Below are 55,789 nucleotides of genomic sequence, written 5' to 3' on the forward strand. Positions count from 1 at the left end.
CCGACCCAGCGCGCCGACCTCGACCCACCCGCCTCGGGCGCCTCGGGTGCCTTGCGCGCTTCGGGAGCCTTGGGCTCCGAACTCGTCGTGGACTGCACGGGTACCGGCCCCGGCTTCGCGCTCGCCTGCGCGGCCACCCGCCCCGGCGGCACCCTCGGCCTGGCGGGACTGCCGGGCGCGCCGGTCCCGTTCGACCTGGCCGCCGCCGTCAAGCGGGAGTTGACGTTGGTCGGCTCGATGTCCCACCGCACCGCGGAGGATCTGCGGCCCGCCCTCGCCTTCCTCGCCGAACACTCGGAGGAAGCCAGGCGGTTGATCACCGGCACGGTGGAACTGGAACGGGCCGTCACCCACGGTCTCGACGTGCTGACCGGCCCGGAGCGCGGTCGCCACGTCAAGATCCTGGTGGCGGCGGGAAGCCACCCGTGACCTGCGGGCCGACCCGGCACTAGGTTCGGGACGCGCCGGCGGCGGCAGCCACGGGTGAATCAGGGACGGCGGAGCCAACGAGGTCGACGGCGTCAGCGGAGTCAACGGAGTCGGTACAGAGAACAGCGGAGGCAGGGCATGAGCCAACAGCGGGACGGCGCGCGGCGGAGCGCGGAGTGGTTCGGCGCCGAGGGGCGCAACGGCATGATCCACCGCTCCTGGATGCGTAACCAGGGTCTGGGTCCGGAGGTGTTCGACGGCCGGCCGGTCATCGGCGTGGCGAGCAGCTGGTCGGAACTGACCCCGTGCAACGCGCACCTCAGGGAAGTCGCCGACTACGTCAAGCGCGGAGTGTGGCAGGCGGGCGGGCTGCCGCTCGAATTCCCCGTGATGTCGCTGGGCGAGACCCTGATGCGGCCGACCACGATGCTCTTCCGCAACCTGATGGCGATGGAGGTGGAGGAGACCATCCGCGCCAACCCGTTGGACGGCGTGGTGCTTCTCTCGGGCTGCGACAAGACCACTCCCGCGATGCTGATGGGAGCGGCGAGCGTGGACCTGCCGTCGCTGATGGTCACCGGCGGGCCGATGCTCAACGGCAAGTTCCAGGGCCGGGACATAGGTTCGGGCACCGACGTGTGGCGGCTGAGCGAGGAGGTGCGGGCCGGCCGGCTGGACGAGGCCGACCTCACCGAGGCGGAGGGCTGCATGTCGCGCAGCCGGGGCCACTGCATGACGATGGGCACGGCGTCGACGATGGCGTGCGTCGCCGAGGCATTGGGGATGCAGCTGTCCGGCTCGGCGGCGATCCCGGCCGTCGACGCCCGCCGTTACGCCCTCGCGCAGGCCGCCGGGCGGCGCGCGGTGGCGCTGGTCGAGGAGGACCTGCGCCCCTCGACGGTGTTGAACAGGGACGCCTTCGAGAACGCGATCCGCGCCAACGCCGCGCTCGGCGGCTCGACCAACGCCGTGGTCCATCTGCTGGCGCTGGCCGGAAGGGTGGGCGTGCCGCTGACGCTGGACGAGTTCGACGCGCTGACCACCGAGGTACCGGTGCTGGTCGACCTGATGCCGTCCGGCAGGTTCCTGATGGAGGACTTCTACTACGCGGGCGGGCTCCCCGTCGTGTTGCGCGAGTTGGACGAGCTGGGGCTGCTGCACCGGGAGGCGGTGACCGTCAGCGGGCGGGACATGGCCACCGAGACGGACGGGGCGCGCTGTTGGAACCGCGAGGTGATCAGGAGCGGTGCGGAACCGTTCCGCCCCGCCGGCGAGGGCACCGTGGTGCTGCGCGGCAGCCTCGCGCCTGACGGCGCGGTCCTCAAGGTCTCGGCCGCCTCGCCCGAGCTGCTGACGCACCGGGGGCGGGCACTGGTCTACGACCGGGTGGAGGACTACATCGCCGCCGCCGACGACCCCGACCTGCCCGTCACCCCGGAGACCGTGATCGTCGTGCGCAACGCGGGACCGCGCGGCTATCCGGGCTTCCCCGAGGTGGGGAACCCCCCGGTGCCGAAGGTGCTGCTGGAGGCCGGGGTGACCGACGTGCTGCGGATCAGCGACGCCCGGATGAGCGGCACCGGCTACGGGAGTTGTGTGCTGCACGTCGCGCCGGAGGCGGCGGTCGGCGGGCCGCTGGCGCTGGTGCGCACCGGCGACTGGATCGAACTCGACGTGGCGGCCCGGCGCCTCGACCTCGACGTTCCCGAGGACGAGCTGGCCGCCCGCGCGAAGGAACCCCGGCCGGAGCCCGAGGAGGCGGCGCCGGCGCGGGGGTGGGCCAAGTTGTATGTCGAGCATGTGACGCAGGCCAACGAGGGCGCGGACCTGGACTTCCTGGTCGGTGGCAGCGGCGACGCGGTGCCACGCCACTCGCACTGAGTCACCCCGCGCGCGGCGGGCAGGGGCGGCGGACCGCGGTCGGCCGCCCCTACTGACTGACCGTCAGCGGTACGGGGCCGATCCGACGGGGCGTCAGCGTGGTCGACCGACCGGTCGCCGGTGTGGGCGGCGGAAGTCGTGCACTCGGTTCGGTGGCCGACGTTCACGCGGTTCGGTGGGGCGCGGCGGCTCAGCGCGGCGGGCGTTCAGTGGGGCGGGCGGTTCGGTGGGGCGGACGGTTCAGTGGGGCGGACGGTTCAGTGGGGCGGGCGGTAGTTCTCGGCCTTGTCGAGGATCGCGGTGAACCGTTCCCACTGCGCCGCCCCCTCGGCCGTGGGCCCCACGGTGAAGTCCTCCGGGTCCAGGAAGTCGAGCCTCTCCCTCGTGGCCGGGTCGAGATCCAGCCATGCCGCCCTATCCTGCGGTGACCGAGCCACAGTCTTCGCACACCCAGTTGCCGTTGTTGAGCCTGCGACCCTCAGCCGAGCCGCAAGAAGGACATTCCACCGGCGCCCCCTCACGCGTTCACACGCCTCTCCCCAGCAGACGCGGGCTCTGACTGTAGCGTGCGCCGCCCCTGGCCGGCAGCCCCGTGCGACCGCCCCCGCGCCCCTCCACGGCCGTCAACACCCTTGTTTCCACGGCGAGCAGGGGTGGCCGGCGCGCGTCGGCGAGCCACGCACAACGAAAGACGCGCGGGCGTTTCCGATCACAAAGGATCAGAAACACCCGCGCGCACTCGAAAGGGATCAGGTGATCCGGGTCAACCGTGCACCGAACGCGGGCTCGGACAGCGACTCACCCAACGCCACCGGCACCTCGATCGCCCCCTCCCCCTCGCCGGCCCGCAGCGTGCCGACCACGGTGCCGGCCTCGGCGGATCCCGGGACGCCGTCGGCGCCCTCGACCAGTTCCAGGTCGACTTCGAGGCCGGGCCAACCGGCCACCGAGAGATCCTCGGTGATCACCAGCGGCGCTCCTCCGCCCAGTCCGTCGTCGACCTCGCCGACCACGTCGCCCGAGGAGAGCATCGGTTCGGCGACCAACTCGTCCTGGGCGAAGTCGATCAGCGCCTTGCCCGACGTCAGGGCGCCGGTCAGGATCGAGTTGTCCGAGGGGTGCGGCGGCTGGGCCAGCACCGCGCCGACGATCAGCTGGGTGTTGTCGCCCACCTGCTGCTCGGCGGCGAAGAGCAGGTTGCCGCCGGCGGTCGTGGTGGTGCCGGTCTTGATGCCGACCACGCCGTCCAACGGAACCAGATGGTTCCAGTTGGGCTGCTGGTCACCCTGGCTGTCGACGTAGCTCGGCATCCGGACCACCTCGCGGAAGAGGGGGTCCTTCATGACCTCGCGGCCCAGCTTCGTCTGGTCCGCGGCCGTGCTCACCGTCTCCGGGCGCAGCCCGCTCGGGTCGGTGTAGGTGGTGTCGGTCATGCCCAGTTCCTCGGCGGCCTCGTTCATCTTCTCGACGAACGCCTCCTCGGAACCCGCGTCCCAACGCGCCAGCAGCCGGGCCACGTTGTTGGCCGAGGCGATCATGATCGCCTGGATGGCTTCCCGCTGGGTCAGCTCCTGGCCGGCGGTCACCTCGACGATGGACTCGTTCTCGGCGATCAGGTCGACCTCGTCCTCGGCCTGCTGGTCGACGGGAATCGACGCGCCGTCCGTCTCCGGGTCCATGGGGTGGTCGCGGAGGATCACATACGCCGTCATCACCTTGGCGACGGACGCGATCGGCACGGGCTCCTGCTCACCGGACGAACCGAACGAACCCAGCCCCTGCACGTCCAACTGCGCCTGCCCCTGCTCGGGCCAGGGAACGGAACCCAGGTCGCCCTCGAAGGTGTAGGTCTCCGCGGCCGTCAGCTCAAGCCCCGGCTCGGGCAACGGGCGCAGCACCTGTGCCACGACGAGCGCGACCAACGCCAACACCGCCAGCGGGGTCCAGATCTTGATCCGACGCACGAGGGTGCGCAGGGGCGTGGGCGGGGGCGCGGGTTTGTTGGTGAGCGCCGCCAGCAGCTCCAACGGGTCCCGGTCGGCGTCGGCGGGCGGCGGAGCCGCCTCGGGCCTCGGCGGGAGAACGGGGGCGGGCGGGGCCGCCTCCGGCTTCGGCGGCGCCGACGGCGCGGGCTCCGACTTCGCCAGCGCGGCGCGCGCCGCGGCGCGCGGGTCGTCGGCGCGGTCCTTGCCGCGCTCGCCCTCCTTCGCGCCCTTGGCCTCCTGCGCCTCGCCTGTCCCCTTGGGAGGCGCGCTCGGCTTCGGGGGAACGGCGGGGGCCTCGTCCTTCTCCCCTACCGCCGGCATCGCGGCCGTGACACCGACCGTGCCGCCGCTTCCCGCTGCGTCCTCGCCGTCCTTGTCGCCCCTGTCGCCCTTGGCGCCCTTGGCGCCCTTGGGCGCGTCGCCGGCCGCCTTGGCCGCGGCGGGCAGCCGCAGCATCGCCGTGGCGTTGCTCTCGCCCTCGGTGCCCTCCGCGCCCTCGGCGCTCTTGTCGTCGGCGTCGCCCTTCGCCTCGGGCGGCAACCGCAACTGGGTGGTGCCCTTGTCTCCCCGGCCTTCCTCTCCCTTGCCGTCCCCGTCGTCCTCGTCCCCGTCGTCCTCGCCGGCCTTCTCGGACGGCGCCCGCAGCTCCGTCGTCAGCCGGTCCCCGGTCTCCTTCTCCTTCTCCGGCTCCTTCTCCGACTCGGGCAGCCGCAGCATCCGGGTCGAGTGGTCGCCATCCTCGGCGTCGGCCGCCTCGGACTCGGCCTCGCCGTCGTCATCCCCGTCGGCCGCCTCGGACTCGGCGTCCGCGCGGTCCTTCTCCGAGGCCCGCAGCTCGGTCGTTCCCCTGTCCTCAGAGTCCGGGCGTGCCCCCGGCCCCGTCTTCGCGTCCCCGGACGCCTCGTTCCCCTCCGCGGGCTCGCCCTCCCCGGCGGGAGAACGCAGCTCCGTCGTTCCCTTGTCACCGGCCTTCGAGGACGCCTCCTCGTCCGCGACAGGAGAACGCAACTCCGTTGTCCCCTTGTCCCCCGAGTCGGCCGGCAGCCGCAACTCCGCCGTCAGACGATCGCCCGCGCCGGGGGCCGACGCCTCCCCCTCCGGCTCGGAGGTCTCGCCGTCAGCTGACGGGGCCTCACCCCTACCGCCGTTACCTGATCGTTCCTCAGCCGCGTCGCCCCCGGTCGCGCTTCCGGTCTTCTCTGGCCTCTTCGGCTTCCGCGACTCCTCCGACCGCCGCTCCGCGTCGGCGGCCTTCGGCTGATCCGAGGCGGGAAGCCTCAGCATCGTCGTCGCGTCGCCGGGCGCGTCCGCCTCCGCGCCCTCCGCGCCGGCGCCCGCGTCGTCGCCCCCGGCCTCGTCCCGCCCGTCCCTCCCACCGTCGTCGTCCGGCTCGGCGTCATGCCGGCCGGCTATACCCGTCCCCTCGTCGCCGCCCTGGGCGTCGTCCCGCGCCGCGCCTTCGGCGGCGGCCTTCTTGCCCTCGTCCCCGGCAACCTTCGCGCCCTGTGGAACCCTTCCGGGGTCCTCAGACGTCTTCTCCGATGACTCTCGCTCCCGATCCCGAACCCACCTGTCCGGGGACTCGCCCGACACCCGTGCCTCCTCGTAACGACCCTTGAATGAACTGGCTGCTGGCCCCTATCAGTTTGCCGGTTCCTGTGCACCTCGGTACGCCACACCAGCAGTGGCCCATTCGTGCTCCCCTCCCCCTTGGACGTTAACGACATATCTACGGGTTCCCCCACAAAGGCACCAGGCACTCTCGACAGAACAATGTGAGAGGCGTCACCCTGTCTTTCATCCACGCGGGGAGGCATGGATGGGCAGGAGTCGTAGAACCATTCCGGAGGAGCTGCTGCTTCTCGCTTTGGACCCGACCACGGGCACCACGGCGCAGCCGCAGTCGCTCGACCTCGGTCTGGCCGGAGCACAGCTCGTCGAGCTGGCCCTGGCAGGCCGGATAGCCCCTGATGGGGACCGAATAGCCGTGGTGCTGCCACGGCCGACCGGAGATCCAACCCTGGACTCGGCGCTGGAGCTGCTGCGCAGACGCGGCTCTCCGGTGCGCGCGGTCCACTGGATCGGCGGGCCCAGGCTCGGGCTCCGCCAGACCTATCTCTCACATCTGGAGCGCTGCGGCATGGTGCACGCGGTGGAGAACCAGATGTGCGGGGTACTGCCGACCACCCGGTATCAGGCGACGGATACGGCGGTCAGCAGGCAGATCCGGGCTCGGCTGGACACCGCGATCCGTACCGGGACCCCACCGGACGCCAGGACCGCCGCCCTCGCGGCACTGGCGCACTCGGTCGGGCTCGGCAAGCACCTGTATCCCGGCAACGAGGGGCGGTCGTCACGCTCCAGGCTGCGGGATCTGATCCGACACGACCCGATGGGTGGGCTGGTCGCCCACGCTGTCATGGACGTGCAGAACGGAGTGGCGGGACAGGCCGCCGCCGCACGGCGCTCACAACCCCCAAGCGCCGGCACACGCGCCGTAGCGCGCACACCGGCGACCGCGGCGATGAGCGTGGTCGGGCAGTCACCACAGGTTTCCGAGCAGGGCAGGCGGAGAGGAGTCACCCGAGCCGCGGTACGTCCTTCGCTGTCGCACTAGCTCTTCCACAGTGACCGCACCGGGAGCCGCATAGCGAGCGCGGGGTGTGGCGGTGGGCGTCCCGCCCGTCGCCACACCCCGTGCTTGTGGTCGTGCACCCTCTGTCGCGAAACGCCAGCGGACACACCGGACGTGGTGGCAGTCTTCTGGACGGGGCGATCATCCGGTCGCCCGAGGAACGACGGAGGGGCCGGGAGTGTCGGGGAACGTCAATCCGACCGTGCGGAGACGCCGGTTAGGACAGGAGCTGAGAAGGCTCCGCGAGGACCGGCAGATGACCGCGGAGGAGGTCGCCGACCGGCTGCTGGTCTCCCAGTCGAAGATCAGCCGGCTGGAGAACGGGCGGCGCAGCATCAGCCCTCGGGACGTGCGGGATCTGTGCAACGTCTACGAGGTCGAGGACGCCAAGCTCGTCGACTCGCTGATGCAGATGGCGAAGGAGTCCCGGCAGCAGGGCTGGTGGCACGCGTTCGCCGAGCTGTCGCCGAGCTACAGCGTCTACATCGGGCTGGAGACGGACGCCTCCTCGCTGCGGGTCTACGAGCCACAAGTGGTGCCAGGGCTGCTGCAGACCGAGGCGTACGCCGGCGCGGTCATATCGGGCGCGCTGCCCGAGGTCGGCGAGGACGAGGTGGGCAGCCGCGTGCAGGTCCGGCTGCGCAGGCAGCAGCGGATCCACGACGACCGCACGCCGCTGCGGCTGTGGGCGGTGGTGGACGAGTCGGCGCTGCGCCGCGCGGTCGGCGGTCCGGCGACGATGGCCGAGCAGCTGCGCAAGCTCGCCGAGTACTCACGGCTGCCGCACATCACCCTTCAGGCGATGCCGTTCTCCGCCGGCGCGCACCCGGGGGTGAACGGCCAGTACGCGATCATGGAATTCTCCGAGGCGGCGGACACCACGGTGATCTATCTGGAGGGCGGCACCAACGACCTCTACCTGGAGAAACCGCACGACGTGCAGCACTACAGCATCATGTACGAGCATCTACGGGCCCAGGCGTACAGCCCGGAACAGACCCGGCGCTTCGTGCTCCAACTGGCCGAGGAGTTCGACCGGCAGCGTTCATGAGCCGTTCTCCCGACGTCCGGAAGAACGGGCGACGGCGGGGCACTCTACCTTCAATTCCCTTACAGATAAGGGAAGTTGGTAAGTAATCACTCGCCCGGATGAAACCCGCCCGGTAATAGACCGGGGGACCAGTACGGTCACCGCGTTCCTGTCGGACGTCACGACCCGGAGTTGGCATGGCAATTGAACACGGCAAGACGCGCGCGTGGACCCGGTCCTCGCACTCGGCCGGTCAGGGCGCCTGTGTGGAGGTGCGTTCCCCGGCCGGCGGCCCACTGTCGGTACGGGACTCCAAGGCTCCCGCCGGGCCGCGCCTGAGATTCCCCTCGGGGGCGTGGTCGGCCTTCGTGGCCGGGATGCGCCCCTCCGGCCAGCAAGGGCGCTGAGAGGCGCGTCGAGAGGCAGAGGCCCGACGGCTTCTCCGAACGCGGCGCCGGGCGCGGCACGGCCCTCCCCGACCAGCCGGCGGGGTGGAACCACGCCTATCGGCGCCCGGCAGACGGCGGCGTCGCGGAACCGCGGGGGCGTTCCGGTACGCACGTCGGCCAGGGGGCCCGAGCCGTTGGCTCGGGCCCCCGCCTCCGAGCGGTGCCGGCCCGCCGGGCGCGGGGGCCCGCTCCGGCTCTCCGCCGCGATGGCGGGTCCGACGCGATGCCCCTACCCTGGCGAGCAGGGAGGTGTTATGCCCCAGTCACCCGAATCACCCGAGTCAGGTGCGTCAGACGAGCGGCGCCACACCGAACTCCCGACGCCCGACCGGCAGCTGCACACGGGAGCCGAGGGGCCCGTCGACCCCGAGGACCTGGTGCGGCTCAGCGGTCGGGACCCGACGCCCGAGCTGGTCGAGGAGGCCAGACAACTGCTGGCGGAGGAGGGGTCGGCCGCGATCGAGCGGTACCTCCCCTGACCCTCCCCCTGAGCGATCTCGCCCGGCCCCGGAAGGGCGGCGGAATGAACCGCCGCCCTTCCGGGTTGCCGCCTTGAGGGAGCCTGTCCGGGCTCCGCACGTCGGGCAGGCCGATCAGGGAGGCGAGCAGGGTGACCGAGGGCGCCGAGCGCACGGAACGGGACGAGATCCGAGGAGTGCGTCGCGGCAGCGCGCCTGTGCCGCTGTCCGTGCTCGATCTGGCCACGGTGGGCGCCGGGCACACCGGGACGGACGCGTTGAACACCACCGTGGAGCTGGCGCGGCTCGCGGAGCGGCGCGGGTTTCACCGTTTCTGGGTCGCGGAGCACCACTCGATGCCGGGCGTGGCCAGCTCGTCGCCGGCGGTGATCCTGGCCCGTGTGAGCGCCTTCACGGAGCGGATCCGTCTCGGCTCCGGCGGAGTGATGCTGCCCAACCACCCGCCGCTGGTGATCGCCGAGCAGTTCGGCACCCTGGAGGCCATGGCGCCGGGGCGGGTCGACCTGGGTCTGGGGCGCGCGCCGGGGAGCGACGGCGCCACGGCCGCCGCCCTGCGCCGGGGGCGCGAGGACGGGGCCGACGAGTTCCCGAGTCAACTCGCCGAGCTGGTGCGCTTCCTGGACGACGACTTCCCCGACGGGCACCCCTACAGCCGGGTGCACGCCGTTCCGGGGCCGGTGCAGGGCAGCGCGGAAGGCGGCGTGCAGTCCTCGGCGCGCCCGCCGGTGTGGCTGCTGGGTTCCTCCGGGTTCAGCGCCCGGCTGGCCGGCGGGCTGGGGCTGCCGTTCGCCTTCGCGCACCACTTCTCCGCCGCCAACACGGTCCCCGCGCTCGACCTCTACCGCTCCTCGTTCCGGCCCTCGAAGGTGCTGGACGAGCCCTACGCCATGATCGGTGTCTCCGCGCTCGCGGCCGACGACGCCTCGGCGGCCCAGGCGCAGGTCCTGAGCGGGGCACTGGCCATGCTCCGCCTGCGCACCGGACGGCCGGGACTGGTCCCCTCGGCGGAGGAGGCCGCCGCCCACCCGTACAGTCCGGTGGAACGCGACTTCCTCGACGGCTGGCTGGCCAACGTGGAGTACGGCACCCCGGAGACGGTGGTGAAGGGGCTGAACGCGCTGGTCGACCGCACGGGCGCCCAGGAGTTGATGGTCACGGCCAACGCCCACGACCCGGAGGCCAGGCTCCGTAGCTACGAACTGATCGCCGACGCCTACGCGTTGGACGGCTCCGCCGGGACGACGTCGAACGCCGACGCCTCGACGGCAGGAGCCCTGGCCGACTGACCCGTCGCCCCGCCGCGTGACGCCCGGGTCACTCCCCGGCTCCGGGAGTGCCCCGGGCGAGCGCCCGCGCCAGGGCCTGGGCGTCCTGTGTGTATCCGGTGATGCGCAACCGCCCACCCCCGCGCAGCCTCACCCGAAGATCCACATCGTTCCCAAGGGCATATGCCAATGGCGGCCTCGGCCCCTTCTGTTGAAGAGAGGCGACGTCGGCCCAGGCGAACGCCTGCCGCCGCCCGCCCTGCCGACGCACAAGGCCGCCCTGGTGAAGGGCGTACACCTCGTCCCGGCTCCGCACCAGCGCCACCAGCCGGGTCAGCCCGAATCCGAGCCCGAGCAAGCCGATGCCCAGAACGGCACCTGGCAGGACATTCGACCCCGTACCGGTGTCGTCCCGGTCAAAGGTGGCCAGCAGGATGGGCACGCCGGCGGCCACCCCCACCACGCCGACGAGAAGCGACCACACGACGGCGGTGCGCCGGCGCACGTTATCCGTGGGGTGCTCGCTCAGAAGCGCTCCCAGCGCGGGTTCGTCATGGGGGTTCACGGCGGCCCCTCGTGTCATGGCGCCGGGCCACTCCCGGCCCTCGGCGCTATCCCTCCCCGACGGCCCGTCACGAAAAACGCCGGGACGTCGACCGTCGTCCACACATGGGAAGGACGAGCCTCAGGCATACGTGTTTGGCATATGCCACCGTGTTGAAAGTGTGAGACGCAATTGCGTCCGGCATCAAGCTGCTTGGATGGTTGTCACATGAAGGGACTCGGTCCCAGGCTCAACTCCCACCCTCAGGAGCCCTCATGAGCAGCACCAGCGCCGAACCCGCGACAGGAGCGCAGGAGTCGCCCCCGACGTCCGCAGCCCAGGAGCACCGCCCCTCGCTCAGCGAACGGCTGGAGGAGGTCAACCGGTTGTCGGACCTCGACCGCCGGATGAAGGGCCTCGGCCAGCAGCACTGACCGCCGACGGCCGAACCCACCCGCCGGCCCCGGACGGCGACACCGCCGCGCAGAGCCGGCCACGTCCCAGGCCCGCGTCGGACACGGAACACCGCTCAGTCGAAGACCACCGTCACCGGAGCGTGGTCCGACCAGCGCTCCGCATGACTCGCCGCCCGCTCGACCTGCGCCTTGACGCAGCGTCCCGCCAACCCGGGTGTGGCCATCTGGTAGTCGATCCGCCAACCGGTGTCGTTGTCGAACGCCCGCCCCCGATAGGACCACCAGCTGTAGGGGCCGTCCTGGTCCGGATGCAGGGCACGGACCACGTCCACGTACCCACCCTCCTCACCGAGAACCCTGGTGAGCCAGGCCCTCTCCTCCGGGAGGAAGCCGGACTTGGTCCGATTGGCACGCCAGTTCTTCAGGTCGGCCTCCTGGTGCGCGATGTTCCAGTCACCGCAGACAAGCGCCTCCCGCCCGTCGACCGCGGCCTTGGCACGCAGCTCCACCAGGTAGGGAAGGAACGTCTCCATGAACCGCTCCTTCTCGTCCTGGCGTTCCGTGCCCACCTCGCCGGACGGCAGATAGAGGCTCGCCACCGTCGTGCCCGGCAGGTCCACCTCCAGATAGCGACCGGACGACTCGAACTCGGGCACCCCGAATCCGACCCGCACCGCCTCGGGCGCACGCCTGGTCAACACCGCGACCCCGGCGCGGCCCTTGGCCGAAGCCGGTGCGTAACTGGCGTGCCAGCCGGCCGGCCGCCGCACCTCCTCGGTCAGCTGAGCCTCCTCCGCCCTCACCTCCTGAAGGCAGACCACATCGGCGGCGCACCCGGAGAGCCACTCCAGGTACCCCTTCTTGGCAGCCGCCCGAAGGCCGTTGACATTGACGCTTGTCACGGTGAGCACGAAACTCTCGCTTTCTGCGGCCGAGCCGGTCGTGTGCCGGAGGAACCCGCCCGAGCACCGCCCGGGCCGGGGCACCGTAACAAACGTCCGACCAGGTCACACAGGACGATCTTCGTCCCGCGCGGCTCGCCGCGCGTCAACCTCAGGCCGCCCGGTCAGCCGCAGGTGTCGAGCAACTCCCCGAGCTTCTCTTCCTCGGCATCGGTGACCGTCAGGTCGTAGTGATGCTTCACCGCCGTCCACGCCCGGCCGTAGTCGCAGTGGAACTCCTCCGCCTCCGGCGTCCAAGCTTCCGGCCCCTGGTCGCCCTTGGCCCGGTTACTCCGCGCCGAGGCGGCCAACAACTGCGGGCGGGTGAGATCGTTGGCGAACTCCTCCCTCTCCTCGTCGTTCCACTCGTCCGCGCCCGAGCGCCAGGCGTTGGCCAGGGGGACCATGTGGTCGATGTCCACCTCGCCGGCCTCGGTGACCGTCACGTTGTCGTAGGGACTGACCCAGGTGCCGGACGTGGGCTGACAGTCGTCGTCGACCCTCACGTCCTCGCCGTCCCGCTGCAGCACCTGCTGGCGGACGGTACAACCGTCCTCGGTGTTCCAGTGGGGGAAGCGGTCGCGCGAGTACCCCTCCATGGAGGCGGCCTCGGCCACGGTGAGCGCGGCCAGCTGCTCACGGGCCGAGTCCACGTCCGGCAGACCTGGCAGCGCGCGGGGGTCCGCGGATGGTCGCGTCTCCGCGTCGTCCCTCGGCGCCGGGTCCTCTTCCGCGCCGCACCCCGCCGTCAGGGCCAGTGGAACCGTGGCCAGCGCCACCCACACCGTCGCCCAAGATCTCCGCGTCATGCGCCACGCCTCTCAACCGTTGCCCCTGCGGAGTCTTCCCCGCCTGCGGCAACGTACCGCGCCCCGCCCAATCCGGCTGTTGTGGGCCGGCGTTCAGGCCGGCTCGCGCTCGCTTAGGGCGGCGCCTTCTTCTGTCGCGCGCCCCCTGAACGCGCCCCTCCTGGCCGTCGCCAGGGGTCGGCGACGCTCCGCGAGACGGAGATACGCCAGCGCCGCGCCGGCGACGAACAGCGGCCAGAGAAGGTAGCGCCCCGTCATCAGCAGCAGGGCCAACACCGCCACCAGCGACACCAGCGCAGCCCACCAGCCCGCGCTGCGCCGGGGCAGCAGCCGCAGCGCCGCCGCCACCCCCACCGCGTAGACGGTCACGAACATGCCGGTGGTCATCAGCACGAGGGGCTTCGGTCCCACTCCCGCGCCCAGGACCGCGCCGAGCAGGAGAAGCGACAGCCCCGCGACGACGGCCAGGCTCCGACGCGGCACGTTTCCCGCGACCCCGCCGCGGCCCAGCACCAGGGCGGGCAGCGCCCCGTCCCTCGCCAGCGCCGCCCCCAGATTGGCCGCGCTGGCGAAGTAGGTGTTGAGCACCCCGAAGGTCATCAGCAGAGCTGCCAGCGCCGCCAACGTCTGCGCCGGACCGCCGAGGCCGCGAGCCATCAGATCGCCCAGCGGAGCGTCCGACTCGGCGGCACCCGCGCCGAGCACCGCCACCACGGCGAAGGCCACGGAGAGATAGAGCAGACCGACGACCACCACGGCGGCGGCCGTGGCCCGCGGAAGATCGCGGGCCGGGCGCCGAAACTCGCCCGCGAGATGAGTGATCGCCTCCCATCCCGCGAAGCTCCACACCAGCAGCGTCGCCGCCGGCCCCACGGCCGCCCAGCCGTGCGGAGCGAACGGCGTGAGGTTCTCCCAGCGCGCGTAGGGAAGGGAGAGCAGCACGGAGCTGAGCAACAGCACGGCCAACAGCGCCGCGAAGACCAACTGCAACCGACCGGTCAGCCGGAGTCCCACGGCGTTGGCCGCGATCACCAGCACCATCAGCACGGTGGCGGCCCACGCCGCCCGCGTGGCCCCACCTCCCCACGCCGCCGCGGCGTAGTCCCCGAAGAAGAGCGCGGCTGCCGTGGCGCCGAGCGGTATCGCGAAGAAGAAGCACCAGCCGACCACGGCGGCCGCGCGATCGCCGAACGCGATCCTGGCGTAGGTGGAGACGCCGCCCGCGTCGGGGTGCCGCGCCCCAAGCGCGGCGAAGGCGCCGGCCAGCGGTGCGGAGAGCAGCACCAGCGCGAGCCAGGCCAGCAACGAGGCGGGGCCGGCCGCCTCCGCGGCGAGCGCCGGCAGGGCTATCACCCCGGTGCCCAGTACGGCGCCCACGTAGAGGGCCGTCCCTTGAAGGACGCCCAGTCGGCCCCGGCTTTCCGTGACTTCGTTCTGCTCCGCTGTCATTCCCCAAGCGTTCTTCGGGCTCGGGAACCGGACCAGTGGCAGAAACGGCGGGCCGCGTTAAATTTCTGCCATGACTTCCTCCACGCGTCCGAGAGGCTCCGCGATTCCCTCCGCGCCGCCTCCCGCCTCGTTGTCCACCGTCGCCGACGGCGCCGCCTCGGGAAGCGCCGGGCGCGGAGGGAGACGTCATGTGGTCGCCCTGGTGGTCACCGACCGCACGCCCGACTTCGAACTGGCCGTGCCCTGCGAGGTCTTCGGACTCGACAGGAGCGACCTGGTCGACCCCTGGTACGAGCTGCGGCTCTGCGCCGGCGAACCGGGCGAGTTGCGCACCGCGAGCGGGCTTATCGTCCCCGCGGCTCACGGGCTGGACTCGCTCGCCGAGGCCGACACGGTCATGGTCGCCGCCTGCGCCCGGAGCCGCCAACTGATCCCGCCGCCCGAACTGATCGACGCCGTCCGCGAGTCCCACCGAAGGGGAGGCCGGATCGTGTCCCTCTGCGCGGGCGCCTACATCCTCGCCGAGGCCGGGCTGCTCGACGGTCGACGGGCCACGACCCACTGGATGAACGCCACCGACTTCACCCACCGCTACCCGACCGTCGACTTCGACCCCGAGCCCCTCTACATCGACACCGGATCCATCCTCACCTCGGCGGGAACCGGATCCGTGATCGACCTCTGCCTCCACCTGGTGCGGCGGGACCACGGCGCCGCTGTGGCCAACGAGGTGGCCCGGCGCATGGTCGTGCCCCCGCACCGCGAGGGCGGGCAGACCCAGTTCGCCAAACCCCTGGCGCGTTCCTCCGGTCGAGGCGTCGACGGATTGGCCCACGTTCTGGACTGGGCGCGGGAACGGCTCGACCAGCCGTTGACCGTCCCCCGGATCGCCCGGGAGGCCGGGCTGAGCGAGCGGACCTTCGCGCGCCGCTTCCGGGACACGTTGGGGACGACGCCGCTGCGCTGGCTGCTGCAGGAACGGGTGCGGCTGGCGCAGGAATTGCTGGAGACGACGGACGAGCCGGTGGAGACGATCGCGCACCGGGCGGGGTTCGGCACGGCGGCCAACCTCAGACATCACTTCCGACGGATCACCACGGTCTCCCCAGCGACCTACCGCCACGTCTTCCGCCACCGCTCCGCGGGCGTCGGAGCGGAGCCGCTCCCTCGCCCACCGAAACAGCCGGGACTGTCGCCATCGTCCAGCGCCGGCGCCGGCGCCGATCAACTCACACGCCCGGTTCCGCGCCCACCTGCCCAGTCGGACCCTGTCCACCCTCATGCCGCAACCCCCCTCGGCGATCCACCCGTTCACGCAGAGTAGTCAAGCACAACGCACTGACAGTTGTCGACTACTTGCTGTGACCGCAAGGCCAGAGGGCGTCTTCGCGCTTCGGCTACGGACAGCGGGCGCGAGCCACAAGGCGCGAGCGACCCACGCTCCCGCCCCACACCCCCGCAACCCCTGCGACCAGCGCCAACTCCCGCAGCGAGCCGCAGACTCGCCCTCCTCGACCAGGTCGGGGTGAGACAACACACCACCGGCGCTCGTTCGAAGTTGCGCGCCCCTTCACCGCTCCCTCACTACGACCAGTGGTCGCTCAGCGTGAGCATTGCCCGCCTTCTGTGGCAGACTGTTACGCATGGTGACGCGGAAGCGTGGTCAGTCCCTCCCCAGCGGCCAGGGGTGGAACGAGCCGCGCTTCCGCGGACGGGGTCGAGCTGCCAACCTGCCTCACCGCGAGGGGGCGCGCAGCAGACCGGGGTCGGGGTCCGCGGTGATCCGGCTCGGGTCCACCCCGGCGTAACGGGCGAGCGCGCGCACGTCGTGGCCCTGGAGAAGGGGCAGCGCCTCCGCGATGCGCTCGTCGGGCCACTCCCACCAGGCAACCCGCCAGAGCAACTTGCGGGTGTGGGAGTCGAACCGATGACGCACCACCCGGTTGTCACCCACCACCACCGCGTAGGGAGGGACGTCCTTGGTGATCACGGCACGCGCGCCGATGACCGCGCCCGTGCCGATGCGGACGCCGGGCATGACCAGCGCCTCGTAGCCGATCAGCACCTCGTGGCCGATCACGGTGTCCCCGACGGGGGCCCAGGCGTTGGCGGCGTCCTCGAAGAAGTGGAAACCGTAGGAGGTCACGGCGGTCAGGTCATGGCCGTGATTGCCCCCGAGGAGAAAGGAGACTCCGGAGGCGAACTGGCAGAAGTTCCCCAGCACCAGCCGGTCCGGCCGGTGTCCCTCGGGGTGTCGGTGGTCGGGCGAGGCGTAGCGGACTCGGCGGGCGAAGCTCTCCCCGTGGTGATATCCGCTGTACCAGGAGTGTCGTCCGTCGGCCAGGGTGATCAGAGCGTGGTCGGCCACCTCGGAATCGGTGTCCAGCCGCTGGACCTCGGTGAAGTCAGCGAAGGGGGTGGAATCGGCGATCATCCGAGTGACGTTAACAAGCCAACTGCCGTCGTGAGCAGGGTCGGTAGGGGCTTTGTCCTGCCCAAGAACGTGCTGCCCGCGCGCCGGCCTCCGAGTAAGGGCCTTCACCGTCTCGATGCCACACTCCGCTCGATCACCGTGAGGTGGCCACACTTGCGTCGTCGTTCGCCCGTCCTAGGGCACGCGACGGATGTGCGGACGGTGGTATGGACGGGATGCTGGGGCGATGCCCCAGGAACCTGATGCGAGACCTGCCGGAACCAGCCCTGTGCGTGGCGGTGCACGCGCGCCGGAGCCGAAGACCTGGTCGGGGTCCGCCGACTTCCCGCTGGACGCGTTTCTCGCCCTCCCTCTGACGGCGCGGATCGCCACCGCCGGTCCGACGGTTCGGCCCGTCTGGTTCCTCTGGGAGGGGGAGGCGTTCTGGATTCTCACCGGCCAGTGGAGCTGGTTGCCGCGCCATGTCGCGAAGGAGCCCTCGGTGGCGCTGGTCGTCGACGAGTGCGACCTCAACACCGGACGCGTGCGGCAGGTGATCGCCCGGGGGCGCGGCGAGCTGCTTCCGTTCGACGTCCCACGCGGGCGGCGCAAGCTGAGTCGCTATCTCGGCCCGGACGAGTCACGGTGGGATCCACGATTCGTCCGATATCTCCACGGCGACCACGAGCGGAGCGACACCCGCTGGCTCAGAGTGCGTCCCGAGCGGCTGACGGCGAAGGACCTCTCCTTCCGGGTGCGGCCCGGAGACCCGGACCCCCGCGCCGACGCTCCGTCCCAGGTCATCGGCGGATTGACACCCTCACCGCCGGGCTCCTAGCGTGACCGCGTGCGCGCGTCGGCCGGGCACATCCCGCTCGAAGCACCATCCACCAGCGGTACTGGCCTAGTGGATCGTCGCTTCTAAAGTTTGTTTGTGGTGCGGTAGACCGGGTAGCGAGCTGTCTCTCTTCCCTTGCTGTGAGGACGTGTCGTGTCGAAGTCGACTTTGCCGGTGGTGGTGTTGAGCGCTGAGGAGCGCGAGTGGTTGACCCGGGTGGTCCGGACCGGTGCGCATCCTGCGCAGGAGGTTCGCCGGTCGCGTATCTTGCTGGAACTCGACGATGCCCGTCGAAGGCCCATCGGGCGTCGGGACATCGCTGAACGGGTCGGGGTCGTGCCGGACACGATCACCAATGTGGCCAGGGCGTATGCCGAGCGTGGCGGGGATGTCGCGGCCACGATCCAGCGCAGGAAACGACTCACGCCACCAGTCGAGCCGAAGATCACCGGTGAGGTTGAGGCGCGGTTGATCGCGATGGCATGTGCGAGTCCGCCCAAGGGGCATGCCCGCTGGTCGCTGCGGTTGCTGGAGCGCCAGGTCGCGCTGGTCGAGGACATACCGAACATGGACCACTCGACCATCGGCCGGGTGTTAAAAAAACGGCGCTTCGCCCTCACCTGAAGAAGTGCTGGACCATCCCGCCGAAGGCGAACGCCGAGTTCGCCGCACGGATGGAGGACGTCCTGGCGGTCTACGCCCGGCCCTTCGATCCGAGGGTTCCGGTGGTCTGCATGGATGAAAAGCCCTACCAGCTCCTGGACCACGCGCGAGCGCCGATCCCCTCGGTTCCGGGCAGCGACCTCAAGGAGGACTGCGAGTACCTGCGCTGCGGGACCTGCTCCATCTTCGTCTGGGTCGAGCCCCTGGCCGGCAAACGCCGGGTCATCGCCCGTCGGCAGCGGACCCGCATCGACTGGGCCCACGAGGTCGACCGGCTTCTGACCAGCGACTATCCCGATGCCAAGAAAGTCGTCCTGGTTATGGACAACCTCAACACCCATACCATCGGATCGCTTTACGAGGCCTTCGAGCCTGCCAAGGCCTTCAGCCTGGCCCAGCGCTTGGAGATCCACCACACCCCCCGGCACGGCTCCTGGCTCAACATCGCCGAGATCGAACTCTCAGCCCTGACCCGCCAATGCCTCGACCGCCGCGTCGCCGACCTCGACATCCTCAACACCGAACTCGCCGCCTGGCAACAAGCCGCCAACGCCGACCAGCGTCAGGTCAACTGGCATATGACCACCAGCGACGCCCGCACCAGACTCCGACACCTCTACCCCGAATTTTAGAAGCGACGATCCACTAGGTCGTCTCGTTTGGATCTTCGTGGGTCAGGACGCGGCGTCAGATGCGGTGCATCGCAAGGCGCCGGATCGCAGCTCATACTTGGTCGTATTCGCGCGATTCGGTAACGCAGCGAGGTTCCCCCAGGCCCCTCGGGGGCCTGGGAGGTGCCCCCATCGCTGGCGTCGCGCCCCCGCGAAGATCCAAACGAGACGGCCTAGGGAACAGGAACACCATGGAAGCCACCGACCCCCTGCTCACCGCGCTCGCCGCACAGCGGCTGCTGCCCGTGCTGCGTTCCCCGAGTGCGGAGGCAGCCGTCGACCGCACCCGGCAGTTCCTGGACGCCGGGTGCCAGGCGGTCGAGCTGACCACCTCGACCCCCGGCTGGGACGGCGCGCTGGCCGCACTCACCGCCGAGGGCCGCGGCTTCATGGGCGTGGGCACGCTCAGCACCGCGGAGCAGACGGAGCGCGCGGTGGCGGCGGGCGCGTCCTTCCTGGTCACGCCGTTCCCCGCGCCGCGGGTGCGGGAGGTCGCGGCGGCATCCGGGGTGCCGCTGATCGAGGGCGGCTACACGCCCGGTGAGATCGCGGAGGCAGCCGGGCGTGGGCCGGCGAAGGTCTTTCCCGCCCACGTGGGTGGGCCGAAGTTCCTCTCCTCGCTTCGCGCGATCCTGCCCGACGCCGTGCTCATTCCGACGGGTGGCATCTCCGTCGAGGAGGCCCCCGCTTACCTGAAGGCCGGCGCCTGGGCCGTGGGCATCGGCTCAGGTCTTCCGGAGGATCCGGCCGCGTTGACCCGTTTGTTCACCACCACCACCGACTGACGCCGCCGCCCAGGGCCGGTGCCGGCCCTCGTGCCGGCCGTCTGTCCCGTTCACTCGTTCCGCCCGTCGCCCCACCCTTCGTCGCCCCTGTTCTCGGAAGGGACGGCGTGGTCGGTGGTGCGTTCGCGATCCCCGCCGGGTTCCAACGGCGGGGCCGTCACCTGGCAGTGCCGCCGACAGCGTGGGCGGGCCCTACCCCTGTCCGGCAGGCCGCTGGGCACCGCCCACCAGGCCACGACCGCCCCCAGCACCATCAGCCCGGCGCAGATCAGCACCGCCCGCCCGAAGGCCGCGCTCAACGTGTCGGCCGACCGGTACTCGTCGGTCGACAACCCCACCAGCAACGGCAGCGCGGCGACCGCGAGCAGCTGGGCGATCCGTGCCGCCGCGTTGTTCACCCCGCTGGCGATTCCGGCCCTGCGGTCCTCCACGGACGCCAGGACGGTGGCGGTGAGCGGTGCCACGAAAAGGCTGATGCCCAGCCCCTGCACCACCACGGCCGGAAAGACATCGGGCCAGTACGAGCTGCCGGGACTCACCCGGTGCAGCAGCACCAGCCCGACCGCGGCGACCAGGGGTCCCACGGTCAACGGAAGCCTGGGCCCGATACGTTGTGCCAGTTCGCCGGCCGGTCCCGAGAGAAGGATCAGCAGCAGGGTGGTGGGCAGCGAGGCCACTCCGGCCGTCAGCGCGTCGTAACCGAGGCCGTTCTGCAACTGCGTCGGCAGCAGGAAGAAGATGCCGCCGAGCGCGGCGTAGAGGCAGAGCGTCACGAGATTCGTCGCGCTGAAGAGCCGCGACCGGAAGATCGCCAGCGGCAACATGGGGCGCGTGGTGCGCCGCTCCCGCCACACGAAGACAGCGGCCAGCACCACCCCGGCCAGGGCCGGCCAGAGCAGCCCGTCGATCAGCGCAAAGGTGAGCGAGCCGAGCGCCAACGCCCCGACCAGCGCGCCCGGCACGTCGAACCGCCCGCTGGCATCCCAGTCCCGGCTCTCCGGAACGTGGCGCGCCAACAGCGCGACCAGCAGCGCCAGCGGGGCGTTGATCAGGAAGATCCACCGCCAGCCCGGCCCGTCCACCAACCAGCCGCCGAGGAAGGGACCGCCGGCCGTCGCGACCCCGCCCAGCCCGGACCAGAGCCCCACGGCCCTGGCCCGGTCGCGTGGGCGGAACGACGACTGGATCAGCGCCAGCGAACCCGGAGTGAGCAGCGCCCCGCCCACCCCCTGGAGGGCGCGGGCGGCGATCAGCGTGGGACCGTTGGGCGCGATCCCGCAGAGCATCGAGGCCAGCGCGAACCAGCCCACTCCCCACAGAAAGACCCGCCGCCGCCCGAAGCGGTCACCCAATCCCCCGCCGAGCAGGATCAACGAGGACAGCGTCAACATGTAGGCGTTGAGCGTCCACTGGAGCGAGGACAGGGGAACGTCCAGGTCGGCGCCGATGTGCGGCAGCGCCACCGTCACGATCGTGCCGTCCAGCATGGCCAGGCCGGAACCCAGCACCGCGCTGGCCAGCACCCAACGGCCGGCCGGGCTGGCGGTCGCCAGCTCGCCGGCGCGTGGGCTCTCGGCCATGGGACTCCTTCCGCGAAGCCCCCCGTCGGTGACCCGTCCGTGCCCCCGTGCCCCCGTGCACGCGGCGCACGACCGCGCGGCACACGACCATCCGGCACATGCCCGCGCGAACCGTTCGACCGCGCGAGCCCGGCCACGCGGACGGCTCCCGCTGGTGGCCGGCCCCGCGCCATGCGTGCGTCGGTCAGGAGGACCAGCGGCCCGCCCAGCCGGGGAAGGTGGCCGGGGCCGGGGCCGCCGGCCGACCGTTGGCCCCCGGTTCGGCGGACGCGGCGCTCAGGTCCTCGGCGAGCTGACGGAGCGAGGGGCCGTAGGTCGGGTCGGTCAACGCGGCGGCGAACTGCGCCTTGAGATACGCCTCGGGGGTGCCGGTGTCGTACCACGTGCCGTCGATGACCTGGCCGTACACGGGGTGCTTGGCGGCGTGAGCGTTGAACGCGTCGGTGAGGTAGATCTCGCCGTCCGGACGGTCGTACCAGCGGCGGGTCTGCTCCTCCAGTTCCGCGATCACCCCGGGGGTCACCACATATCCGCCGATGGCGGCGAACGGGGAGGGGGCGTTGCGCGGTTCGGGTTTCTCGACGAGGCCGCCGATGGCGAGGCAGCCGTTACCGAGGTCCTCCTTGACGATGGGCACGCCGTAGCGGCTGGATTCGGCGGGGTCCATCGGCATGAGCGCCAATACCGGGGCGTCGGTCGTCTCGTACGCCGCCATCAGTTGTTGCGCGCGCGGAACCTCTGAGACGAAGACGTCGTCCGGCCAGAGAACGAGAATGGGTTCGTCCCCCAGAATGCGATACGCGTTCAGCACCGGAGTGCCGTTGCCGTACGGCCCGTTCTGATACATGTAGGTGATGTGCGCGAGCTCCGAAACCTCGCGCACGCTCTCCGCGTATTCGTGCTTCCCGGCCTCGCGCAACTGAGCGACCAGGCCGGGGTTGGGCCGAAAGTGTTCCTGGATCAGGTCCTTGCTACCACTGGTCACGATGATGATCTCCTCGATGTCCGAGGCGACCAACTCCCTGACCGTGTGCTCGATCACCGGCTTGTCGCCGATCGGCAACATCTCCTTGGGCAGGGCGCGCGTAAGCGGCAGCAACCGCGTGCCGAGGCCGGCGGCCGGAATGACGGCCTTACGAATTCTGGTCATGACGGGGAACCCTTCGGAGCCTGTGTCGGGCACCGCGCGACGGCGGGCATCATCGACGCTACCAAGGCCCGCCGGAACGGCATCTCGGGAAACCCGCTGTTCACCTCGCGTTTCACCTAAAGGTTCTCGAAATGCGGGGACTGCCCGACTCTGTCAGCATGAAGAGGTGATGGGAAGGTGAACGCCCCGCGCCACCGGGAACGGTCCGCGAGGCGCCCGCGGGACGGGCGTCACGCGGGCCGTCCCGCACACCGCGAACCGCTCGCCGAGTATCGCGACCGTCGCGACTTCTCCCGCACGGCGGAACCGGAGGGTTCAGGACCGCCGGGAGATTCCGGTCCGCTTTTCGTGGTGCAGATTCATGACGCCAGTTCGATGCACTTCGATTTTCGACTGGAATCAGAGGGCGTGCTGAAATCCTGGGCCGTCCCGAAGGGGCCCTCGACCGACCCCCGGGACAAACGGCTGGCCGTGCCCACCGAGGACCACCCACTGGAGTACCGCCACTTCGAGGGCGTCATCGCGCGCGGCGAGTACGGGGGCGGCACGGTGATCATCTGGGACGAGGGCCGCTGGCACCACGAGGGGAAACGTTCCGTGGCGGAGGCGCTGGACCACGGCCACCTCTCGTTCCGGCTCGACGGTCGCAAGCTGGGCGGCGGCTACGCGCTCACCCGCTTCCGCACCAACGCCTGGCTGCTGGTCAAGCGGGACGACCGGCACGCCAGCGCACACGGCACCCCCGACCCGGCCCGGGCCCGTTCCGCCCGCACAGGTCGGACGCTGCGGCAGACGGCGACCGAAGCGGAACGTTCTCCAGAAGACATCGCACCAACAGCAGACGATCAGACCTGATCAACGACGCGCGCCCCCTCCCCCTCGCCCCAGCCGCGCCCCGCCGCCCAGTGGCGCCCCGTCGCCCACGGCTCCGCGCGCGGAGACACGAAACGGCTGGTCATGGAGCACACTCCAAGGGCCACACTGCCTCCCATGACGACTAGGAAACTCGGGCGAAGCGGCATAGAGGTGAGCGCCCTCGGCTTCGGCTGCTGGGCGATCGGCGGCGAGTGGCGGAACGAGCGGGGTGAACCGCTCGGTTGGGGAGCCGTCGACGACCAGGAGTCGGTGCGGGCCGTCCGCGCCGCGCTGGATCTGGGCATCACGTTCTTCGACACGGCCGACGTGTACGGCGCGGGCCACAGCGAGAAGATCCTCGGGCGCGCGGTCGCCGGCCGCCGCGACGAAGTGGTGCTCGCGTCCAAGTGGGGCAACGTCTTCGACCCGGCGACCAGGCGCTCGGGCGCCACGCCCGACCTGCGGCCGGAGCGGGTGCGCGAGGCCCTCACCGCGACGCTGCGGAGGCTGGGCACCGACCGTCTCGACCTCTACCAGCTCCACATCAACCAGGCGCCACACGATGTGGGCGCCGAACTGCGCGACGCGTGCGAGGAGTTGGTGACGGAGGGGCTGATCCGCGCCTACGGCTGGTCGACCGACGACCCCGAACGCGCCCGGCTCTTCGCCGAGGGACCGCACTGCGCGAGTGTGCAGGTGAACTGCAATGTGCTCCAGGACGCGCCCGCGATGCTGGCGCTCTGCGCCGAGCTGGACCTGGCGGCGATCAGCCGGGGCCCACTGGCCATGGGGGTGCTGACCGGCAAGTACGGGGAGGGCGCCGTCCTCGCCCCCGACGACATCAGGGCGAACCCGCCGGAGTGGCTGACGCTCTTCCGCGACGGGCGGGCCGCCCCGGAGTGGCAGGAACGATTCGACGCGGTCCGTTCCGTCCTCACCAGCGAGGGGCGCACGCCGGCGCAGGGGGCGCTCGCATGGTTGTGGGCGCGCAGCCCGCACACCGTTCCGATCCCCGGCATCCGCACCGTGGAGCAGGCCCGACAGAACGCCGGCGCCCTCGACTTCGGCCCGCTGACGGACGCCCAACTGCGCGAGGTGGACACCCTTCTCGCCCGCTGACCCGCCACGTCTCACGCACCGCCTCGGCTCGACGCCGGGTCTCGTGACCGGGCGCACGCGTCGGCCCCGTTCCCCTCCCCCGACGCGGAGGGAGGGGAACGGGGCCGAGCTCAGGACCGGGCCGGGTGAGTCGGAGGCGGGTGTCAGCCGGAGTGCACCGCGAGCGCCGACTTCGCGGGCAGCTCCACCGTCAACTGTCCGCCGGAGACCGTCGCCTTGAGCTCGCCGTCGCTGAGCAGGTCGTCGTAGGTACCGTCCGGCAGTTGGGTCGCGAACTGGACGCCGGCCGCCTCACCACCGTTGTTGATGGCGACGAAGCCGCTGCCCCGGTCGAAACCGATGACATTGCCCTGCGGGGACTGGATCTCGCCCACCGTGCCGTCGCCGGCCGTGGCGTTGCGCCAGTCGATCATGCCCGTGATGCGAGGGTCGCGGTCGAGGCAGTACCAGCCGGACGAGCAGTCGGTGTCCGTCACGAAACCGCCGTCCCCCGCGGGCGGGGAGTCGTCGCGGTCGGCGTACTCGAAGCCGGAGTAGATGGTGGGCGGCGCCTCGGACCAGGCGAGCTGGAAGACGTTGGCCAGCACGGCGGTGTCACCGTCGCGATAGGTGAGGTGACGGCCGTCCCGCTCGGTGTCGTGATTGGTGACGAACGCGACCGAGTTCCCGGCCGGCAGCAACCCCTCGCCGAAGCCGGTCAACTGCGAGATGTCGCCCTGGAACGCGCCCTTCAGCTGGTCCCCCATGGCGAAGTCCAGCACCCGACCGCTGCCGTAGTACTCGTCGGGCTGGGGTGTCGTCCCCGGGAACACCTCGTGGAAGACGAACGGGGCCGAGCCGTCGGCCGTGGAGTCCAGGGCACCGACGATCGCCTCCAGGTCGCCGGCGGGCATGTGCTTGGCCGCGTCCACCCGGAAGCCGGAGACGCCGAGAGCGATCTGGGCGTTGAGGTAGCCGACGATCTCCGCGCGGACCTCGGGGTCGTCGGTGCTCAGGTCCGGCAGGCCCAGCAGCTCGCAGTTCTGCACCTCCCACGTGTCGTCGTAGTCGCTGATCTCGCGGTCGCAGATGTCGACGTTGTAGTCCGCCCGTTCGTACATCGGCGGCTGGTACTTGTCGCTGATCAGCGTCCCGGCGTAGCCGGTGCCGCCGATGGCGGCCGTGTGGTTGATGACGGCGTCGGTGTACACCTCCACCCCGGCGTCCGCGCAGGCCGACGTCATGGCCGCGAAGTCGCTCTCCGAGCCGAGGCGACCGCTCAACTGGTAGCTGAACGGCTGGTAGAGGTCCCACCAAGCGCCGCTCGGCTCGGCCAACGACTCGTGCGGCGGCGCGACCCAGACGGCGGCATACCCCGAGGGGCCGAGCACGTCGGTGCACTCGTCGGCCACGGAACCCCAGTTCCACGACCAGAGGTTGGCGATGACGTCGTTCCCGGCGGCCAGCGGGGCGGCCTCGGCGGGCGCGCCGCCTGACGCGGCCCCCGACTCGGCCGGCGAGGCCGACCCGACGGCGGGCAGCAGCGCCGCGACGAGTCCGGCCACCGGCAGACCGAGCAACACGGCCCGGCGCACGGACCTTCGACGCGCGCCCGTCCCGGAGGGGGACCCGGGTGGGGAACCGGATGGGGGCGTTCCGACGGAGTGTGGGGGTGTCCTGCGCACAACGGCTCCTTCGACGGGCTCCAGAAGGCCACACGCGCCAGCGGCCGTTTCCGCAAGTCTGTGCAGAAACTTGCGGCATCGTATGAGCCCTGGCCCACGCTGTAAACAGTCCGCACAAGGATGCTCCAGAACGGGAAGAGCGCGGCATCCCTTCGCAACTTCTTGCAGAACGGATCGGGTTGGCGCACTGCCGGCTCCGGGCGCAGCCGGCCACCGGGGCACGACGCCGCCGGGCACCGCGCCTAGGACTCGGCGGACGGCGCACGCCGCCGTGCAGACCCACCCCCGTACGCCCGCCGCCAGGTGCGCAGATGGCGACGACCGCCAAGGCCGGCGCCGCTGAGCTCGATCAACCCGGCCAGCCGGGCGCCGCCCAACCACGGCGCCAGCAGGTCGCGATGGATCAGCACGATCCCGTTGGCGACGGCGAACTCGACGGCCTGCCCGGTGTAGCGGGTGTTGGTGACGCACAGCGCGACCTCCGCGCCGAAGTGGGTACGGCTGCCCAGCAGGTCGCGGATCGTCGGCGCGCTGACCGCCCGCTTCGGGGCCAGCCGCTTGCACTGCACCACCATCGTGCGCCCGTCGGGCAGCCGCCCTTCGATGTCCCGCCCCTGGTCGCCGCTGCCACCGACCCGCCGCACCCCTGTGCAGCCGTCCTCCCGCAGCCGAGCGGCCACCAACTCCTCGAACGCCGCCCCCGACAACCCGTCGACCCCGGCCAGTGAGCGGTTGTTCGCCAACACGGCGTCCTCCCGCCGCCAGATCCCGTCCGCCGCACGCTCCCGCCGATGCACCCGCGCTCCCCACCACAGCAGGCTCCCCAACCCCGCCACCCCCACGGCCACCACCGCGCCGAACGCCCCCAGCCACACCGTTGCGCCGCCGAGCAGCAAGACCCCGGCGACCGGCAGCGCCATCCGAACCCACCGCCGCCACCGCACCGTTCGTGAACGCCTCTTCGCCAACTGAAACACTCCCCGTGGTCGCAACATCACTCCCCACAGGTTGGCCGCGGCGACGCACGCGCGAAAGAGCGCCTCATCCGGGGCTCCACGTGGCTGTGGAGTACCCTCCCCGCATGGCCAACACCGCCCCCACCGACCCGGAGGGCGAACGGGCGAAGGGGCGCGTCCCTCTCTGGCTCGACCCCGACGACGCGCGTTGGCTCTCCCAGCACTGCGGCTGCCCGGCGGACGCGCCGCAGGAGGAACGCGAACGCTGCGACCGCATCCGCTTCCGCGCCGCCGCAGCCCTGCACAAGCACGGGCACCCCCACTGACCGCCGGTCGCCGGATCGCCCACCTCCGAACGTCACGCGAGGACCGCGAGCCCCAACACCCACAGCGCGGCCTCGAACGGCGAACGCCCCGGACCATGATCGGTCCGGGGCGTTTCCGCTTGTGCCCCAGGCAGGATTCGAACCTGCGACACCCGCTTTAGGAGAGCGGTGCTCTATCCCCTGAGCTACTGAGGCGCGGAGGCGCGGTTCGCGCCTCGCGGCGGTCAGTCTAGCCGGTCTGGTCGGTGGGGCGGGCCAGGAGGAGGGTGAAGCGGTTCTGGGGGTCGGTCCACCAGTGGGTGGGGTTGAGGCCCGCGCGCTGGAGGTCGGTGGTGAGGCGGGGGCGGCGGAACTTGGTGGAGAGTTCCGTGCGGAGGGTCTCGCCCTGGGCGAAGGCGACGGAGAGGTCGAGCGCGGGGAGTCGGACCGTGTGTCCGAACCGGGCGCGCAGGTACATCTCGACGCGTTCGGCGTTCTCGTTCCAGACCGCGACGTGGTCGAAGGCGCCGGGGTCGAAGTCGGCGCGGAGTTCGCGGTTGAGGACGCGCAGCAGGTTCTTGTTGAACTCGGCGGTGACGCCCTGCGCGTCGTCGTAGGCGCGGACCAACGTGGCCGGGGACTTGACCAGGTCGGCGCCGATGAGGACGGCGTCGTTCGGGGTGAGGGCGGCGCTGAGGCGGCCGAGGAAGGCGGCGCGGTCGGCCGGGTCGAAGTTGCCGATGGTGGAGCCGAGGAACGCGACGAGGCGGGGGCCTGGGCCTTCGGGCAGCGGGAGTTCGCGGTCGAAGTCGGCGACGGTCGCGGTCACGTCGAGCCCCGGGTACGCCTCGGTGAGCGCGGCGGCGGCCGAGGCGAGTTCGGTGCGGGAGACGTCGACGGGCGCGTAGCGGCGGAGGGTTCCGCCGGCGGTCAGCGCGTCGAGCAGGGTGCGGGTCTTCTCGGAGGATCCGGAGCCCAGCTCGACCAGGGTTCTGGCCCTGGTCTGGGCGGCTATGTCGGGCGCGTGGGCGCGCAGGATCTGGCGTTCGGCGCGGGTCAGGTAGTACTCGGGGAGCCGGGTGACGCGGGTGAAGAGTTCGCTGCCCCGCTCGTCGTAGAACCACTTGGGCGGCAGGGTCTTGGGGTCGGCGGTCAGTCCCTCACGCACGTCGTCGTGGAGCGCGCGGACGAAGTGGTCGTCGGGGAGGGTGTCGTGGACGGTGGGGCTGGTGGTCATCGGGTTCCTCTCGCGGGGGCGGGGTGGGGCGGCGGTCAGGCGGACGCGGGCCGTTCCGCGTGCGCGGGCGGTTCAGGCGGACGCGGGCCGTTCCGCGTGCGCGGACGGTTCGGCGGGCGACGGGCCGACGGTGGGCAGCGGGTCGACGGCGGCCGAGGTGCGGCTGGCGCGGAGCACGGAGTGGTCGGGGACCTCGTGCCAGCCCGGCTGGTCGGGGACCGGCTCGGAGGCGACGGTCACCTGTTCGCCGGCGGCGCGGTACCAGAGGCTGTCGCCGTGCCGGGTGGCGGTGACGGTGTGGCCGTCGGTGAGCAGGAGGTTGAGGCGGGCGCCGGGGCGGGCGTCGGCGACGCGGGCGACGAGTTCGGCCGCGGCCTCGGCCGCCGGGCGGCCGGCGACGAGGCGGCGGGCGAGCATCAGCCAGAGCAGCGCGGCGTCGCAGCGGCCCTCGACGCCGAGGAGTTCGGCTGCGGTGAGGGGTTCTTCGAGGTCGGCGGGAAGGTGTTCCCAGCGGTCGATCCGCCCGTTGAGGCTGAACAGCCAGCGCCCGAGCGCGAACGGCGCGACCGCCGCCTCGTCGTGGCCGCAGCCGGGCGTGGCGGAGCGGACCGCCGCCAGCACGGCGCCGCTGTGCAGCAGGCCGGCCAGCCCCGGGAGGTTGGCGTCGGCCCAGACGGGGACGGAACGGCGGTAGCGCACCGGCCCCGCCCCGTCGTCCGGCGGGTACCAGCCGATGCCGAAGCCGTCGGCGTTGATCGTGCCACCGGCCTGCCGGCGGGGCGCCCACGACTGCTCGTAGAGGCTGTGCGGCGGGGTGGTGAGCAGTTCGGCGAGGGAGCGGGGCGGGCCGAGGTAGGCGAGGTGGCGGCACATCAGCCGGCGTCCGTCGCCGGGTCGGCGTCCCGGCAGGTGCGGAAGCCGGCGAAGATCTGGCGGCGTTCCGGCAGGTCCCAGTTGCGGAACGTGGCACGGCAGGCGACGGGGTCGGTGCCGAACGAGCCGCCGCGCAGCACGCGGTAGCCGGCGGTGAAGAAGACCTCGCTGTACTCGCGGTAGGGCTGCGCCACGAAGCCGGGGTAGCCGTCGAACTCCGTGGACGTCCACTCCCAGACGTCGCCGAGGAGTTGGCGCGCGCCGCAGGGCGCGGCACCGTCCGGGTAGGCGCCGACGGGGGCCGGGCGCAGGTGGCGCTGGCCGAGGTTGGCGTGGCGCGGGGCGGCGGGGGCGTCGCCCCAGGGGTGGCGGAGGGCGCGGCCGGTGGCGGGGTCGTGGCGGGCGGCTTTCTCCCACTCGGCCTCGGTGGGGAGGCGGCGTCCGGCCCAACGGGCGTAGGCGTCGGCCTCGTACCAGGTCACGTGGAGGACGGGCTCGTCGGGCGGAACGGGTTCGACGCGGCCGAAGCGGTGGCGCAGCCAGCGGCCGTCGAGGTCGCGGTACCAGTAGGCGGGGGCGGTGAGGTTGGCCTGGCGTCGGTGGAGCCAGCCGTCGGGGTGCCACCAGCGGGCCTGGTGGTAGCCGCCGGCGGCGATGAACTCCTGGTAGGCGGCGTTGCTGACGGGGGTGGTGTCCAGCCAGAACGCGGGGAGTTCACGCCGGTGGGCGGGGCGTTCGTTGTCCAGCGCCCAGGGGTCGTCGGCGGGGTCGGTGCCGAGGGTGAACGGGCCGCCCGGCACGAGGACCTCGGCGGGGAGCTTCTCGCCGTGGGGCGCGCGCGGGGGCGCGGGGGCGTGCAGCACGGGGTGGCCGCGCCGCAGTTGGTGGGTGGCGAGCATGGTCTCGTCGTGCTGCTGCTCGTGCTGGGCGATCATGGCGAAGAAGAACGCCTGTTCGGGACCTGACTCGGCGAGCACGTCGAGGGCGTGGGCGCGCACCTCGGCGGCGTAGCCGCGGGCCTCGGCCGCCGGGAGCAGCGGCAGGGCGGCGCGGTCGCGGCGTGCGTGGCGGAACGCGTCGTAGGAGTGGTCGAGGTCGGCGCGCAACGGGGCGCGTGCGCCGGCGCGGCGGAGCAGCCAGATCTCCTCCTGGTTGGCGATGTGCGCTAGGTCCCAGACCAGGGGGGACATCAACGGGGAGTGCTGGGCGGCGAGTTCGCTCTCCGGCAGGCAGTCGGTCAGGTCGTGGGTACGCAGCCGGGCGGTGTGAAGGGCCGCGGCCAGCGCGGCGGCGTCGATGGGGCGCGCGGGAGAGGGGGGCGGGGGCGAGGGGGCGAGGGGCGTCTGGGTCATTCGGTTGCCTCCTGGGCGGCGAGCCGGCGGGGGTGGCGCCGGCGTTCCCGCGGGGTGGTGGGGGGCGTGCGGCCGGGGGCGCGCGCTTCGAGCGCGTCGAGCTGGTCGTCGGCCGGGCAGCGTCCGCGTGCGGCGTGGCGGTCGGCGAACGCGGCGACGGCGTCGCGGAGTTCGCGCGCTCCCGGCTGCCGGGCCAGGGCGGTGTCGGCGGCGGCGAAGCAGGCGAGGACGGCGGCGCCGATCTCGGGGTCGGAGGGGCCGTGTCGGGCGGCGCGCAGCCAGATGTCGAGCGCGGGGAGCGCGCGCCCGCGGGTGAGTGGTGCGGTGGCGCTCCAGGCGGCCTCGGCCGCCCGTGGGTCGTCCATCAACGCGGAGGTGACGGCCAGCGGAACGATCCAGCCGTCGTCGGGCTGGGCGTCGATCATGCGCAGTTCGAACCAGCCGCGCGGGCGCACCGGCGGGAAGAGCGTGCCGAGGTGGTAGTCGAGGTCGTCCAGGCCGGGCGGTGTGGGGGGCCGGGAGTCGGCCGACGCCCCGGCGCCCTCGGACGAACGCGGCCGGTGCTCCCCGGCGCCCGGGCCGTCGCCGGCGCTGGGCCCGTCGCCGGTCCGGCCGCGCAGCCAGGAGCGGAAGGAGTGGTCGGGGGGCGCGTTCCAACTCGCGGGCGCCGGGCGGCGCACGCAGAGGAGCGAGGCGTCCAGGGCGTAGCGGGCCCAGAGCGCGCGGGGGTCCTCGCCGTCGGCGTCGCCCGGGGTGGCGGGGCGGGTGCGGCCGGGGTCGACGCGGGTCCAGAGTGCCTGCCGGGTGGAGCGCCAGCCGGTGGGGCGGCCGAGGTGGAGCGGCGAGTTGGCGAAGGCCGCGGTCAGCACCGGGCCCAGCCGGTGGGCCAGCGCCCAGCGGGCACGGTAGCCGTCGGGCCCCTCGCTGTCGTCGCCCGCGTCCAGGCTGATCTGCACGGAGGCGGTGGCGCGCATCACCAGCCGGCCGGCGGGCCCCTGCCGGTCGAAGAACCGTTCCATCGCGCGATAGCGCGGGTGGTCGAGCACCCGGGGCGAATCGCGGAACGGGTCGAGGCCGAGGCCCGCGGTGACCAGGCCGGCGTCGGCGAGCGCGGCGCGGAGACGTTCCAGATCGGCCCTGGTGGCGGCGACACAGGCGGCGAGCGAGTCGGCGGGCGCGCTGCTGATCTCGACCTGGCCGCCCGGTTCCCGGGTCAGCCGTCCGCCGCCCGGCAGCCGGCCGGCGGTGGCGAGGCGGTCGAGGGCGGCGCGCGAGGCGTCGGGCGGCACGGCGGCGCCCGGGTCGTCGCCGCGCCGCACCAGCCACTCCAGTTCGACGCCGGTGCGGGCCGGTGGCCCCGGCGCGAGGCAACGCGCGGCGACATGGGCGAGCGCCTCCGACTCGCCCAGGGGGCGCGCGTCGTCGGTCGGGTAGCCGGGGGCGTGCGCGGGGTCCGCGGTACCCGGCGGGTCGGGGCGCCGCGCGGAACCAGGGGGGTGCGCGCGGTGAGGGGTGTGCGCGGGGTCGGGGGTGTGCGCGGGGCGCGACGCTTCCGAGGCCATCCCGGACGCCCTCCTTGATCCGTTCTGACCCGATTTTCCGGGCCCGTGGGATCACGGTAGGACGGCCGGGGACGACCTGCCGGGTGCTATACGGCCAGTCGGCGCACGGCCAGCTCCGCGTAGAGCGCCGCGCCCCGCGCGAGCACCGACTCGTCGAACGCGGCCAGCGGGGAGTGGTTCGTCGGCGCCGTCTCCGGGTCGGCGCCCCGGGGGGTGGCTCCGAGGAAGACCATGGCGCCCGGCACCTCGTCGATCACCCGCGAGAAGTCCTCGGCGCCGGTCAGCGGGCTCTCCATCGGCGCGAACCACTCCTCGCCGAACGCCTCCCGCACCGCGTCGGCGGCGAACGCGGTCTCGGCGGCGTCGTTGACGGTCACCGGGTACTGCTCGACGAACTCCGCGTCCACCGCCAGCCCGTGGGCGGCGGCCACGCCCTCGCAGACCGCGACCAGGCCCTCGGCCAGCCGCGCCCGCGCCTCGTGCGAGAAGCTGCGGACGGTCGCGGCGAAGCGCGCGTCGTCCGGGATGATGTTGGTCGCCGTGCCGGCGTGGAAGCGGCCGACGGTGAGCACGACGGGGTCGAAGACGTCGAAGGCGCGGCTGATCCAGGTCTGGAGCGCGGTGACCATCTCGCAGGCGGCCGGGATCGGGTCCAGCGAGCGGTGTGGCGCCGAGCCGTGGCCGCCGGCGCCGCGCACCGTGACGTTCAGCACGCTGGAGGCGGCCATCGCGGGCCCGCCCCTGGCCGTGAAGACGCCGGCGGGCCAGGAGTGGGAGAGGACGTGGAGGGCGTAGGCGGCCCGCGGGCGCTCGCCCGTGGCCTCCAGCACCCCCTCGTGCAGCATGTGCCCCGCGCCGTCGTACCCCTCCTCCCCCGGCTGGAACATCAGCAGCACGTCGCCCGCCAGCTGGTCGCGGTGCGCGGCCAGCAGCCGGGCGGCGCCGGCGAGCATCGCGGTGTGCAGGTCGTGGCCGCAGGCGTGCATCCGCTCGGCCTCGGCGGCGAACGGCAGCCCGGTGCGTTCGGCGACCGGCAGCGCGTCCATGTCGCCGCGCAGCAGCACGGTGGGGCCGGGGCGCGCTCCGGGCAGCACGCCGGTGACGGAGGTCAGTCCGGTACCCGTGGTGATCTCGACGGGCAGCCCGTCGAGCGCGGCCAGCACCGCCTCCTGGGTCCTGGGCAGTTGAAGGCCGACCTCGGGGATGGAGTGCAGCTGACGGCGGAGCCGAACGAGATCGTCGCTCATCGCCCTGGCGTCGTCGAGAAGGTTCATCGTGGGATTCTGCCCAACTCTGACCGGCTTCAGCGTTCCCGCCGCTCACGTCCGTTCGCTCGCTGTCGGGGAACGATCGGGTCCGGGCGGTCCGCGCGATGGCCGCGCGGCGGCGACGCCTCGACGAGGGCCGGGGTGATGATCGTCGCGTTCCCCTCGGGCTCGGTCACGGCGCGGCCGGCGCGGTCGCTGACCCGGATGAGCAGCGCCACCAGCAGCCAGTTGGCGACCGTCGCGGAACCGCCCTGCGCGAGAAACGGCAGCGCCTTGCCGGTGAACGGGATCAGTCCCGTGACCCCGCCGGTGATCACGAACACCTGGAGCGCGAGCACCGTCGACAGCCCGGCCGCGAGCAGCTTGCCGAACGGGTCGGGGGTGACCATCGCCGCCCGCAGCCCGCGCTGCACGAGCAGCGCGTAGAGCAGCAGCACCAGGGTCAGACCCAGCAGCCCCAGCTCCTCCCCGACCGTGGTCAGGATGTAGTCGCTGCGACCGGCGAACCGCACCAGCCAGGAGTGCCCCTGCCCGAGCCCCGTGCCGGTCAACTCGCCGGCGCCGAAGCTGAAGAGGGCCTGGGCCGCCTGGTCGGAGACGACGCCGGACGGCTGCCGCTCGGGCGGCAGGAACGCGGCCATCGGGTCGAGCCAGGCCCGCACCCGTCCGTGGACGTGCTCCTGGGTCGCGGCGACGGTGACGGTGCCGATCACGGCGAGGAGCGCGCCGAAGACCAGCCAGCCGGGGCGGCTGGTGGCGATGTAGAGCATGGCGACGAAGACGCCGAAGAAGATCAACGAGGTGCCGAGGTCACGCTCGTGGAAGAGCACCACCAGGCTGACCGCCCAGACGGCGAGGATGGGCCCCACGTTCCGCCCGCGCGGCAGCGCGACCCCCCACACCCGGCGGCCGACCAGGGCGAGCGCGTCGCGGTTGGCCATGAGGTAGCTGGCGAAGAAGACGACGATCATGACCTTCACGAACTCGCCCGGTTGGACGGAGAACGAACCGACCGTGATCCAGCGCTTCGCGCCGTAGGTGTCCTCGCCGAAGAACGCCGGGGCCATCAGCAGCGCCATCGCTACGGCCATACCGAGGTAGGGATAACGCTGCAGGGTGCGGTGATGGCGCAGCGTGACCAGGGTCGCCATCAGCAGCAGCACCGCGATCACGGCCCAGCGGACCTGGTCGGGCGCGGCGGGCTGCGCCTGCCACGGCTCGTCGGCGAGATGGACGGCGTAGGCGTGGTCGAGCCGGTCGATGAGGACGAGGCCGAGCCCGGTCAGCAGCACCGTGACGGGCAGGATCAACGGGTCGGCGTAGCGCGCGAAGCGGCGCACCACGAGGTGCGCGGCGAGGGCGAGGGCGCCGAGGCCCAGCGCGTGGGCGGGCAGCCCGGGCGGCAGTCGCTCGTCGAGGGTGAGGCCGACGATCGCGTGGCCGGCGGTGGTGATCGCGATCGCGAAGAGGACCAGGCCGAGTTCGACGCGGCGGCGGTGGGCGATCCAGGCGCGGACCCAGGGGGACGGCTGGGGGCCGCCGCGCCGCGGGCGGCCCCATCGGCGCGCGGGCGCCCACGCCCGGCGCGTGCCCCTGCGAACCATCCCCACCCCATGTGTCGTTCCGCACACCTGGCGACGGTCCCGTGCCGCCGCTCCGGGTGGAGGCGAACGCCGATCCGCAACCTACCCAGCGGCGTTGGGCACGTCACCCGGCGGGGGCGGGGCGCATGGCCGCACGGGTGCCGGCACGCATGTCGACGAGGACCGGGGGTACCCGAAAGCAACTATCGCTTGGCCCCGTTCGTCTTCTAAGGGTGGGGAGGGGGTGAGCCCGGTGTGACACCGGAGCGAGACGACTGGTGCGGTCGGGCAGGGTACTCCATCGCCGAGAAAAGGATGCGCTGGTTGGGAATTCTGTCCGGATTCCCGTCGTTAGATCGTTACGGGCTTGGGAGGCAAGGGGGCACCCCGGTCCGGTCCGAGGAGGACCCTGTGTGATCACCGCGATCACCATTGAGCAATCGCAAGGGAGCACGTATGGCAACCCGTGCCGTCGCCCGGCGTCAGGACACCGATGACAGTGTCGCGACGGGCAGTGTCCGGTCCAGCGCGAGCAGCGATGCCACGGAGCGCGACCTCGTCGGCATGTACCTCGACGAGATAGCGCGCACTCCGCTGCTCGACGCGGCCAAGGAGGTCGAGCTGTCCCTCGCCATCGAGGCGGGGCTGTACGCGCGGCGTCTGCTGGAGGGGCTGGAGGAGCCGGTGGAGGGGGCGGCCTCGGCCTCCGCCTCACGCGAGGAGCTGACGGAGCTGGTCCGCGAGGGCGAGCGCGCCAAGGACAGCTTCATCCGGTCCAACCTCCGCCTGGTGGTAGCCGTCGCGCGGCGCTACCCACGCAGCGGACTGCCGCTGCTCGACCTGATCCAGGAGGGCAACGCCGGCCTGGTCAGGGCGGTGGAGAAGTTCGACTACACGAAGGGCTTCAAGTTCTCGACCTACGCCACCTGGTGGATCAGGCAGGCGATCACGCGCTCGATCGCCGACCAGTCGCGCACCATCCGGCTGCCGGTGCACCTGGTGGAGGAGCTGGGCCGCATCCGGCGGGTCCAGCGCGAGTTCAACCGCGAGCACGGCCGCGAGCCGGAGCCGACCGAGGTCGCCTCGGAGCTCGGCTCCACGCCGGAGCGCGTACAGGACGTGCTCGACTGGGCGCGCGACCCGGTCAGTCTGAACATGTCGGTGGACGACGAGGGCGAGACCCAGTTCGGCGACCTGCTGGAGGACACCTCCGCGGCCTCGCCCGAGCAGTCGGTGCTGGTGATGATGCGGCGGGAGGGTCTTGAGGACCTGATCGGCCGGCTCGACCAGCGCACCGCGGCCATCATCAGGGCGCGCTACGGCATCGAGGACGGGCGCGAGCGCACACTCACCGAGGTGGGCAAGCAGCACGGCCTCACCCGGGAGCGCATCCGGCAGATCGAGAAGCACGCGCTGCTGGAGCTGAAGCGCATGGCCAGCGACTCCGGCTTCGACGCGGCGGCCTGACGACGCCGGCCACCGACCGCGGGCGGGTGACTTCCCCGCCCGCGCGTCCACGGGGCGGCGCCGTCGCGTCGACGACCGTCCCCACTCCCGGCAGGGCGCGCCGGACGGCGCCCGCCCGACCGTGAGCGCTCCTCGACGGCCCCGGTGCCCCGCGGCACCGGGGCCGAGCGCTGTCCGGGGCCGGTGTGACGGGCGACACAGCACTGGGCGAAATAACCGGGGACTTCCTCCCCGTTGAGACCAGCGAACAGGCAACCGGGGAGACGTTCCCCGCTTGTTGCCATCCATCAAGACCCACCACGCGCTCCGCACCCGCTCGGTGCGGGCCGCACGGCGGCCACGACCTCGGGGGAGTCCCGTGAAGAGCACCACCGTCGGCGCGACGCGCGCCCCGTTGCGCGCCGACGCGGCGCGTAACCGGGAACGCATCCTCGCCTCGGCGCGGGAGGCGATCGTCGAGCAGGGGCACGAGGTGGCCCTGGACGAGATCGCTCGACGCGCCGGCGTGGGCAACGCCACGCTCTACCGGCACTTCCCCGACCGCGAGTCGCTCCTGCTGCATGTGCTGATGCACGTCAGCGACCAGATCACCGAGCGGGCCCGACAGGCGCTGGAGGCCGAGACCGATCCGTTCGAGGCGCTGAGCAGGATGGTCCTCGACTCGGCGCGGGAGCGCATCGGCGGGCTGTGTTGGCTGCTGAGCTTCGCCACCGAGGTCGACGGGCCTCAGCTGGCCGCCAGCCGCGAGCGGGTGCTGCGCGTCACGGAGGAGCTGCTCGCCAGGGCCCACGCGTCGGGGCAGCTGCGCCCCGACGTCGGCGCGGGGGATCTGCTGATCGCCATCAGCAGGCTCACCCTCACGCTGCCGGGCAAGACCTGTGTGCGGGACGGCGACATGGCCCGCCGCCATCTACAGATCTTCCTGGACGGCCTCCGTACCCCGTCGCGCAGCCAACTGCCCGGCGAGGCGATCCAGTTGGCCGACCTCAAGGACGAACGCCACTGACCGGCCCCGCGCGAGACGGCACTCACCGCTGAGTTCCCCTTCGCGCGCCGGTCTCACCCACCAGAACCACCTTCCGACCGCACCAGCGCCCTCCGGCTCTGGCCCCTCACGCCCTTTTCGATCACTCGCACCACTTCCGTCACTCCGGCCATCCCACGATGCGCCCGATATGAGGTAAACGCCCCGATGACATCCCAGAACGCCGCCCTGGACAAGACGCCGCCCCTCGGCGCCGACCCCAGGCGCTGGCAGGCCCTCTTCTACATCGCCCTCGCGCAGCTGATGGTCGTGCTCGACGGCACGATCGTGAACATAGCCCTGCCCACCGCCCAGGAGGACCTGGGCATCTCGGCGGGCAACCGCCAGTGGGTCATCACCGCCTACGCCCTGGCCTTCGGCGGCCTGCTGCTCTTCGGCGGCCGGATCGCCGACCTGTGGGGTCGGCAGCGCACCTTCATCACCGGGCTGGTGGGCTTCGCCGTGGCCTCCGGCCTCGGCGGCGCGGCCCAGAACGAGCTGATGATGTTCGGCGCGCGGGCGCTCCAGGGCGTCTTCGGCGCCCTGCTGGCGCCGGCCGCGCTGTCGCTGCTGACCGTGATGTTCACCGACGCCAAGGAACGGGCCAAGGCATTCGGCGTCTTTGGCGCGATCTCCGGTGCCGGCGCCGCCGTCGGGCTCCTCCTCGGCGGGGCGCTCACCGAGTACCTGGACTGGCGCTGGACCTTCTATGTGAACGTCCCCTTCGCCGTGCTCGCGATCGTGGGCGCCGTGACGGTCATCCGCGAGCCCGCCGAGGCGCGCAACCGCTCGACGCTCGACGTCCCCGGGGTGCTGCTGGCCACCCTCGGCCTGGTCGCGCTGGTCTACGGCTTCAGCCGCGCCGAGCACGAGGACTGGACCGAGACCTGGACCGTCGCCAGCTTCGTCGCCTCCGCCGTACTGCTGATCACCTTCGTCCTCGTCGAGTCCCGCGTGAAGGCGCCACTGCTGCCGCTGCGGGTGATCACCGACCGCAACCGGGGCGGCACCTATCTGGCCTTCGGGCTCTCCGTGATCGCGATGTTCGGGCTGTTCCTCTTCCTGACGCTGTACCTCCAGATGATCAGGGGCTACAGCCCCGTCGAGACCGGTGTCGCCTTCCTGCCGATGGTGGTCGGCATGGTGATCGGCTCCACCCAGATCGCCCCCCGCCTGACGACCAGGCTCGCGCCCCGCTATCTGATGGGCTCCGGGCTGGCCGTCGCGGCGCTCGGGATGCTCTGGCTGACCCAGCTCGACCTCGACTCCTCGTACGCCGCGGTGATCCTGCCGGCCCAGCTGCTGCTCGGCCTGGGCATGGGCACCAACTTCATGGCGGGGATGAGCCTGGCCACCTCCGGGGTGCGCCCGACCGACGCCGGTGTGGCCTCGGCCATGGTGAACACCGCCCAGCAGATCGGCGGCGCGATCGGCACCGCCCTGCTGAACACCATCGCCGCCAGCGCCAGCAGCAGCTACCTCGCCTCCCGGATCGCCGGGACCTCCAACGAGGCCGAGCAGCTGCGGCTCGGCCTGGAGTCCGAGGTGCACGGCTACAGCGTCGCCATCTGGTGGGCCTTCGCCATCGTGGCGGCGGCCTCCGTGATCGCCTTCACACTGATCAACGCCCCGAGGAGCCAGGGACAGATGGTCGCCGGCGACGGCGAGGCCGACCAGCAGCCCGCCCCCGTCATGGCGCACTGACGCCGGCGGCCACCCCCGGCACCCGCCGGGACAGCCACGGGGCGCGCGGTCACCGGTCGCGGAAGCGGCCGGCCCGCGCGCCCTCGCGTCCGCCCCCGGCCGGCCGACCGCTCCGGTTGCCGAGGCGGGGCCGGGCGCGGCAGCGTGGAGGGTGCGATGGTCCCGGACGCGCGCCGACGCTCCGGGGCCATCCGCCCCTCCAGGAGGCGAGGGCAGGGAGGCCGCGCGGACGTCCCGGGAGTCGAAGAGGCCGGGGAGGGCCGGTCCGGCGATGAACGACCGCGGGAATCCCGTCGATACGGTGTTTATCGAATGTCCAACGCCACCGACGAGTCTGGTGCCATGTCGGGAGATCAACATGGCCGGGGACGCTGGTCCGGTCCTGCGGACGTGCTCACTCACGCGCAGCTGCTGCGGCTCGGTGAGCAGGCCGGAGCCGCACTGAAACGCCACGGAGTGAGCGGCGGCGACGCGGTCGCCGTGCAACTGCCCATGTGTCTGGAGTCGGTGGTGGTGACCCTCGCCTGCCTCCAGATCGGCGCGCGAAGAATCACCCTGCCTCTGGGCGACAACCCGGGCTTCGTCCGGGACCGGCTCAACAACTGCGGTGCCCGGGTGGTGGTCTGCGCCGACGCCTGCGAGATGGACGAGCGGGTCTACCCCGTCAAGACCTCCCTGCACCGCGTCCTCGGCGACTGCCCGGACGTCCGCACCGTGCTGGTGGTCAGGCAGCTCGCCCGGCCCGTCCCCTGGGAGCCGGGGCGCGACCGCTGGTGGCACGAGGAACTGCGGCCCCGCACCCTGCCGCCCCGGCCTTATCCTGGCCGCATGAGCGACATGCGCCTGGACGACGACCGCACCAACCGGCTGGTCTTCGACGACCCGCTCGGCGGGCGCTCCTCCGACGACAGCGACCACGGCTGGGGCGAGGGCCCCGCCGAGGACGCCGCCGACGGCAACCTGATGCGGCTGATCAACGAGCGGCCCCCGCACCACATCTGAGCCGGTGGGGCCGCCGCGCCCCCGTGCTACCTCTGCTACCTCGCGCCGTCCGAGCCCTGGCCCTCGGGTCCGTCGCCCGCCTCCGGGCCGGGCGCCGGCCGCTGGGCGCCGACCGCGACGGCGCCGCCGTCGGTCGTGCTCCCCGCGCGGAGCGCCACCAGCTCGTCGCGGATCTGCGCCAGCAGCTCCACGTCGGTCGGGCCCTCCGGCTCCACCGGCTGCCTCGCCTTGCGACGCTCCAGGTACCGGGTCATGGGCAGGATCATCAGGAAGTAGACCACCGCCGCGGTGATCAGGAAGGTCAGCGAGGCGCTGATCACCGAACCCCAGCGAATCGGGATGCCCTCGCCCGCCGCGCAGTCGCCCCGCAGACAGGACTCGTAGGCGTCCAGGTCCTGGGTACCGAACGCCCCGACCAGCGGATTGATCACGCCCTCGACGACCGAGTTCACGATGTTCGTGAACGCGGCCCCGACGACCACGGCGACTGCCAGGTCGACGACGTTCCCCCGCATCAGGAACTCCCTGAACCCGTCCAGGGTGTTCCGCACGCCCGCCAGCCTGCGCTCGCCGCCCCGATCTTCCTGATTCACCGTGGTGCCTTCCTGCCACTTCACCCGGGCGCGGGGCGCCGGGCGGTCCGTAGTGTCTCGCTTGTCCGTGGCGGTCACCGTGCCTCACGCGTCGACGGGCTGTCCAGTCCAGCAACCGCCGCACCAGCGCCCCTACCACCGGGCCACCACCAGCGGGGAACCCGCGGCGGCGCCCGCGAGCCCCGCCGCCGTCTCCTCGTCGACGGAGACGACCAGCCGCCCGCCGGGACCGTCGGAGGCGCCACCGTACTCCGCCGTATCGGAAGGCGTCCCCACCTGGACCACCCGAGCCCCGCGGGCCACCAGCCGCGCGTCGCCGCCCGCCGCGGCGTCGGGCGTGCCCCCGCCCGCCCGGCCCTCGGCGGCGTACACGTCGACCCGGTCGCCGACCGTCAGCGGCCCGACGGCACCGGGGTCGGCGACCCGCAGCGACAGCTCGATCTCCCTCGGCCGCGGCGGCTCGGCCGCCCGCGCCCGCGCGCCGACCGATGTCGCGCCGGGGCCGTCCTCACCGTCGCCGACCTGGGGCTTCTCGCTCGGTGCCGCCGTGGGCCCGCCCTGGGAGAGCGACGCCAGCACGGCCGCGCACGCCAGCGCCGAGACCCCGGTCACCAGACGTCCACGACGGGCCCGCCGCCACGGCCAGCGCCGCGCGCCGCGCGCCCGGATCGGTGGGAACGGCGGCACCGTCACGCCGTCCGGCCCCGGTGCGGGCGGGGCGGCGGAACACGTCCCCGAGGGGCGTGCGCGCGCGGAGCCCACGGCGGGCTCGGAGGGGCCGGAAGAGCGGGAGAGACGCGAGAAGGAGGTCCTGGAACGCTTGCCGAACGTGTTCACGGCGCTACCCTGCCCGCTCCGCGCGAATCTCGCTCAGCCCTGTGGACAACCCCGCACCTGTGGAAAACCCCGTCACCCGAACGAGTGACACGGAGACCCCGGCGAAGCGACGCCGTCACGACTGACGGACGCCCGAACGCCGCCTGGAATCAACCCCGTTGAAGACCTACGGGGGACCCGGCCCCTGCGGGGGACCCGGACCCCGTGGGGGCCCGGGGGACCCGGACCCCGTGGGGGACCAGACCGCACGAGGCCCCGGACCGCGTGAGGGATCGGGCCCCGGGGGGACCCGGACCCCCACACCCGCGCGAGCCGCCGCCAGCCCGCTCAGGGCAGCGTGATCCCCGTGGCCTGGCCGCCCAGGGCCGAGCCGCACGGGCAGTCGCGCCGCTCCGGCAGCGCGCCGACGACGTCGAAGAGGACCTCCCGCAGCCGCCCCACGTTGCGCCCGAAGACCTCAAGCACCTCGGCGTGGGAGACGCCCTCGCCGGCCTCGGCACCCGCGTCCAGGTCGGTGACCAGCGCCATCGAGGTGTAGCAGAGCTCCAGTTCGCGGGCGAGCGCCGCCTCGGGGTGGCCGGTCATGCCCACGACCGACCAGCCCTGCGCCGCGTGCCAGCGGGACTCGGCGCGGGTGGAGAAGCGGGGCCCCTCGATCACGCACATCGTTCCACCGTCGACCGCGTCCCAGTCGCGCCCGCGCGCCGCGTCGAGCGCCACCCGGCGCCCGGCCGGGCAGTACGGGTCGGCCAACGAGACATGGACCACCTGGGAGCGCTGCCCGTCGGGGCGTGTCTCGCCGTCGAAGTAGCTGCCTGGCCGGCTCTTGGTCCGGTCCACCAGCTGGTCGGGCACGAGCAGCGTGCCCGGGCCGTACTCGGGTCGCAGCCCGCCCACCGCGCACGGTCCGAGCACCTGGCGCACCCCGACCGACCGCAGCGCCCAGAGGTTGGCGCGGTAGTTGATGCCGGCGGGGGTCAGATGGTGCCCGCGGCCGTGCCGGGGCAGAAAGGCCACCCGCCGTCCGGCGATCTCGCCGAGGAAGAGCGAGTCGCTCGGCGCTCCATAGGGCGTCTCGACGGTGATCTCGGTCACATCGTCGAGGAAGGCGTAGAAGCCGGAGCCGCCGATCACGCCGATCTCGGCGGTGTGTTCGGCGACTCCCTCGGCGCGGACGACCGGACGCCGTCCCGGGGTTTCGGCCGCGCTCATGCGGCGGAGGCAGCCTTGCCCGAGCCCTTCGAGGGGCCACTGGTCAGGCCGGCGCCCCCCGAGGAAGCCGACGACGAGCCGACGGATCCGGAAGAGCCCGAGGAACCGGAGGAGTCCGACGAGCCCGAGGACGTGGAGGAACCGCCCGAGGAGTCACTCCCCTTGTCGCTCTTCGCCCCACCGGACGAGCCGCCCGAGGAGCCGCCGCTGGACGACGCGCCACGGCTGTCGTTGCGGTAGAAGCCCGAGCCCTTGAAGACGATGCCGACCGCCGAGTAGACCTTCTTCAGCCGCCCCTGGCAGCTGGGGCACTCGGTCAGGGCGTCGTCGGTGAACTTCTGCACCACCTCAAGACCCTCGTCGCATGCGGTGCACTGGTACTGATAGGTCGGCACGTCTTCCTCCTGGCACTCTGCACTGTGGAGTGCTAACGACGCCCCATCGTGCAACATTCCGGTGCCGGAAGTCCACCGCAGTCGCCTGTGACCCCGTCGTCACGCTCCCCGTAGGCTCACCCCAGTGGCCGTATGTCTATGGTTGCTTCCACCCGCTCAGCTGCCCTGTGAAGGACAGAGATGCCCGCCAAGAAGCCCAGGCGACGCGGTCGTCTGATCGTGATCGCGCTCGTTGTGCTGCTCGTGGCCGGTGTCGGCTACGGCGCCTGGTGGAGTGTCTCCACCGTGCGCGCCTCCTTCCCCCAGACCTCGGGGGAGATCGCGATCGACGGTCTGTCCGCGCCCGTGACGGTCGAGCGGGACGCCAACGGCATTCCCCAGCTCTACAGCGAATCGGCCACCGACCTGTTCCGCGCCCAGGGGTATGTGCACGCCCAGGACCGCTTCTGGGAGATGGACGTGCGGCGGCATATGACCGCCGGTCGGCTTTCGGAAATGTTCGGTGAGGATCAGGTCGAGACCGATGCCTTTCTGCGCACACTCGGCTGGCACGAGATCGCCCAGGAGGAGTTCGACAACGAACTCTCCGAGCAGACCAAGGAGTTCCTGGTCGCCTACTCCGAGGGCGTCAACTCCTATCTCGACGAGAACAGCGGCGAGGAGCTCTCGGTCGAGTACGCCGCCCTGGACCTGATCAACGACTACCGCCCCGACCAGTGGGAACCGGTCGACTCGGTGGCCTGGCTCAAGGCCATGGCCTGGGACCTCCGTGGCAACATGGAGGACGAGATCGACCGCGCCTTTCTGACCGAACGTTTCACTTCGGAACAGATCGAAGAGCTTTACCCGGAGTACCCGCACGACCGGAACCGCCCGATCGTGACCGAGAACGGCGCGGACGACGCCGGCGGTGGCGCCTACGTCCCCGTCGAGGACGGAACGGGCGCCGGAGACGGAACGGGTACCGGAGACGGCACAGGCGTCGAGGACGGAACGGGCGTCGAGGAGGCCGCGGGCGGGGTGACCACCCAACTGGGTTCACTCGCCCAGACGTTGGACGAGATCCCCGCGCTGCTCGGCACCAACGGAGCCGGCATCGGCTCCAACTCCTGGGTGGTGCACGGCAACTACACCACCACCGGCAAGCCGCTGCTGGCCAACGACCCCCATCTGGCACCCTCGCTGCCGGGGGTCTGGTACCAGATGGGGCTGCACTGCTCCGAGGTGAGCGCGGAGTGCCCGTTCGACGTCTCCGGCTTCACCTTCTCGGGAATGCCGGGGGTCGTCATCGGCCACAACCAGGACATCTCCTGGGGGCTGACCAACCTCGGCGCCGACGTGACCGATCTGCGTCTGGAAAAGCTCGACCACGGCAAGTACGTGCGCGACGGTGAGCAGATTCCGTACGACACGCGGACCGAGGAAATTCATGTGGCCGGCGGGGAGACCAGGGAGATCACCGTTCGTTCCACCGTCAACGGGCCCATCGTCTCGGACCGGCACGAGGAGTTGGAGGGGGTCGGCGGCAGCGCCCCGGTGGACTCCGGCGCGCCGGACCGGGGCAGCGGCTACGCGGTCTCGCTGAACTGGACGGCGCTCCAGCCCTCCCGCACCATGGACGCCGTCTTCGGGCTCAACGCGGCCCGGGACTGGGACGAGTTCCGCGCCGCCGCGCAGGACTTCGCCGTGCCCGCGCAGAACCTGATCTACGCGGACACCGAGGGCAACATCGGCTACCAGACCCCGGGCCAGATCCCGATCAGGGGCGAGGGCGACGGCCGTTACCCCTCCCCCGGCTGGGACTCCTCGTACGACTGGACCGGGTTCATTCCCCAGGACGAACTGCCCTGGGAGTACAACCCGGAGCGCGGCTACATCGTCACGGCCAACCAGGCGGTCATCTCACCGGACGAGTACGACCACCATCTGACCGAGGACTGGAGCTACGGCACCCGCAGCCAGCGGATCGAGGACCTGATCAGGACCACCGTCGAGGACGGCGGCAAGATCTCCATGGGCGACATGCAGGACATCCAGCTGGACAACAGCAACGAGATGGCCAAGGAACTGGTCCCCTACCTGCTGGAGATCGACGTCTCCGACGGCTATGTCCGCGAGGCCCAGGAGCTGCTGGAGGGCTGGGACTTCAGCCAGGACTCCGACTCCCCCGGCGCCGCCTACTACAACGCGGTCTGGCGCAACCTCCTCAAGCTGGCGTTCGGCAACAAGATGCCCAAGGAGCTGCGCGTCGAGGACCAGTGCCTGTGGGTACGGCCGGCCGACGACTCCGAACCCCTGGAGAATCTGGACGGCGAGGAGCGGCTGGTCGAGGAGTGCGGCGAGCGTTCCCGCGAGACCGCCCAGCCGGACGGCGGCGACCGCTGGTTCGAGGTGGTGCGCGGGCTGCTGGAGGAGCCGGAGAACGAGTGGTGGACCACCCAGACCACCCGCGAGGGCCCCGGCGCCGAGAACCGCGACGAGCTGCTGGCCAGGGCGATGCGTGACGCACGCTGGGAGCTGACCGCCGAGCTGGGCAAGGACATCGACACCTGGAGCTGGGGGCGGCTGCACCAGCTGATGCTCAACAACCAGACCCTGGGCACCGAGGGCCCCGGGCCGGTCCAGTGGCTGCTCAACCGCGGCCCGTGGAACATGTCGGGTGGCGCCGACGCCGTCGACGCCACCGGCTGGAACGCGGCCGGCGGCTACGACGTGACCTGGGTGCCCTCGATGCGGATGGTCGTCAACCTGGACGATCTGGACGACTCGCTCTGGATCAACCTGACGGGCGCCTCGGGCCACGCCTACCACTCGAACTACACCGACCAGACCGACCTCTGGGCCAGGGGCGAGTACCTGCCCTGGCCCAGCAGCCAGGAGGCGGTCAGCGAGCGGTCGACGAACACCCTCACCCTGACCCCGGCCGCCGGCGGCGGCGAGGACTGACGGGCGCACGCGGAGGGGCGCCCGGCCGACGGGCGCGCGATGAGCCGGGCCGACGCGCCCGGCTCATCGCGTGAACCGGTGCACGCCCTCCGGGGTGAGCGCCGCGTGCACGCGCCGGTCGTGGGGTTCGTCGGGCAGCACGTCGACCACCTCGTGACCGTAGACCAGCGCGACCAGCGCGGGATCGACGCCCGCGCCGGCCAGCCGGGCCAGCGCCCGGTCGTAGGAACCGCCGCCCCTGCCCATCCGCACCCCGCGCGCGTCCACCGCGAGGCCGGGGAGCAGCACGGCATCCGCCCAGGTCACCGCGTCGGGACCGAGCCGGCGCCCGGCGGGTTCCAGCAGCCGGACGCGCCCGGCGTGCTCCGACTCCACCAGACGGCCGTGCCCCTCGAACTCCGCCCAGTCGAGGTCGTCGTCCGCCAGCAGCACCGGCAGCAGCACCCGCACGCCCCGTTCGCGCAGCGCGCGCAACAGCGCCCCGGTGCCCGGTTCACGCCCCACCGAGACATACGCGGCCACCGTGCCGGCCTCGGCCAACTCCGGCAGCTCCAGGACCCGTTCGGCCAGCGCCTCGCCGGCGTGCGCCACCTCGTCGCCGGCGAGCGCCGCCCGCACCGCCAGCAGGTCGCGCCGCAGCTCGCGCTTGAGCCTGGCCGGCTCGGTCACCGACATCCGCCCGCCCCCGCCGTGTCGCCGCTCCCGTGCCGCGGCGGCGCGTTCCGCCGCACGCCGTTCCACGCCGACCCGCTCCGCGGCGCCTCTCGCGTTTCCCGTTTCACAAATATCCCTTCCACCACGCCATTCACTCACCGGGTCGTAACCCTCAGGTAACCCACCCGCCAAAACTGTTCACAACACGACGCCCTCGGGGCAAGTGTCGGGAACGCCCAGGCCAGGTGGATAAAGTGACCGGCATGACCTCAGCGCGCCCTCGGATCAGTAAGGCTGTCATTCCCGCCGCTGGTCTCGGCACTCGGTTTCTGCCCGCGACCAAGGCCACACCCAAGGAAATGCTGCCGGTGGTCGACCAACCGGCGATTCAGTACGTGGTCGAGGAGGCGACGGCGGCCGGACTCACGGACGTCCTGATGGTCACCGGCCGCAACAAACGGCCGCTGGAGGACCACTTCGACCGCAACTACGAGCTGGAGGACGCGCTCCGCCGCAAGGGCGACAGCGAACGGCTCTCCCGCGTCCAGGAGTCGACCGCCCTCGCCACGATGCACTACGTCCGTCAGGGCGACCCCAGGGGCCTGGGCCACGCGGTGCTGTGTGCCGAACCACACGTCGGCGACCAGCCGTTCGCCGTGCTCCTCGGCGACGACCTGATCGACCCGCGCGACCCGCTGCTCACCGAAATGATCAAGGTCAGGGAGCGGCACGGCGGAAGCGTGATCGCCCTGATGGAGGTCGCGCCCGAGCAGATCCACCTCTACGGCTGCGCCGCGGTCGAGCCGGCGCCCGACGGCGTGCTGCGGGTGACGGGCCTGGTCGAGAAGCCGAGCCGCCAGGAGGCGCCCAGCTCGTACGCGGTCATCGGCCGCTATGTGCTGGACCCGGCCGTGTTCCGGGTACTGGCCAGAACCGCTCCGGGGCGGGGCGGCGAGATCCAGATCACCGACGCGCTCCAGGCGATGGCGGCCGACCCCGGGCTGGGCGGCCCGGTACACGGCGTGGCCTTCAAGGGCCGCCGCTACGACACCGGCGACCGGGCCGACTACCTGCGCTCCATCGTCCGGCTCGCCTGCGAACGGCCGGACCTCGGCCCGGAGTTCCGCTCCTGGCTGCGCACCTATGTGGCGGAGGAGTTGCCTCGCCTTGACTGAGATCTGGTCCGTCGACGAGCACCTGGCCGACGTGCTGTCCGCGATCCGCCCGCTGGAGCCCATCGAGCTGCCGCTGCTGGACGCCCAGGGCTGCCTGCTCACCGAGGACGTGACCGTTCCCACGGCGCTCCCGCCGTTCGACAACAGCTCGATGGACGGCTACGCGGTGCGCGTCGCCGACCTCGACGGCGCGTGCGACGACTTTCCGGCGGTGCTCACCGTGATCGGCGAGGTCGCGGCGGGCAGCGGAACGTTGCCCGAGGTCAGACCGGGCCAGGCGGCGCGGATCATGACGGGCGCGCCGCTGCCGCCCGGTGCCGAGGCGGTGGTCCCCGTCGAGTGGACGGACGGCGGCACCGGCGGCGGGCCGGCCGTGGACATGACCGGTCCGGCCGGCCCCGAGGTGCGGGTCCACCGCGCGCCGGCGCACGGCCAGTTCGTGCGCCCCCGGGGCAGCGACGCGGCGCTCGGCGCGGTCGCGCTGACCGCCGGCACCCGGCTCGGGCCGCCGCAGCTCGGCCTGCTGGCCGCGCTGGGACGCGGCAGCGTCCCCGTCCGGCCGCGCCCGCGCGTCGTCGTGCTCTCCACCGGCAGCGAACTCGTCCCGCCCGGCGCCTCGTTGGGCCCCGGGCAGATCCATGACTCGAACAGCTTCATGCTGGCCGCCGCCGCCAGGGACGCCGGCGGCTTCGCGCACCGGGTCGCGGCCGTCGCCGACGACCCCGGCACGCTGCGGGCGACGCTGGAGGACCAGCTGGCCAGCGCCGACCTGCTCGTCACCAGCGGCGGGGTGAGCGTCGGCGCGTACGACGTGGTCAAGGAGGCGTTGACCGACCTGGACCCCGAACTGGGCGCGGTCGCGTTCCGCCGGCTCGCGATGCAGCCGGGGAAGCCGCAGGGCTTCGGGTTGCTCGGGCCGGCGCGCGCGCCGCTGTTCGCGCTCCCCGGCAACCCGGTCTCCGCCTATGTGTCGTTCGAGCTGTTCGTGCGCCCCGCGCTGCGCGCCCTGGCCGGCCACCCGGCCGGCGCCCTCCACCGCCCGCGCACCACGGCGCGGCTGGTCACGGACGCCCCGCTGCGTTCGCCCGAGGGCCGGCGGCAGTATCTGCGCGGCACCTACGAACCGCCGGCCGACGGCGCGGACCGGGGAACGGTGCGCCCGGTGGGCGGCGCCGGCTCCCACCTGGTCGCGGCCCTGGCCCGGGCGGACGCCCTGATCGAGATCCCCGAGCGGGTCACCGAGGCCGCCCCCGGCGGGGAGTTCGCCGTGGTGCTGCTGGGTTGACGAGGGTGCTGCCGGACGCGGCGGAGGAGTACCGTAACCGGTCATGAACACCCCTCGTCTCAGCCACATCGACGACAGCGGTGCGGCTCGGATGGTCGACGTCTCCGAGAAGGCGACGACCGACCGCACCGCGCGGGCGACCGGAAGGGTGCTGGTCGCGCCCGAGGTCGTCGCGCTGCTGCGCGGCGCGGGAGTGCCCAAGGGCGACGCCCTGGCGACCGCCAGGATCGCCGGCATCATGGGCGCCAAGCGCACGCCCGAGCTGGTGCCGCTCTGCCACCCGCTGGCCGTCTCGGGGGTGCGGGTCGACCTGGAGGTCGCCGACGACGCGGTGGAGATCACCGCCGAGGTCCGCACCACCGACCGCACCGGCGTCGAGATGGAGGCGCTCACCGCCGTCTCGGTCGCCGCCCTCACCGTCGTGGACATGGTGAAGGCGGTCGACAAGGCGGCGGTGATCACCGACATCCGCGTCGAACGGAAGACCGGCGGCGCCTCGGGCGACTGGAGCAGGGCCCGGTGAGCGGCGCGTACCGGGCGTTGGTCGTCACCGCCTCGCAGCGCGCCGCCGCCGGCGTCTACCCGGACACCGGCGGGCCGCTGCTGGTCGAGGGGCTGGCCGAGCTGGAGTTCGCCGTCGAGGGGCCGGTGGTGGTGCCCGACGGCGAACCGGTCGCCGAGGCGCTGCGCGCCGCCGTCGCCGAGGGCTACGACGTGGTGCTCACCACCGGCGGCACCGGCATCTCCCCCACCGACGCGACGCCCGAAGCCACCCGCGCGGTGCTCGACCACGAGATCCCCGGCATCGCCGAGGCGATCCGCGCCGCCGGCCGGGAGAAGGTGCCCACCGCGGCGCTCTCGCGCGGGCTGGCGGGCGTCGCCGGGCGGACGCTGATCGTCAACCTCCCCGGTTCGACCGGCGGCGTACGGGACGGGCTCACGGTGCTGCGCCCGTTGCTGCGCCACGCGGTCGACCAGCTGCGCGGCGGCGACCACCCGTCGTGAACGCCTCCTGGAGCGTCGAGTTGGCCCTCGGCGAGGTCGGACTGCGACCCATCAGACTGCGCGACCACCGCGCCTGGCGCGAGGTCAACCAGCGCAACCGCGACTGGCTGCGCCCCTGGGAGGCGACCATTCCGCCCCCTCCGCACGGCCATCTGGCGCCGCGTCGGCCGACGTTCCGCCAGATGGTGCGGCACCTGCGGGCGGAGGCGCAGTCGGGGCGGATGCTGCCGTTCGTCGTGACCTACCAGGGGCAGCTGGCCGGGCAGTTGACGGTGGCCGGCATCACCTGGGGCTCGATGTGCTCGGCGCACATCGGCTACTGGGTCGACCGCTCCGTCGCCGGCCGCGGCGTGATGCCGGCGGCGGTGGCGCTCGCCGTCGACCACTGCTTCCACTCGTTGGGGCTGCACCGCGTGGAGGTCTGCATCCGCCCGGAGAACGGGCCCAGCCGGCGCGTGGTGGAGAAGCTGGGCTTCCGCGAGGAGGGCGTGCGCCCCCGCTTTCTGCACATCGACGGCGGCTGGCGCGACCACCTTGTCTTCGCCTTGACGGCCGAGGAGGTCCCCCAGGGCCTGGTGCGCCGCTGGCGCCAACGGAACAGCGCCCTGTCCGAAGAGGGGCCACCGCCACCGCACCGCGCGACCGGGGACGCCGAGGGGTCGGCGCGGGACTCTCCCCCACGGTAGGAGAGCGCTTTCGGGGGCTGCCGGCTCGGCAGGCCGCGGGAAGGCTCGACGGGGGGGGCGACCGCGCTCGGAAACCACTCGGAACGCGCTGGGTGACGCACCGGGAAGGCGCCCGGCACGCACGGGAAGGCGGCGCCCGGACCGCGCGCGCGGAAGTCGCCACGGGGTGCGGCACCGGTCAACGGCTCACGTCAACGACACGGATCAGGGTCTCGCGTCAACGACACGGGTCAACGACACGGACCAACGGCCCGGGTCACGGGACTGAGCCACGGGACTGAGCCACGGGGCTGAGCCACGGGGCTGGGCCACACCCCGCGATACGACCCAAAGTGCGGCATTACCGCCGGTATGACGTTCGACCCCACGTCGGAGTGAGGAAGGCCACGCGGACAGCCGAACGCGCGGACGACTTGATAACAATCCGACGAAAGCCCCAGGATGACCGCCTGATCGTGCGACACACCGCCCAATTTGGCAGATGGACCCCCGTCGGCCCCTCTACGGTGTGACCGTGAGCAGCAGTGGCCTCATCTTCGCAATGATCGTCGGGGCCTGGGCCGCGTACCTCGTGCCGATGTGGCTTCGCCGGCAGGACGAGTTGAACGACTCCCGCCCGACGGAACGCTTCAGCACCGCCATCCGGCTGCTGACGCGCGGTAAGCGCGCGCCCGCACCGGCCGAGCAGGGGGACTCAGCGGAGGACGGCCCGGAAGAGCCCGACGAGCCCACCGCCCCGGACGGCTCAGCCGACCTCCGGGCCTTCGCCGAGCCCGTGACCGACGTGGGGCGGGCCACCGCCGAGGCCCCGAGCCGGGGGCGCGCGCCGAAGGGCGAGGCATCGCGGGGCGGCAGCGGAGGAAGACCCTCCTCCGGCGCACAGCCGGGGAACGGCAACCAGCGCGCGCAGGTCCTCGTGCGCCGCCGGCGCACGACCATGGTTCTGTTTCTGGCCTTCACTCTTTCCGGTATCTTCGCGGTCTCCACCAGCCCCGGGCTGCTCTGGCTGCCGGCGATCCCCGGACTGCTGCTCGTCGCGTACATCGTTCACCTGCGCGGCCAGGAGCGCCGCCGCTGGGCGGTCGCGGTAGACCGCAGGCGCGCGGAGGAGGCCGCGCGCCGCCTGCGCGAACGCACGCAGGCCAACGCGGCGGCCGTACCGGAGAAGCCGGCGCGGGCGATCGTCGAGCAGACCGACCACGCCGAGTGGGTCGACGACCAGCAGCGCGACCAGGGCACCACCGCCGGCGACGCGGCCCAGGGCTGGGACCCGGCGCCGGTGCCGTTGCCCACCTACGTGAAGGCACCGGTGGCGCCGCGCACCCCGCGGCGCGGCGTCGACCGCGACGCTCCCGACGCGTGGAGCGCCGCCCGCTCCACCACGGCCGGCACCCCCCAGCAGCCGCCGGCGCCCCGCACCGAGGCCCGCGAGCCCAGGGGCGCGGAGCGTACCCCGCTCTTCGACCAGTACGCCGACGACGACCACCGCCGGGCGGCGGGCGAGTAGCCCACCGCCGCCCGGCCCCGGGCCTCCCCCAACGGATTTCGACCCACCCGGCCGGGGGTGTTAGAGTTCTGGCGTCCACACGGGCCTGTAGCGCAGCCTGGTAGCGCATCTCGTTCGCAACGAGGGGGTCAGGGGTTCAAATCCCCTCAGGTCCACAGACAAGGGCCGTTCACTAGACCAGGTAGAACGGACAGCCAAAGCCCCCGTCGGCGTCGATCCGGCGGGGGCTTTGGCGTGGGTGCGAGCAGCGAAGAACAGCCACTGGGTCCCAGCTGGGTCCTGTGCCGCTCCGCCGAGGTGCCGGCCGAGCTTGCGGAGCGCCCTACGGGACCCTCGCGAGTCGGCCGACGTCCGGGGTGATCACCAACGCCGACATCCGCCCGCGTCAGGCTCGCCTCTCCGGTGCGCCCAACTCGGCGGCCAGCGACCGAAGCTGATCGGACGGCGGCTGGCTCATGGCCATCAGGTCGGAGACGACCTGCTTGACGGCCGGCTTGGCGCGGAACATCTCCGGCAGCGTCTGACGCACACTCACCAGTGCTGAGACCGCCTCGTTCACCTGGCGCCGTTGGGTGTGCGCCTTGGCGAGGTCGATGCCGAACCGCGCCTGCCGTTCCAGGGACAGGCCGGAGGGATCGACCGCCTGAGCCGCGCGCAGGGCGACACCCGCGTCGCCGAGGTCCACCGCGACGGCGACCTCGTGGAGCGCGACGTTGGTCGGTCCGAACTCGGTGTGGTAGTCGTTGCGCCCCTCACCGATCCGCTCGGCCAGCTCCTTGGCCTGCCGGAGGTGGGCGTACGCGTCGTCCGCCTGGTTCAACCGGCCGGCGGCGAGGGCGCGTTGCAGGGTGAGGGCCCCGCGCAGGGCAACGGCCTCGGGCTGCCCCGTCTCGGCGAGCGGCACCAGGGCGTCGGCGGCGCTGCCGGAGACCTGGGCGGCCTGCCCGTAGTGGCGTGCGCCGATGAAGACGATGGACAGGCGGAACTCGCCGGCCGCCATGAGCAACGGGTCGCCTGCTCGCTCGGCGGCCACCACCGCCCGGTCCACGGCGATCCAGGCCGCTTCCGGTTCACCCATGTTCGCCAGGGCGGCGCTGCACGTGTGGTACATCGCGGCCAACAGCCGGAACAGCTCCGCTCGTTGATCATCGGAGACCCCGGCGCGTGTGCCGGACTCCAGCCGTGGGACCAGGCCCTCCAGCAGCTCGGCCAGATCCGCGTAATTGCCCTCGTGGGTCAGCGACCAGGCGCGATCCACCCCGTCCCGCAGCGCGGGAACGTCCGGCGGTTCGGACTGCCCCAGCACGGCCCGCAACGAGTGCGCGGTACTGAGCACCATCCGCAGCCGCGAGGCCCCGGGCGCCTCCCCCTCGACGACCGAGGCCACGATGGGCGCCTCGGCGGCCAGTTCGGCGACCGGGATGTCCAGGGCCTCGGCGACCTTCTCCAGAACGGTCATCCGGTCGATGCGGCGCACGCCGCGTTCCACCTGCGAGATCCAGGCTTCCGACCGTTCCAGCAGGGCGGCGAACTCCTTCTGCGACAGTCCGCGCCGCTTGCGATGCCGGGCGATCTTCCGGCCCAGCGCCTTCTCGTAGTCGTCAGCGCTCAACGTCGACGCCCTTGCCGGACACGAAGTCCAGACGATCGACCTCGGTCGAGGCCAGGTACTTGTTCCGCTCGGCGAGAAAGTGGATCACATAGTCCTGCGACTCGTGCGTCTCGAACGCCGCCACGTCGCGGTACAGCTCGTAGAAGATCCGCTGAAGCGGCTGCCCGTCAACGCGGTGCACCGTGTAGATCACCGTTCCCGGCTCGTTCGCACGAATCTGCACCCCGGTGCGGGCGACCAGTTCGTCGAACTCGACTGCCGCCGCCTCGTCCTTGCAGGTGAAGCGCACCATCAGTCCGAACATGGCGGTTCCTCTCTCTCGACATCAGACGGGCACCGCGCCCGCAGCCACGCTATGCGCGCAGCAACTCGCACGAAAAGTACGATGGCATACTTCCGGTGCGCGTACATTGGGTACGGTGCTAGTACTAATTCTACGCCTCACTGTGGCCCGCGTCATCGGAACCGCACCTTCGGACGCGAAAACTCGCAGGTCACCGACGGACGGAGGAACGTGATGCCGACTTACCGCCGCACCTTTTCCGGACACCCGGAGGAGGTGAGCCGAGCCCGCCACTGGACGCGGGAGATCCTGAACGAGGCACCGTGCCGGGACGACGCGGCCCTGGTCGTCTCCGAACTGAGCGCGAACGCGATCACCCACACCGCCAGCGCCCACAGCACCTTCACCCTCACCATCGAGCGAACCGCCGAAGCTGTGGCGGTCTCGGTGACGGACCACGGGGGCGCGGCCAGCCGACCGCAGGTGACTCACGCGCCGGAGAGCAGCACGGGCGGCCGGGGCCTGGTCCTGGTGACGGCGTGCGCGACGGTCGTGCGGATCACGGGCGACGAGACCGGCCACACGGTCACCGCCGAACTCCCCCTCAACGCTGCGCTACCAGCCCCGTGTTGACCTACATCGGAACGCGGGGCCGTCGAACGCTGCACACTCGTTCGGTCGAGTTCTGGTGTGAGGCGATCGCCTACGAACTCCCCACCGGCCGCGCCTTCTGGCTCGGCACCCACCGCGCGACCACGCCCCGCCTTGCGTTGCGTTGGCTCCACCACCGAGCCCGGCAGATAGCCGAACAGCTCGACCCCCACCAGGCCCGCCCGGTTCGGGCGTGGCTGCATGACCGGTCCGAGCGCGAAGACGCCCTCCACCAACTCGCCGCCGGCGGGCTTTACAGCCACACCGTGCACGAGCCCCCGGTCCACTACCTGCTGACCGCCCGCCCCACCGGAGACCACTCATGACCCACCCCACCGACCAATCCCGTAGGCATGGCCGCTCCGCCAGTGTGCTCAGCCCCAACGCGACGGCCGTCCGTGCGATCCGCACCACCCAGGGCATCAGCCTGCGACAACTCGCCGACCGAGCCGGGTTGGACAAGGGCTACCTCTTCCGCCTCGAACACGGCAAGGTCCGCGCCAGCCAACGCACCATCGAACTCCTCGCCCGCGTCCTGGACGTCCCCGCACACGACCTCGTTCGC

55 protein-coding genes and 2 tRNA genes (2 of these 57 only partly in view) are annotated in these 55,789 nt (G+C 72.2%); 31 read left to right on the plus strand and 26 right to left on the minus strand.

Annotated elements, in window-relative coordinates:
- A protein-coding gene (locus FH715_RS23135) for an alcohol dehydrogenase catalytic domain-containing protein (protein WP_139648466.1) crosses the window boundary here: on the plus strand, window positions 1-429 show its end. Its footprint begins 648 nt before the window's first position; the window shows 429 of its 1,077 coding nt (coding positions 649-1,077); its start codon lies off the left edge, out of view; the stop codon is at window positions 427-429.
- 138 nt (window positions 430-567) lie between these two features.
- Window positions 568-2,310 carry an IlvD/Edd family dehydratase gene (locus FH715_RS23140; protein WP_139648468.1) on the plus strand — a complete coding sequence of 581 codons (1,743 nt, stop codon included), beginning with the start codon at window positions 568-570 and terminating at the stop codon, window positions 2,308-2,310.
- A gap of 257 nt (window positions 2,311-2,567) precedes the next feature.
- Here FH715_RS23140 and FH715_RS23145 read toward each other — a convergent pair whose 3' ends face one another.
- From FH715_RS23145 to FH715_RS23150, 3 genes are all read right to left on the minus strand, one after another.
- Window positions 2,568-2,747, minus strand: coding sequence for a hypothetical protein (locus tag FH715_RS23145; RefSeq protein WP_139648471.1), 180 nt, complete (start codon window positions 2,745-2,747; stop codon window positions 2,568-2,570).
- Window positions 2,725-2,817 carry an eL43 family ribosomal protein gene (locus FH715_RS29600; protein ID WP_425472770.1) on the minus strand — a complete coding sequence of 31 codons (93 nt, stop codon included), beginning with the start codon at window positions 2,815-2,817 and terminating at the stop codon, window positions 2,725-2,727. The genes FH715_RS23145 and FH715_RS29600 overlap by 23 nt, the downstream gene beginning before the upstream one ends.
- 242 nt (window positions 2,818-3,059) lie before the next feature.
- Window positions 3,060-5,888, minus strand: a complete 2,829-nt coding sequence (locus FH715_RS23150; RefSeq protein ID WP_139648473.1) for a D-alanyl-D-alanine carboxypeptidase — start codon at window positions 5,886-5,888, stop codon at window positions 3,060-3,062.
- Between the two features lie 226 nt (window positions 5,889-6,114).
- Here FH715_RS23150 and FH715_RS23155 point away from each other — a divergent pair, with 226 nt between their 5' ends.
- The 5 genes from FH715_RS23155 (at window position 6,115) to FH715_RS23175 (ending at window position 10,174) form a co-directional block, all read left to right on the plus strand.
- Window positions 6,115-6,912 carry a GOLPH3/VPS74 family protein gene (locus FH715_RS23155; RefSeq protein WP_139648475.1) on the plus strand — a complete coding sequence of 266 codons (798 nt, stop codon included), beginning with the start codon at window positions 6,115-6,117 and terminating at the stop codon, window positions 6,910-6,912.
- Window positions 6,913-7,108: 196 nt separating this feature from the next.
- Complete coding sequence (locus FH715_RS23160) at window positions 7,109-7,981, plus strand: helix-turn-helix domain-containing protein (RefSeq protein WP_139648476.1); 873 nt, start codon at window positions 7,109-7,111, stop codon at window positions 7,979-7,981.
- Window positions 7,982-8,157: 176 nt separating this feature from the next.
- Complete coding sequence (locus FH715_RS23165) at window positions 8,158-8,367, plus strand: DUF397 domain-containing protein (protein ID WP_139648478.1); 210 nt, start codon at window positions 8,158-8,160, stop codon at window positions 8,365-8,367.
- 296 nt (window positions 8,368-8,663) lie between these two features.
- Entirely contained in the window at window positions 8,664-8,888 is a 225-nt protein-coding gene (locus FH715_RS23170; RefSeq protein ID WP_139648480.1) for a hypothetical protein, read from the plus strand.
- Between the two features lie 131 nt (window positions 8,889-9,019).
- Window positions 9,020-10,174: an LLM class flavin-dependent oxidoreductase gene (locus FH715_RS23175; RefSeq protein ID WP_211367744.1), complete on the plus strand. Its 1,155-nt coding sequence runs from the start codon at window positions 9,020-9,022 to the stop codon at window positions 10,172-10,174.
- Between the two features lie 28 nt (window positions 10,175-10,202).
- Here FH715_RS23175 and FH715_RS23180 read toward each other — a convergent pair whose 3' ends face one another.
- The gene (locus FH715_RS23180; protein ID WP_139648484.1) at window positions 10,203-10,718 is read right to left on the minus strand and encodes a hypothetical protein; all 516 of its coding nucleotides are present in this window, start codon (window positions 10,716-10,718) and stop codon (window positions 10,203-10,205) included.
- 254 nt (window positions 10,719-10,972) lie between these two features.
- Here FH715_RS23180 and FH715_RS28370 point away from each other — a divergent pair, with 254 nt between their 5' ends.
- Window positions 10,973-11,131: a hypothetical protein gene (locus tag FH715_RS28370; protein ID WP_170184797.1), complete on the plus strand. Its 159-nt coding sequence runs from the start codon at window positions 10,973-10,975 to the stop codon at window positions 11,129-11,131.
- Window positions 11,132-11,226: 95 nt separating this feature from the next.
- Here FH715_RS28370 and FH715_RS23185 read toward each other — a convergent pair whose 3' ends face one another.
- The 3 genes from FH715_RS23185 to FH715_RS23195 form a co-directional block, all read right to left on the minus strand.
- A complete protein-coding gene (locus FH715_RS23185; protein WP_139648486.1) occupies window positions 11,227-12,024 on the minus strand; it encodes an exodeoxyribonuclease III in 798 nt (265 codons plus the stop codon).
- Window positions 12,025-12,179: 155 nt separating this feature from the next.
- Complete coding sequence (locus FH715_RS23190) at window positions 12,180-12,863, minus strand: HNH endonuclease family protein (RefSeq protein ID WP_139648488.1); 684 nt, start codon at window positions 12,861-12,863, stop codon at window positions 12,180-12,182.
- A gap of 93 nt (window positions 12,864-12,956) precedes the next feature.
- Window positions 12,957-14,312 carry an APC family permease gene (locus FH715_RS23195; protein ID WP_139648490.1) on the minus strand — a complete coding sequence of 452 codons (1,356 nt, stop codon included), beginning with the start codon at window positions 14,310-14,312 and terminating at the stop codon, window positions 12,957-12,959.
- A gap of 70 nt (window positions 14,313-14,382) precedes the next feature.
- Here FH715_RS23195 and FH715_RS23200 point away from each other — a divergent pair, with 70 nt between their 5' ends.
- Window positions 14,383-15,636 carry a GlxA family transcriptional regulator gene (locus tag FH715_RS23200; RefSeq protein ID WP_139648492.1) on the plus strand — a complete coding sequence of 418 codons (1,254 nt, stop codon included), beginning with the start codon at window positions 14,383-14,385 and terminating at the stop codon, window positions 15,634-15,636.
- A 411-nt stretch (window positions 15,637-16,047) separates the two neighbouring features.
- On the opposite strand, the gene FH715_RS23205 is transcribed toward FH715_RS23200, so the two are convergent.
- Window positions 16,048-16,746, minus strand: a complete 699-nt coding sequence (locus tag FH715_RS23205) for a CatB-related O-acetyltransferase (protein ID WP_139648494.1) — start codon at window positions 16,744-16,746, stop codon at window positions 16,048-16,050.
- A gap of 268 nt (window positions 16,747-17,014) precedes the next feature.
- On the opposite strand from FH715_RS23205, the gene FH715_RS23210 reads away from it, so the two are divergent.
- The 4 genes from FH715_RS23210 to FH715_RS23220 all read left to right on the plus strand — a co-directional run bounded on the left by FH715_RS23210 (window position 17,015) and on the right by FH715_RS23220 (window position 19,682).
- Window positions 17,015-17,563 (plus strand): pyridoxamine 5'-phosphate oxidase family protein, encoded by a 549-nt coding sequence (locus tag FH715_RS23210; protein ID WP_342782187.1) that lies wholly within the window; start codon window positions 17,015-17,017, stop codon window positions 17,561-17,563.
- 153 nt (window positions 17,564-17,716) lie between these two features.
- Window positions 17,717-18,187 carry a helix-turn-helix domain-containing protein gene (locus tag FH715_RS28635; RefSeq protein ID WP_211367745.1) on the plus strand — a complete coding sequence of 157 codons (471 nt, stop codon included), beginning with the start codon at window positions 17,717-17,719 and terminating at the stop codon, window positions 18,185-18,187.
- A gap of 14 nt (window positions 18,188-18,201) precedes the next feature.
- Window positions 18,202-18,858 (plus strand): IS630 family transposase, encoded by a 657-nt coding sequence (locus tag FH715_RS28640; RefSeq protein ID WP_246108925.1) that lies wholly within the window; start codon window positions 18,202-18,204, stop codon window positions 18,856-18,858.
- A 230-nt stretch (window positions 18,859-19,088) separates the two neighbouring features.
- The gene (locus FH715_RS23220; RefSeq protein ID WP_139648497.1) at window positions 19,089-19,682 is read left to right on the plus strand and encodes a bifunctional 4-hydroxy-2-oxoglutarate aldolase/2-dehydro-3-deoxy-phosphogluconate aldolase; all 594 of its coding nucleotides are present in this window, start codon (window positions 19,089-19,091) and stop codon (window positions 19,680-19,682) included.
- Between the two features lie 50 nt (window positions 19,683-19,732).
- On the opposite strand, the gene FH715_RS23225 is transcribed toward FH715_RS23220, so the two are convergent.
- Entirely contained in the window at window positions 19,733-21,262 is a 1,530-nt protein-coding gene (locus FH715_RS23225) for an MFS transporter (protein WP_139648499.1), read from the minus strand.
- Window positions 21,263-21,446: 184 nt separating this feature from the next.
- Window positions 21,447-22,412: a UTP--glucose-1-phosphate uridylyltransferase gene (locus tag FH715_RS23230; RefSeq protein ID WP_139648567.1), complete on the minus strand. Its 966-nt coding sequence runs from the start codon at window positions 22,410-22,412 to the stop codon at window positions 21,447-21,449.
- 177 nt (window positions 22,413-22,589) lie between these two features.
- On the opposite strand from FH715_RS23230, the gene FH715_RS23235 reads away from it, so the two are divergent.
- Window positions 22,590-23,267, plus strand: coding sequence for a DNA polymerase ligase N-terminal domain-containing protein (locus tag FH715_RS23235; RefSeq protein ID WP_139648501.1), 678 nt, complete (start codon window positions 22,590-22,592; stop codon window positions 23,265-23,267).
- Between the two features lie 135 nt (window positions 23,268-23,402).
- Window positions 23,403-24,386: an aldo/keto reductase gene (locus FH715_RS23240; protein ID WP_139648502.1), complete on the plus strand. Its 984-nt coding sequence runs from the start codon at window positions 23,403-23,405 to the stop codon at window positions 24,384-24,386.
- 143 nt (window positions 24,387-24,529) lie between these two features.
- Here the strand turns inward: FH715_RS23240 and FH715_RS23245 are convergent, their stop codons facing one another.
- Together FH715_RS23245 and FH715_RS23250 are read right to left on the minus strand one after the other, a co-directional pair.
- A complete protein-coding gene (locus FH715_RS23245; RefSeq protein ID WP_246108915.1) occupies window positions 24,530-25,948 on the minus strand; it encodes an alpha-amylase in 1,419 nt (472 codons plus the stop codon).
- A 344-nt stretch (window positions 25,949-26,292) separates the two neighbouring features.
- Complete coding sequence (locus FH715_RS23250; protein ID WP_139648506.1) at window positions 26,293-26,970, minus strand: restriction endonuclease; 678 nt, start codon at window positions 26,968-26,970, stop codon at window positions 26,293-26,295.
- A 161-nt stretch (window positions 26,971-27,131) separates the two neighbouring features.
- Between FH715_RS23250 and FH715_RS23255 the strand changes: the two genes are divergently transcribed.
- Window positions 27,132-27,332: a hypothetical protein gene (locus FH715_RS23255; protein ID WP_139648508.1), complete on the plus strand. Its 201-nt coding sequence runs from the start codon at window positions 27,132-27,134 to the stop codon at window positions 27,330-27,332.
- A gap of 122 nt (window positions 27,333-27,454) precedes the next feature.
- Here FH715_RS23255 and FH715_RS23260 read toward each other — a convergent pair.
- The 7 genes from FH715_RS23260 to FH715_RS23290 all read right to left on the minus strand — a co-directional run bounded on the left by FH715_RS23260 (window position 27,455) and on the right by FH715_RS23290 (window position 35,207).
- Window positions 27,455-27,527 (minus strand) — tRNA-Arg (locus FH715_RS23260).
- Between the two features lie 34 nt (window positions 27,528-27,561).
- Complete coding sequence (gene egtD / locus FH715_RS23265; RefSeq protein WP_139648510.1) at window positions 27,562-28,548, minus strand: L-histidine N(alpha)-methyltransferase; 987 nt, start codon at window positions 28,546-28,548, stop codon at window positions 27,562-27,564.
- A 72-nt stretch (window positions 28,549-28,620) separates the two neighbouring features.
- The gene (gene egtC, locus FH715_RS23270; RefSeq protein ID WP_139648512.1) at window positions 28,621-29,421 is read right to left on the minus strand and encodes an ergothioneine biosynthesis protein EgtC; all 801 of its coding nucleotides are present in this window, start codon (window positions 29,419-29,421) and stop codon (window positions 28,621-28,623) included.
- Entirely contained in the window at window positions 29,421-30,773 is a 1,353-nt protein-coding gene (gene egtB / locus FH715_RS23275; RefSeq protein WP_139648514.1) for an ergothioneine biosynthesis protein EgtB, read from the minus strand. Before egtB ends, egtC begins: the two co-directional genes overlap by 1 nt.
- Window positions 30,770-32,335 carry a glutamate-cysteine ligase family protein gene (locus FH715_RS23280; protein ID WP_139648516.1) on the minus strand — a complete coding sequence of 522 codons (1,566 nt, stop codon included), beginning with the start codon at window positions 32,333-32,335 and terminating at the stop codon, window positions 30,770-30,772. The genes egtB and FH715_RS23280 overlap by 4 nt, the downstream gene beginning before the upstream one ends.
- A gap of 86 nt (window positions 32,336-32,421) precedes the next feature.
- Window positions 32,422-33,609, minus strand: a complete 1,188-nt coding sequence (locus tag FH715_RS23285; protein WP_139648518.1) for a M20 metallopeptidase family protein — start codon at window positions 33,607-33,609, stop codon at window positions 32,422-32,424.
- A 29-nt stretch (window positions 33,610-33,638) separates the two neighbouring features.
- Window positions 33,639-35,207, minus strand: coding sequence for an FtsW/RodA/SpoVE family cell cycle protein (locus tag FH715_RS23290; RefSeq protein ID WP_139648520.1), 1,569 nt, complete (start codon window positions 35,205-35,207; stop codon window positions 33,639-33,641).
- Between the two features lie 435 nt (window positions 35,208-35,642).
- Between FH715_RS23290 and FH715_RS23295 the strand changes: the two genes are divergently transcribed.
- The 4 genes from FH715_RS23295 (at window position 35,643) to FH715_RS23310 (ending at window position 40,383) form a co-directional block, all read left to right on the plus strand.
- Entirely contained in the window at window positions 35,643-36,653 is a 1,011-nt protein-coding gene (locus FH715_RS23295; protein WP_139648522.1) for a sigma-70 family RNA polymerase sigma factor, read from the plus strand.
- 358 nt (window positions 36,654-37,011) lie between these two features.
- Entirely contained in the window at window positions 37,012-37,659 is a 648-nt protein-coding gene (locus FH715_RS23300) for a TetR/AcrR family transcriptional regulator (protein ID WP_211367746.1), read from the plus strand.
- Window positions 37,660-37,845: 186 nt separating this feature from the next.
- A complete protein-coding gene (locus FH715_RS23305; RefSeq protein WP_139648524.1) occupies window positions 37,846-39,381 on the plus strand; it encodes an MFS transporter in 1,536 nt (511 codons plus the stop codon).
- 342 nt (window positions 39,382-39,723) lie between these two features.
- A complete protein-coding gene (locus FH715_RS23310; protein WP_139648526.1) occupies window positions 39,724-40,383 on the plus strand; it encodes an AMP-binding protein in 660 nt (219 codons plus the stop codon).
- Window positions 40,384-40,418: 35 nt separating this feature from the next.
- On the opposite strand, the gene mscL is transcribed toward FH715_RS23310, so the two are convergent.
- From mscL to FH715_RS23330, 4 genes are all read right to left on the minus strand, one after another.
- Window positions 40,419-40,976 (minus strand): large conductance mechanosensitive channel protein MscL, encoded by a 558-nt coding sequence (mscL, locus tag FH715_RS23315; RefSeq protein WP_281290773.1) that lies wholly within the window; start codon window positions 40,974-40,976, stop codon window positions 40,419-40,421.
- 132 nt (window positions 40,977-41,108) lie between these two features.
- Window positions 41,109-41,588 (minus strand): hypothetical protein, encoded by a 480-nt coding sequence (locus FH715_RS23320; protein ID WP_139648528.1) that lies wholly within the window; start codon window positions 41,586-41,588, stop codon window positions 41,109-41,111.
- Between the two features lie 552 nt (window positions 41,589-42,140).
- Entirely contained in the window at window positions 42,141-43,025 is an 885-nt protein-coding gene (locus FH715_RS23325) for an S-methyl-5'-thioadenosine phosphorylase (RefSeq protein ID WP_139648530.1), read from the minus strand.
- The gene (locus FH715_RS23330; protein ID WP_139648532.1) at window positions 43,022-43,420 is read right to left on the minus strand and encodes an FmdB family zinc ribbon protein; all 399 of its coding nucleotides are present in this window, start codon (window positions 43,418-43,420) and stop codon (window positions 43,022-43,024) included. Before FH715_RS23330 ends, FH715_RS23325 begins: the two co-directional genes overlap by 4 nt.
- Window positions 43,421-43,600: 180 nt before the next feature.
- Here FH715_RS23330 and FH715_RS23335 point away from each other — a divergent pair, with 180 nt between their 5' ends.
- On the plus strand, window positions 43,601-46,366 hold the full coding sequence (locus FH715_RS23335) for a penicillin acylase family protein (RefSeq protein ID WP_139648534.1): 2,766 nt from the start codon (window positions 43,601-43,603) through the stop codon (window positions 46,364-46,366).
- 63 nt (window positions 46,367-46,429) lie between these two features.
- Here the strand turns inward: FH715_RS23335 and FH715_RS23340 are convergent, their stop codons facing one another.
- Window positions 46,430-47,041 (minus strand): 5-formyltetrahydrofolate cyclo-ligase, encoded by a 612-nt coding sequence (locus tag FH715_RS23340; protein WP_139648572.1) that lies wholly within the window; start codon window positions 47,039-47,041, stop codon window positions 46,430-46,432.
- 242 nt (window positions 47,042-47,283) lie between these two features.
- On the opposite strand from FH715_RS23340, the gene galU reads away from it, so the two are divergent.
- From galU to FH715_RS23375, 7 genes are all read left to right on the plus strand, one after another.
- Window positions 47,284-48,195, plus strand: a complete 912-nt coding sequence (gene galU, locus FH715_RS23345; protein ID WP_139648536.1) for a UTP--glucose-1-phosphate uridylyltransferase GalU — start codon at window positions 47,284-47,286, stop codon at window positions 48,193-48,195.
- Complete coding sequence (gene glp, locus FH715_RS23350; protein ID WP_139648538.1) at window positions 48,164-49,480, plus strand: molybdotransferase-like divisome protein Glp; 1,317 nt, start codon at window positions 48,164-48,166, stop codon at window positions 49,478-49,480. The genes galU and glp overlap by 32 nt, the downstream gene beginning before the upstream one ends.
- A gap of 43 nt (window positions 49,481-49,523) precedes the next feature.
- A complete protein-coding gene (moaC, locus tag FH715_RS23355) occupies window positions 49,524-50,003 on the plus strand; it encodes a cyclic pyranopterin monophosphate synthase MoaC (RefSeq protein ID WP_139648540.1) in 480 nt (159 codons plus the stop codon).
- On the plus strand, window positions 50,000-50,485 hold the full coding sequence (locus tag FH715_RS23360) for a MogA/MoaB family molybdenum cofactor biosynthesis protein (RefSeq protein ID WP_246108917.1): 486 nt from the start codon (window positions 50,000-50,002) through the stop codon (window positions 50,483-50,485). Before moaC ends, FH715_RS23360 begins: the two co-directional genes overlap by 4 nt.
- Window positions 50,482-51,171 carry a GNAT family N-acetyltransferase gene (locus FH715_RS23365; RefSeq protein ID WP_139648543.1) on the plus strand — a complete coding sequence of 230 codons (690 nt, stop codon included), beginning with the start codon at window positions 50,482-50,484 and terminating at the stop codon, window positions 51,169-51,171. Before FH715_RS23360 ends, FH715_RS23365 begins: the two co-directional genes overlap by 4 nt.
- A gap of 514 nt (window positions 51,172-51,685) precedes the next feature.
- Window positions 51,686-52,678 carry a divisome protein SepX/GlpR gene (gene sepX, locus FH715_RS23370; RefSeq protein ID WP_425472771.1) on the plus strand — a complete coding sequence of 331 codons (993 nt, stop codon included), beginning with the start codon at window positions 51,686-51,688 and terminating at the stop codon, window positions 52,676-52,678.
- A gap of 81 nt (window positions 52,679-52,759) precedes the next feature.
- Window positions 52,760-52,833: transfer RNA gene (locus tag FH715_RS23375), tRNA-Ala, on the plus strand.
- Window positions 52,834-53,063: 230 nt separating this feature from the next.
- Here FH715_RS23375 and FH715_RS23380 read toward each other — a convergent pair.
- The gene (locus FH715_RS23380) at window positions 53,064-54,290 is read right to left on the minus strand and encodes a helix-turn-helix domain-containing protein (RefSeq protein WP_139648547.1); all 1,227 of its coding nucleotides are present in this window, start codon (window positions 54,288-54,290) and stop codon (window positions 53,064-53,066) included.
- The gene (locus tag FH715_RS23385) at window positions 54,280-54,594 is read right to left on the minus strand and encodes a putative quinol monooxygenase (protein WP_139648549.1); all 315 of its coding nucleotides are present in this window, start codon (window positions 54,592-54,594) and stop codon (window positions 54,280-54,282) included. Before FH715_RS23385 ends, FH715_RS23380 begins: the two co-directional genes overlap by 11 nt.
- 213 nt (window positions 54,595-54,807) lie before the next feature.
- On the opposite strand from FH715_RS23385, the gene FH715_RS23390 reads away from it, so the two are divergent.
- The 3 genes in view from FH715_RS23390 to FH715_RS23400 are tightly spaced (each overlapping or abutting the next) and all read left to right on the plus strand, a layout consistent with a single transcriptional unit that may run on beyond the window.
- A complete protein-coding gene (locus FH715_RS23390; protein ID WP_139648551.1) occupies window positions 54,808-55,206 on the plus strand; it encodes an ATP-binding protein in 399 nt (132 codons plus the stop codon).
- Window positions 55,203-55,550, plus strand: a complete 348-nt coding sequence (locus FH715_RS23395) for a hypothetical protein (protein ID WP_139648553.1) — start codon at window positions 55,203-55,205, stop codon at window positions 55,548-55,550. The genes FH715_RS23390 and FH715_RS23395 overlap by 4 nt, the downstream gene beginning before the upstream one ends.
- A protein-coding gene (locus FH715_RS23400) for a helix-turn-helix domain-containing protein (protein WP_139648555.1) crosses the window boundary here: on the plus strand, window positions 55,547-55,789 show its 5' end (the start). It continues 261 nt past the right edge of the window; 243 of the gene's 504 nt are visible here — the first part of the coding sequence; the start codon lies at window positions 55,547-55,549; its stop codon lies off the right edge, out of view. Before FH715_RS23395 ends, FH715_RS23400 begins: the two co-directional genes overlap by 4 nt.

The organism is Streptomyces sedi, assembly GCF_006335015.1.
In the GTDB taxonomy this organism is placed as follows: domain Bacteria; phylum Actinomycetota; class Actinomycetes; order Streptomycetales; family Streptomycetaceae; genus Streptomyces; species Streptomyces sedi.

What these genes read in the sequence shown, in the direction of transcription:
- egtC (WP_139648512.1), bottom strand. Translation starts at nt 29,421, where the DNA reads ATGTGCCGCCACCTCGCCTACCTCGGCCCGCCCCGCTCCCTCGCCGAA.
- FH715_RS23385 (WP_139648549.1), bottom strand. Translation starts at nt 54,594, where the DNA reads ATGTTCGGACTGATGGTGCGCTTCACCTGCAAGGACGAGGCGGCGGCA.
- FH715_RS23255 (WP_139648508.1), top strand. Translation starts at nt 27,132, where the DNA reads ATGGCCAACACCGCCCCCACCGACCCGGAGGGCGAACGGGCGAAGGGG.
- FH715_RS23225 (WP_139648499.1), bottom strand. Translation starts at nt 21,262, where the DNA reads ATGGCCGAGAGCCCACGCGCCGGCGAGCTGGCGACCGCCAGCCCGGCC.
- FH715_RS23195 (WP_139648490.1), bottom strand. Translation starts at nt 14,312, where the DNA reads ATGACAGCGGAGCAGAACGAAGTCACGGAAAGCCGGGGCCGACTGGGC.
- FH715_RS23230 (WP_139648567.1), bottom strand. Translation starts at nt 22,412, where the DNA reads ATGACCAGAATTCGTAAGGCCGTCATTCCGGCCGCCGGCCTCGGCACG.
- FH715_RS23170 (WP_139648480.1), top strand. Translation starts at nt 8,664, where the DNA reads ATGCCCCAGTCACCCGAATCACCCGAGTCAGGTGCGTCAGACGAGCGG.
- galU (WP_139648536.1), top strand. Translation starts at nt 47,284, where the DNA reads ATGACCTCAGCGCGCCCTCGGATCAGTAAGGCTGTCATTCCCGCCGCT.
- FH715_RS23220 (WP_139648497.1), top strand. Translation starts at nt 19,089, where the DNA reads ATGGAAGCCACCGACCCCCTGCTCACCGCGCTCGCCGCACAGCGGCTG.
- FH715_RS23325 (WP_139648530.1), bottom strand. Translation starts at nt 43,025, where the DNA reads ATGAGCGCGGCCGAAACCCCGGGACGGCGTCCGGTCGTCCGCGCCGAG.
- FH715_RS23390 (WP_139648551.1), top strand. Translation starts at nt 54,808, where the DNA reads ATGCCGACTTACCGCCGCACCTTTTCCGGACACCCGGAGGAGGTGAGC.
- FH715_RS23200 (WP_139648492.1), top strand. Translation starts at nt 14,383, where the DNA reads ATGACTTCCTCCACGCGTCCGAGAGGCTCCGCGATTCCCTCCGCGCCG.
- FH715_RS23310 (WP_139648526.1), top strand. Translation starts at nt 39,724, where the DNA reads ATGTCGGGAGATCAACATGGCCGGGGACGCTGGTCCGGTCCTGCGGAC.
- FH715_RS23285 (WP_139648518.1), bottom strand. Translation starts at nt 33,609, where the DNA reads ATGAACCTTCTCGACGACGCCAGGGCGATGAGCGACGATCTCGTTCGG.
- FH715_RS23165 (WP_139648478.1), top strand. Translation starts at nt 8,158, where the DNA reads ATGGCAATTGAACACGGCAAGACGCGCGCGTGGACCCGGTCCTCGCAC.
- FH715_RS23305 (WP_139648524.1), top strand. Translation starts at nt 37,846, where the DNA reads ATGACATCCCAGAACGCCGCCCTGGACAAGACGCCGCCCCTCGGCGCC.
- FH715_RS23340 (WP_139648572.1), bottom strand. Translation starts at nt 47,041, where the DNA reads ATGTCGGTGACCGAGCCGGCCAGGCTCAAGCGCGAGCTGCGGCGCGAC.
- FH715_RS23205 (WP_139648494.1), bottom strand. Translation starts at nt 16,746, where the DNA reads ATGATCGCCGATTCCACCCCCTTCGCTGACTTCACCGAGGTCCAGCGG.
- FH715_RS28370 (WP_170184797.1), top strand. Translation starts at nt 10,973, where the DNA reads ATGAGCAGCACCAGCGCCGAACCCGCGACAGGAGCGCAGGAGTCGCCC.
- FH715_RS23240 (WP_139648502.1), top strand. Translation starts at nt 23,403, where the DNA reads ATGACGACTAGGAAACTCGGGCGAAGCGGCATAGAGGTGAGCGCCCTC.
- moaC (WP_139648540.1), top strand. Translation starts at nt 49,524, where the DNA reads ATGAACACCCCTCGTCTCAGCCACATCGACGACAGCGGTGCGGCTCGG.
- FH715_RS23335 (WP_139648534.1), top strand. Translation starts at nt 43,601, where the DNA reads ATGCCCGCCAAGAAGCCCAGGCGACGCGGTCGTCTGATCGTGATCGCG.
- FH715_RS23295 (WP_139648522.1), top strand. Translation starts at nt 35,643, where the DNA reads ATGGCAACCCGTGCCGTCGCCCGGCGTCAGGACACCGATGACAGTGTC.
- FH715_RS23290 (WP_139648520.1), bottom strand. Translation starts at nt 35,207, where the DNA reads ATGGTTCGCAGGGGCACGCGCCGGGCGTGGGCGCCCGCGCGCCGATGG.
- FH715_RS23280 (WP_139648516.1), bottom strand. Translation starts at nt 32,335, where the DNA reads ATGGCCTCGGAAGCGTCGCGCCCCGCGCACACCCCCGACCCCGCGCAC.
- FH715_RS23155 (WP_139648475.1), top strand. Translation starts at nt 6,115, where the DNA reads ATGGGCAGGAGTCGTAGAACCATTCCGGAGGAGCTGCTGCTTCTCGCT.
- FH715_RS23250 (WP_139648506.1), bottom strand. Translation starts at nt 26,970, where the DNA reads ATGGCGCTGCCGGTCGCCGGGGTCTTGCTGCTCGGCGGCGCAACGGTG.
- egtD (WP_139648510.1), bottom strand. Translation starts at nt 28,548, where the DNA reads ATGACCACCAGCCCCACCGTCCACGACACCCTCCCCGACGACCACTTC.
- glp (WP_139648538.1), top strand. Translation starts at nt 48,164, where the DNA reads ATGTGGCGGAGGAGTTGCCTCGCCTTGACTGAGATCTGGTCCGTCGAC.
- FH715_RS23140 (WP_139648468.1), top strand. Translation starts at nt 568, where the DNA reads ATGAGCCAACAGCGGGACGGCGCGCGGCGGAGCGCGGAGTGGTTCGGC.
- egtB (WP_139648514.1), bottom strand. Translation starts at nt 30,773, where the DNA reads ATGACCCAGACGCCCCTCGCCCCCTCGCCCCCGCCCCCCTCTCCCGCG.
- FH715_RS23190 (WP_139648488.1), bottom strand. Translation starts at nt 12,863, where the DNA reads ATGACGCGGAGATCTTGGGCGACGGTGTGGGTGGCGCTGGCCACGGTT.